The organism is Streptomyces sp. NPDC005784 (genome assembly GCF_042871525.1).
Taxonomy (GTDB): domain Bacteria; phylum Actinomycetota; class Actinomycetes; order Streptomycetales; family Streptomycetaceae; genus Streptomyces.
Map to the genome: position 1 here is coordinate 48,240 of NZ_JBIAIQ010000015.1, position 57,671 is coordinate 105,910.

Sequence of the window (57,671 nt, forward strand, 5' to 3'; positions counted from 1 at the left end):
GGGGGGGGGCGGCGGCCCCCCCCCCCCGCCGGGTGTTGGGGGCGGCGGGCTTGGGCACGCTCCCCGGCGCCGCATCCGGGGGGGGGGGGCGCCTTTAGCGCCCCCCCCCCTTCCGCAGTTGTCACCAAGGTCAGTCGCCGCCCCTCGGCTTTCACCGAGGGCAGCCGCCCCTCAGCAGGCGTCACCGAGGGCAGCCGCCCCCGTCGGCTTTCGCCGTGGGCAGTGGCCGCCCATCGGCTTCCGCCGAGGGCAGCCGCCCCTCAGCAGGCGTCACCGAGGACAGCCGCCCCCGTCGGCTTTCGCCGAGGGGAGCCGCCAGCCTCCCGTGTCAGCCCCGGCCCCGCTTGGGGTCGGTCAGGCCCGCGCGCCGCAGGGCGTCCGCCATGGCGCTGTTCGCGGGCGGCGGCGCCTGACGGGAGCCGCCCCCGCCACCGCCCCCCGCACCGCCGCCGCGACCCTGCCGCTGCTGGCCACGCTGCTGGGGCGGCCGCCCGCCCCGCTGGGGGCGACCGCCGTCCTCGGCCGCCGCGGCCGCAGCCTCGTCGTCCAGCCGGAGCGTCAGCGAGATCCGCTTGCGCGGGATGTCGATCTCCAGGACCTTCACCTTGACGATGTCGCCGGACTTCACGACGTCCCGCGGGTCCTTGACGAAGGTCTTGGACATCGCGGAGACGTGCACGAGCCCGTCCTGGTGCACGCCGATGTCCACGAAGGCGCCGAACGCGGCCACGTTCGTGACGACCCCCTCCAGGACCATCCCGGACACCACGTCGGAGATCTTCTCCACTCCGTCCTTGAAGGTGGCCGTCTTGAAGGCTGGCCGCGGGTCGCGTCCCGGCTTCTCCAGCTCACGGAGGATGTCCGTGACGGTCGGCAGACCGAAGGTCTCGTCGACGAAGTCGGCCGGCTTCAGCGAGCGCAGCACACTCGTGTTGCCGACCAGCGACGCGACCTCGCTGCCCGCCGTCTTCACCATCCGCCGCACCACGGGGTACGCCTCGGGGTGCACGCTGGAGGCGTCCAGCGGGTCGCTGCCGCCCCGGATCCGCAGGAAGCCCGCGCACTGCTCGTACGCCTTGGGGCCGAGCCGGGCCACGCCCTTGAGAGCCGTACGGGAGGTGAAGGGGCCGTTGGCGTCGCGGTGCGCCACGATGTTCTCCGCGAGGCCGGAGGTGATGCCGGAGACCCGGGCCAGCAGCGGGGCGGAGGCGGTGTTCACGTCCACTCCCACGCCGTTCACACAGTCCTCGACCACCGCGTCGAGCGAGCGGGACAGCTTCACCTCGGAGAGGTCGTGCTGGTACTGCCCGACACCGATCGACTTCGGGTCGATCTTCACCAGCTCGGCCAGCGGATCCTGGAGCCGGCGCGCGATGGAGACGGCGCCGCGCAGCGACACGTCCATGTCGGGCAGCTCCTGGGAGGCGAACGCGGACGCCGAGTACACCGACGCGCCCGCCTCCGACACCATCACCTTGGTGAGGTTCAGCTCCGGGTGCTTGGTGATGAGCTCACCGGCGAGCTTGTCGGTCTCGCGCGAGGCCGTGCCGTTGCCGATCGCGATCAGGTCGACCGCGTGCTCCTTGGAGAGCCGGGCGAGCTTGGCGATGGCCTCGTCCCACTTGTTCGCCGGGACGTGTGGGTAGATCACGTCCGTGGCGACGACCTTGCCGGTCGCGTCGACGACGGCGACCTTCACACCCGTACGGAAACCGGGGTCCAGGCCCAGCGTCGCGCGCGTGCCCGCCGGGGCGGCGAGCAGCAGGTCCCGCAGGTTCGCCGCGAAGACGTTCACCGCCTCGTCCTCGGCGGCGGTGCGCAGCCTCAGCCGCATGTCGATGCCGAGGTGCACGAGAATGCGGGTGCGCCAGGCCCAGCGGGCGGTGTCCGTCAGCCACTTGTCGCCGGGACGGCCGCGGTCGGCGATGCCGAAGCGGTGGGCGACGATCCCCTCGTACGACGAAGGCCCCTCGGTGGGCTCCTCCGGCTCCAGGACGAGATCGAGGACGTCCTCCTTCTCGCCGCGCAGCATGGCGAGGATCCGGTGCGAGGGCAGTGCCTTGAAGGGCTCGGCGAAGTCGAAGTAGTCGGCGAACTTGGCGCCCGCCTCCTCCTTGCCCTCGCGCACCTTGGCGGAGAGCCGTCCACGCACCCACATGCGCTCGCGCAGCTCGCCGATCAGGTCGGCGTCCTCGGAGAACCGCTCGGTGAGGATCGACCGGGCGCCGTCCAGGGCGGCCTGCGGGTCGGCGACGCCCTTGTCGGCGTCGACGAAGGCCGCCGCCGCGGCGAGCGGGTCGACCGACGGGTCGCCGAGCAGGCCCTCGGCCAGCGGCTCGAGACCCGCCTCGCGGGCGATCTGCGCCTTGGTACGCCGCTTGGGTTTGAAGGGCAGATAGATGTCCTCAAGGCGCGCCTTCGTCTCGGCGGCCCTGATCTGCGCCTCGAGCTCCGCGCTGAGCTTGCCCTGCTCGCGCACCGAGTCGAGGATCGCGGCCCGCCGGTCCTCCAGCTCCCGCAGATAGCGCAGCCGCTCCTCGAGGGTGCGCAGCTGCGCATCGTCGAGCATCTCGGTCGCTTCCTTGCGGTAGCGGGCGATGAAGGGCACCGTCGAACCGCCGTCGAGCAAGTCGACGGCGGCCTTGACCTGCCGCTCCCGTACGCCGAGTTCTTCGGCGATCCTGCCTTCGATGGACCCTACGAGGGGTGTCGTCACGATCCCGTACCGCCTTCTCCACTGAGGTTGCGCGGCAATTGTGGCAGGTGACACCGACAATGGGGGCTCAGGGCGGACTCGATCGGGTCGCGTGCCGCCGGACGGGACCGTTTCGCGCTCCCGGCACGCGGAGCCGGGAGCGGTTCGGCCTCCTCAGTCCTTGCCGATCATTCCCTCCGGGAACGCGCCGGCGGCGAAGGCCGTCATCAGCAGACCCTTCGCGATCTCGGTCAGGCGCTCCACCCCGGCGGCGCCCAGGTGCTCGTAGGGGGCGCGGTCGAGGCGGTCCGTCCGGGCCTCGATGTCCTGGCGCAGGGCGGTGCCGGCCGGCGTCAGCTCGCCCTCCGCGTCGAGCAGCCCGCGGTCCCGCAGCCGCCCGGACGCCGCCTCCCAGTCCTGCCGGGACCAGCCGCGCGTGCCCAGCACCCATCGGGGGGCCATGCCCTTGCCGGTCGCGGTGTGGCTCACCAGGGCCTCCACCGGGTCGAGCTCCGCGTCGAGCAGCGCCGCGAGGTGACCGTCGCCGCGGTGCTCGCGCAGCAGGGTGGCCGCGTGCCAGAGCGCCAGGTGCGGCGCCTCGGGGACGGGCAGGTCCGCGTGCGCGGCGTACAGCGGGCGGGCGGTCGATCCGCAGGCCTCGGTCGCGCGCAGGGTGAGCTCCGCGGCCTCGGCCACCTCCTTGGAGGCGATGAGGTCCTCGCCGAGCAGTCGCCTGAGCGTCGCATCCACGGCACGCAGGCGTGCCGCGAGCACCGACTCCGGAGAGGCCGTCCGCCAGACGGCGGGCACATGTACGGCCACCAGTTCGTGCCGGAAGTTGAAGAACGTCGCCGTCACCGTGCCCGCGCCGACCGCGCCCATCGCGGCGGCCCGCACCGCGAAGTACGCCGTCCGGTCGTTCTCGATGCCGACCGCGGCCAGTTCCCGGCCCAGATCGGGCGAGAAGTAGTGCGTCGAGTGGAGCGGGTTGAGGACGTTGTGGCAGCGCCGCCCGGCGCGCTCCGGCAGTGAGGGAGTCATACCCCGCACATTACCGACTGGTTGGTATGTCGTGAACGGTGACGCCCGCGATGGCAGGAAAGGTGGGGTAGTGGTCATTGCGGCCATGACCGCGCCGGTCGAGAATCGAGACATGCGAACGGTCCTGATCGTCCTCTTCGACGGCGTGCAGAGCCTCGACGTCACCGGCCCCCTGGAGGTGTTCGCGGGCGCCGAGACCTGCCGCGGCGGCTCGTACCGCATCCGCACGGCCTCTCTGGACGGCGCCCCCGTGCGCTCCTCCAGCGGCCTCGTCCTGGTCCCGGACGGGACGCTCGCCGACGCGCCGGACCCGCACACCCTGCTGGTTCCCGGCGGCCGCGGCACCCGGCGCCCGGACCCCCTCCTGACCGGCTGGCTGCGCGCCCACGGTCCGCGCGCGGAGCGTCTGGTGTCGGTGTGCACCGGCGCCGCACTGCTCGCGGCGGCGGGCCTGCTCGACGGCCGTCGCGCGACCACCCACTGGGCCTACTGCGACCAGCTCGCCCACGACCACCCGGCGGTCACGGTCGATCCCGACCCCATCTACGTCCGCGACGGCAACGTGTCCACCTCGGCCGGCGTCACCTCCGGCATCGACCTGGCCCTCGCCCTCGTGGAGGAGGATCTGGGCCGCGACGCCGCCCTCACCATCGCCCGTCACCTCGTCGTCTTCCTCCGGCGCCCGGGCAACCAGGCCCAGTTCAGCGCCCAGCTCGCCGCCCAGACCGCGCGGCGCGAACCGCTGCGCGAGGTCCAGCATTGGATTTCCGAGCACCCGGGCGACGACCTGAGCGTCGAGTCGCTCGCCGCCCGCGCCAGTCTCTCGCCCCGCCATTTCGCCCGTGCCTTCCAAGCCGAGACGGGTACGACGCCCGGCCGGTACGTCGAGCGGGTCCGTCTCGAACACGCCCGCCGTCTCCTGGAGGACACCGGCGACGGCATCGAGGAGATCTCCCGCGCCTGTGGCTACGGCACGTCCGAGGCCATGCGCCGCGCCTTCGTGAAGATCCTCGGCTCGGCGCCCGCGGAGTACCGGCGCCGCTTCAGGCCCGTCCCGACGCGCTGACGGGCCACTCCCGCAGGCGGGCACCCCGCCCGCCGTGACTCCCGACGCCCACTCACCCAGGGGCTCGCACCGTGCCCCTGCGTCGAAAGGAACCCCATGCAGATCGCCATCGTCCTGTACGACCGCTTCACCGCCCTGGACGCCGTGGGTCCGTACGAGACGCTCGGCCGCCTGCCGGACGCGGACACCGTCTTCGTGGCCGAGGACACCGGTCCGGTCCGTTCCGACACCGGCCGGCTCGCGCTGACCGCGGACAAGAGCTTCGCGGAGGTACCGCACCCGGACATCGTGGTGGTACCGGGAGGGCCGGGCCAGAGTGCCCTGATGGACGACCGGGTCCTCCTCGACTGGCTGCGGGCCGTGGACTCCACCAGCGTCTGGACGACCTCGGTGTGCACCGGCTCCCTGCTGCTCGCCGCGGCGGGGCTCCTCGACGGACGCCGGGCGACCTCCCACTGGCTGGCCCTCGACCAGCTGGAGCGGTTCGGCGCCGAGCCGACGGGGGAGCGGGTCGTGTTCGACGGCAAGTACGTGACCGCGGCCGGAGTCTCCTCCGGCATCGACATGGGACTCACCCTGCTCGGCCGGATCGCCGGAGACGAACACGCCCAGGCCGTCCAGCTGCTGACCGAGTACGACCCGCAGCCGCCCTACGACGCCGGGTCCCCGGACAAGGCACCCGCGCACCTCGTCGAGGAGTTCCGGAGCAAGAGCCGTTTCCTGCTCAGCTAGCGCCCGAGGCCGCCGGTTTCACACCCCTTGAGCGGCCGGCGAGCCCTCACGGAGTCCATGTGAAGTGCGGCTGTCTGCGCTCCAGGAAGGCGGCGACCCCCTCCGCGGTGTCGCCGCCGGCGCGTGCCTGTTCCGCCCAGTACGCGTCACGGTCGGTTCGTCCGTTCGCGAACTCCTTCGCCGCCGCCTGGGTCAGCAGGGAGCGCGCGGCCAGGACGCGGGTGAACTCCGCGACCCGCTTGTCGAGTTCGCCCTCGGGCAGCACCTCGTCCACCAGGCCGCTGCGCAGCGCGCGCCCGCTGTCGATCAACTCGCCCGAGAAGAGCAGGTACTTGGCGGTGGACGGACCCACCAGTGCCGCCAACCTCCGCGTGGAGGAGGCCGGATAGACGATGCCGAGCTTCGCCGGCGTCACCCCGAACAGCGACCCCTCCTGTGCGAACCGCAGATCGCAGGCGGCCGCGAGCTGGGACCCGCCGCCCACGCAGTAGCCGCGAATCGCCGCCAGTGTCGGCTTCGGGAACGCGGCGAGGGCCTCCTCGGCGAGCACGGCGAGACCCTGTGCCTCGTCCGGAGACTCCCGCAGCGTCGAGATGTCCGCGCCGGCGCAGAACGTGCCGCCCTCACCGGTGAGTACGAGCGCGTGCACATCGGCGCGACCGCTCAGCGCCTCCAGCAGAGGCGGTAGCGCTCGCCACATCCGCGTCGTCATGGCGTTCCGTTTGGCGGGGTGATGGATGACGACGGTGGCGACCCCGTCGCCGACGTGATGCAACAGCTGCGGCTCCATGGCCGGATGCTATCCGCACCCGCCGGCCGGATTGTGATCATGGTCTGGGGCCGTCCCGCGGGCGCCGGAGCCACGGGGAACGAATCGGGTCAGGCGAGGGGCAAACCCGTACAACCCGAATAGTTTCGGAAGTCGGCATAAAAAGGACAGAAGTTGTCGTGGAACCGACTGGGTCGTACGGCGACGATCATAAATCACCGATAATTGCTGACTTCTGTTCAGTCAACCGGTACGGACCAGCGCATTACCAACACTCGACGTGTGGTGACAATCGAGCGCAAGGGTGGCGACCGGACGATGGAGAACCTCGGGCGGGGGTCCGACCCGAGCCCCGAAGGCGCAGGCGCGACTCCCGGCGTCAGATCGCCGGGACCGCTGCCGTACGAGGGGGTGTGGCGGTTCACCGCCGCCGCCGTCGACGCCTCGGTGCCGCAGGCGCGGCACGCCGTCCGTGATCTGCTGGTCCGCCAGGGGGTGCCGGTCTCGGACGATGTCGTTCAGGGACTGCTGTTGATCGTCTCCGAACTGGTCACGAACGCCGTCAAGCACGCGGCACTTCTGTCGCCGATGCTCGCCGTGGAGGTCGCGGTCGGCGCCGACTGGGTCCGGGTGTCCGTCGAGGACAACCACCCCTACCGTCCGACGGCTCTGGAGGCCGACCATGGGCAGACCGGGGGCCGGGGCCTGCTGCTGGTGCGTGAGGTGACCAGGGAGTTCGGCGGAGGGTGCGACGTCGAGCACACCGCGGACGGCGGCAAGGTGATCTGGGCAGCCCTGCCGCTCGCTCCGGGCGTGTAGCGGACCGGCTACCAGCCCGCGGACGGGCCCGTCAGCTCCCGGATCGCCGGACGGGCCGCGTCCAGCACTGTCATGAACCACGCCGAGAACGGGTCCTTCGCGTGCCGCTCCGCCAGCTCGGCGGCGGTCACGAAGGCCGTCGAGCCGACCTCCTCGGGGTCCGGCCGCAGCGCCGACTGCACCATCCCGACGAACAGGTGGTTGTACTCCTGCTCCACCAGGCCCGAGTCCGGGTCCGGGTGGTTGTAGCGGACCGTGCCCGCCTCGGCGAGCAGGGCCGGCGACACCCCGAGCTCCTCGTACGTCCGCCGGGCCGCCGCGGCGAAGGGTCCCTCGCCCGGGTAGGGGTGGCCGCAGCAGGTGTTCGACCAGACGCCGGGGGAGTGGTACTTGCCGAGGGCGCGCTGCTGCAACAGCAGCCGGCCCTGTTCGTCGAAGAGGAACACCGAGAACGCTCTGTGCAGCTGTCCCGGGGCCTGATGGGCCGCGAGCTTCTCCGCCGTACCGATCGTGTTGCCGTCCTCGTCGACCAGCTCCAGCAAGATCGCTTCAACGGTGCCGCTCGACGAACTGTGCGTCGCGGTGGCAGGTGTGATCGGCATACCCATCCTTCGCATCGGTCTTCAAGCCCCAAGTCTGCCGTACGAAACCGGCACTCCCGGCACTTCGCGGCTCCCGCATGTCCCGCCCCGGGGAGCCCTGAGCGGGAAGTGCGGCCGACGGGGGTCGGACGCCGGAAAGCGGCCGGACACCTGATCGTGCCCGGCGCCACCGGCACGGAATCGTCGAGGACGGGGGCCGACAGGTGTTCGGACAGCCGGTCGAAACAGGTCCGGACAGTCACGGGCACCCGCGTGGCCACCGGCACCCGCGTGGGCCACCGGCACCCGCGTGGTCGCCGGGACGGGCACGGCGCCGTCGCCGTCGCCGGGAGGCTCAGTGGCAGAGCTTCGCCTCGTGTTCCGCGTGTCCGCTCGGCTCCAGCTGGAACGTGCAGTGCTCGACGTCGAAGTGGACGCCCAGGCAGCCCTGGAGTTCGTGAAGGACCTTCTCGTGGCCGATCGCGTTCAGGACGTCGGAGCTGACGACCACGTGCGCGGAGAGGACCGGCATGCCGGACGTGATGGTCCAGGCGTGCAGGTCGTGGATGTCCTCGACACCGTCGAGGGCCAGGATGTGCGCGCGCACGTCCGCCATGTCGACGCCCTTGGGCGCCGCCTCCAGGAGCACGTCGAGCGTCTCCTGGAGCAGCTTCCAGGTGCGCGGGACGATCATCAGCGCGATGGCGATCGAGGCGATCGGGTCCGCCGCCTGCCAGCCGGTGGTCATGATCACCACCGCGGCGACGATGACCGCCGCCGAGCCCAGCGCGTCCGCCGCGACCTCCAGGAACGCGCCGCGCACGTTCAGGCTGTCCTTCTGCCCGCGCATCAGCAGCGTCAGCGAGATCGTGTTGGCGACCAGACCGATCACACCGAACACGATGGTCAGTCCGCCCTTGGTGTCCGCGGGCGTGATGAAGCGCTGGATCGCCTCGACGAACACATAGCCGCCGACGACGAGCAGCAGCAGACAGTTGGCGAGCGCGGCGAGGATCTCGGCCCGCGCGTAGCCGAAGGTGCGCTTCTCGCTCGGCGGGCGCGCCGCGAAGTGGATCGCGAGCAGGGCCATGCCCAGCCCCAGCGCGTCCGTCGCCATGTGCGCCGCGTCCGCGACGAGCGCGAGCGAGTCGGCGAGCAGACCGCCGAAGATCTCGACGACCATGACGGTGAGCGTGATCGCCAGCGCGACCCGCAGCCGCCCGCGGTACGCGGCTGTCGCCGTACCGGTCGGGGGAGCGCCGTGCGCGTGCCCGTGGTCGTGCCCAGCCCCCATGGAAGCCGCCTCCCGTTCTCTGCTCGGTCACCACAGTCAACTACGGGCCGGGGGTATCGGGCAACGCTGCACTGAACACCGTTGTCATGTGCTCTGACCTGCGGAAACGATTCGCAGGTCAGAGCACCGGCAAGATCATGTGACGATGGTCTCCGGGTGGTGCAGCAGCCAGCCGCGCCAGGCCGACTCCACCATCTCGCGCACTTCGCGCCGCGCGCCCCAGCCCAGCTCCGCGGCGGCCAGGGCGGCCGAGGCGACCGCGCGCGGGGCGTCGCCGGGGCGGCGCGGCTCGACGACCGGCACGCGGGTGCTCCCGGTGACCTCGGCGATGAGCGCCACGAGTTCCCGCACGGAGACTCCCTCGCCGCGGCCGATGTTCACCGTCAGATCACCGCTCGCGCCGTCCGTCAGCCGTCGGGCCGCCGTGAGATGCGCCTCGGCGAGGTCGGCGACATGGATGTAGTCGCGTACGCAGGTGCCGTCCGGTGTCGGGTAGTCGTCGCCGAAGATCCGCGGGGCCTCGCCGCGGGTGAGACGGTCGAACACCATCGGGATGATGTTGAAGATTCCGGTGTCGGCGAGCTCCGGGGACGCCGCGCCCGCCACGTTGAAGTAGCGCAGGCAGATGGTGGCGATACCGTGCGCCCGGCCCGTCGCCCGCACCAGCCACTCGCCGGCGAGCTTCGTCTCGCCGTAGGGGCTCATCGGGGCACAGGGGGTGCCCTCCGTGATGAGGTCCACATCGGGGTTGCCGTAGACGGCCGCCGACGAGGAGAAGACGAAGCGTTTGACGCCCGCCCCGGCCACCGCCTCCAGCAGCGTCGCGAGGCCGCCCACGTTCTCCTGGTAGTAGCGCGTCGGCTCGGCCACGGACTCGCCGACCTGCTTGCGCGCGGCGAGGTGCACCACACCCGTCACCGCGTGCTCCGCCAGGACCCGCTTGAGCAGATCACCGTCCAGCGACGACCCCTGGACGAGGGGAATGCTCTCCGGAAGCCGGTTCGGTACCCCGGACGACAGGTCGTCGAGGGCGACGACGCGCTCCCCGGCCTCCGTCATCGCCCGCGCCACGTGTGCCCCGATGTAGCCGGCTCCGCCTGTGATCAGCCATGTCATGGACGACCACCCTATGCGGATCCGGGGCCATGTCCGGCGTGCCCCGGTTTCGGGGGTGTGCCGGGTGCCGTGCGCCGTCCGGGAATGCGCCGGTCTGCGAACGCGCGTTTGTGGCCCGGGCCCGGAATCCCCGATGATGACCGCGGCGCCCGTAGGACAAAATCGGTTGATCGGGCCGTGAACGGGCGGTGAACGTCCGCCTCCGTTCATCCGATAGCCTCTGCCGACATGCCGCCGGGGCCGCCGCCGTGGACCGGGGGCCATCCCATCACGCACACGCCGGACGCCAGGTCGCTCCGGCACTCAGGGAGTGAGTTCGCTGCCGACCGCCATCCTCACCGGCCAGCCGGTCCCCGGATCGTCGCTCGAAGGCGATCTGCGGTCGCTCGGCTTCGATGTGCGTCTCGCCTCCGACGCGGGCGAGACCGAGACCCTGCTCGCCGCCGTCCCGGCGAAGGAGCGGGTCGCCGTCGTGGACGCCCGCTTCGTCGGGCATCCGCACGCCCTGCGCCTCGGCCTCACCGACCCCCGCTTCGTGGCCTCGGCCATTCCCGGCGCCGTGTCCGTGCAGCCGGAGGCCCGGCGCGCGCTGACCCGCGCCGTGACCCGGGAGAGCGTGGCCGCGGGCAACGCGACCGTCGCCACCGAGAACCTCGCCGAGCGCCTCGCTGAGGCACTCGACGCCGACGACCTCGCCGTGTACCGCCCGGAACTCGGCACCCTCGTCGCCGCGGTCCCCGCCGATCCGCAGGAGCGCAACGAGGTCAGGCAGGCCGTCCTGGCCGTCGACGACGAGGCCGTACGGCTGCGCAGCGCCGTCAAGGCCCGCGACGGCTTCTTCACCACGTACTGCATCAGCCCGTACTCGCGCTACCTCGCCCGCTGGTGCGCCCGCCGGGGTCTGACCCCGAACCAGGTCACCACCGCCTCGCTGATCACCGCGCTGATCGCCGCGGGCTGCGCCGCCACCGGCACCCGCGCCGGATTCGTCGTGGCCGGTCTGCTGCTGATGTTCTCCTTCGTCCTGGACTGCACGGACGGACAGCTCGCCCGCTACTCCCTGCAGTACTCCACGCTCGGCGCCTGGCTGGACGCGACCTTCGACCGCGCCAAGGAGTACGCCTACTACGCGGGACTCGCGCTCGGCGCGGCCCGCGGCGGCGACGACGTGTGGGCGCTGGCGCTCGGCGCGATGATCCTGCAGACCTGCCGGCACGTCGTGGACTTCTCCTTCAACGAGGCGAACCACGACGCCACGGCCAACACCAGCCCCACCGCGGCCCTCTCGGACAAGCTCGACAGCGTCGGCTGGACGGTCTGGGTGCGCCGGATGATAGTCCTGCCCATCGGCGAACGATGGGCGATGATCGCCGTGCTCACGGCGCTGACGACCCCACGCATCACCTTCTACGCGCTGCTGGTCGGCTGCGCCTTCGCGGCCACGTACACGACGGCCGGCCGGGTGCTGCGCTCGCTGACCCGCAAGGCGAGCCGCACCGACCGCGCCGCCCAGGCCCTGGCCGACCTCGCGGACAACGGTCCGCTCGCCGAATACGCGGCCAGGTGGCGCAGCCCCAACACGCGGTTCTACGCCAGTTCGCCGCTGCTGTACGCGGTGATCGGTGTCCTGGTCCTCGGCAACACCCTCGCCTCGGGCGACTCCTGGCTGATCGTCGGCGGTGCTGTCGCCTACGCCGTCACCTCGGGCCTGGCCCTGTCCCAGCCCCTCAAGGGAGCCCTCGACTGGCTCGTCCCGCCGCTCTTCCGCGCGGCCGAGTACCTCACCGTTCTGGTACTGGCGTTCAACGCCGACGTGAACGGAGCGCTTCCGGCGGCTTTCGGCCTGGTGGCCGCAGTCGCCTACCATCACTACGACACGGTGTACCGCATTCGCGGAAACGCCGGAGCCCCCCCGCACTGGCTGGTGCGGGCGATCGGCGGGCACGAAGGCAGGACGCTGCTGGTCACCGTCCTGGCCGCGCTGCTCACAGCCGCACAGTTCAAGGTCGCGCTCACGGTGGTTGCCGTGGCCGTGGCACTGCTGGTGCTCGTCGAGAGCATCCGCTTCTGGGTGTCCTCCGGGGCACCCGCCGTACACGATGAAGGAGAACCTGCATGATCGGCCTTGTGCTGGCGGCCGGCGCCGGACGGCGTCTGCGTCCCTACACTGACAGCCTCCCCAAGGCGCTTGTGCCGGTTGGCCCCGCGGGTATGGAGGACTCCATCACGGTCCTGGACCTGACCCTCGGCAACTTCGCCGAGATCGGTCTGACCGAGGTCGGCATCATCGTCGGTTACAAGAAGGAAGCCGTCTACGACCGCAAGGCGGCCCTTGAGGAGAAGTACGGCCTCAAGATCACCCTCATCGACAACGACAAGGCCGAGGAGTGGAACAACGCCTACTCCCTGTGGTGCGGACGTGACGCCCTCAAGGACGGTGTGATCCTCGCCAACGGCGACACCGTGCACCCGGTCTCCGTCGAGCGGACGCTGCTCGCCGCCCGCGGCGACGGCAAGAAGATCATCCTCGCGCTCGACACGGTGAAGAAGCTCGCCGACGAGGAGATGAAGGTCGTCGTGGACCCCGAAAAGGGCGTCCAGAAGATCACCAAGCTCATGGAGCCGTCCGAGGCCACCGGCGAGTACATCGGTGTGACCCTCATCGAGGGCGCCGCCGCCGACGAGCTGGCCGACGCCCTGAAGACGGTGTGGGAGACCGACCCGCAGCAGTTCTACGAGCACGGCTACCAGGAGCTCGTCAACCGCGGCTTCAAGATCGACGTCGCGCCGATCGGCGACGTCAAGTGGGTCGAGATCGACAACCACGACGACCTCGCCAAGGGACGTGAGATCGCGTGCCAGTACTGACGAGGCTCATCCCCTCGCCGGTCGTCGTCGACATCCGTCCCGGTGCCCTGGACGACCTCGCGAGCGTGCTCAGCGACGAGCGCATCTCGCACTCGGGCAAGCTGGCGATAGCGGTCAGCAACGGCTCGGGGGCGAGACTGCGCGAGCGGCTCGCCCCGGCCCTGCCGGGAGCCACCTGGTACGAGGTCGGCGGTGGCACGCTCGACGACGCGATCCGGCTGGCCGGCGACATGAAGTCCGGGCACTACGACGCCGTCGTGGGCCTGGGCGGCGGCAAGATCATCGACTGCGCGAAGTTCGCCGCGGCGCGGGTCGGGCTGCCGCTGGTCGCGGTGCCAACGAACCTCGCGCACGACGGCCTGTGCTCGCCGGTCGCCACCCTCGACAACGACGCGGGCCGCGGCTCGTACGGCGTGCCGAACCCGATCGCCGTGGTCATCGACCTCGACGTGATCCGTGAGGCGCCGGTCCGGTTCGTCCGGGCGGGCATCGGGGACGCGATCTCCAACATCAACGCGATCGCGGACTGGGAGCTGTCCAACCGGGTCAACGGCGAGAAGATCGACGGGCTGGCCGCCGCCATGGCGCGCCAGGCGGGCGAGGCCGTGCTCCGGCACCCCGGCGGTGTCGGCGACAACGACTTCCTCCAGGTTCTCGCGGAGGCGCTCGTCCTCACCGGTGTCGCGATGTCGATCTCGGGCGACTCGCGTCCGGCCTCCGGCTCCTGCCACGAGATCAACCATGCCTTCGACCTCCTCTTCCCCCAGCGCGCGGCGAGCCACGGCGAGCAGTGCGGCCTGGGCGCGGCCTTCGCGATGTATCTGCGCGGGGCCCACGAGGAGGCGGCGTACATGGCCGAGGTGCTGCACCGGCACGGACTGCCGGTACTGCCCGAGGAGATCGGCTTCACCGTGGACGAGTTCGTGCGGGTCGTGGAGTTCGCTCCGCAGACCAGGCCCGGCCGCTACACGATCCTCGAACATCTCGACCTGAAAACCCACCAGATCAAGGACATCTACTCCGACTATGCCAAGGCCATCGGTAGCTGAACTCCGCCCCGTCGTTCATCCCCCAGGGGTGAAGGACCGGCGCAGCGGTGAGCACTGGGCGGGACGCCTGTACATGCGAGAGATCTCGCTGCGCTGCGACCGCTACCTGGTGAACACCAGGATCACGCCCAACCAGCTCACGTACCTGATGACCCTCTGTGGTGTGCTCGCGGCCCCCGCCCTGCTGGTGCCGGGGATCGCGGGCGCCGTCCTCGGCGTGGTGATGGTCCAGCTCTACCTGCTGCTCGACTGCGTCGACGGCGAGATCGCGCGCTGGAAGAAGCAGTACTCGCTCGGCGGGGTCTATCTCGACCGGGTCGGCGCCTATCTGACCGACGCGGCCGTCCTCGTCGGCCTCGGTCTGCGCGCATCCGACCTGTGGGGCACCGGAAGCGTCGACTGGCTGTGGGCCTTCCTCGGCACACTGGCCGCCCTCGGCGCGATCCTGGTGAAGGCGGAGACCGATCTCGTCGGTGTCGCCCGCCATGAGAGCGGGCTGCCGCCGGTCAAGGAGTCGGCGTCCGAGCCCCGCTCCTCGGGCGTGGCGCTGGCCCGCAGGGCCGCCGCGGCGCTCAAGTTCCACCGGCTGATCCTCGGCATCGAGGCGTCCCTGCTGATCCTGGTCCTCGCGGTCGCGGACCAGATCAGGGGCGACCTGTTCTTCACCCGGCTCGGCACCGCCGTGCTCGCCGGCATCGCGCTCCTGCAGACCGTGCTGCACCTGGTGTCCATCCTCGCTTCGAGCAGGCTCAAGTGAGTACGGCGACGAAGGTCGGCGCGGTGATCATCACCATGGGCAACCGCCCCGGCGAACTGAGGGCCCTTCTCGATTCCGTGGCCAAGCAGGACGGCGACCGCGTCGAGGTGGTCGTGGTCGGCAACGGCTCACCCGTCCCGGACGTCCCCGCCGGCGTCCGCACGGTCGAACTGCCCGAGAACGTCGGCATCCCCGGCGGCCGCAACGTCGGCATCGAGGCCTTCGGCCCCGGTGGCACCGACGTCGACGTCCTCCTCTTCCTGGACGACGACGGCCTGCTGGCCCACCACGACACGGCCGAGCTGTGCCGCCGGGCCTTCGCCGACGACCCGGAACTCGGCATCATCAGCTTCCGCATCGCCGACCCCGAGACCGGCGAGACCCAGCGCCGCCATGTCCCGCGGCTGCGTGCCGCCGACCCGATGCGCTCCTCGCGCGTCACGACGTTCCTCGGCGGCGCCAACGCGGTCCGTACGAAGGTCCTCGCCGAGGTCGGCGGGCTCCCGGACGCCTTCTTCTACGCCCATGAGGAGACGGACCTGGCCTGGCGGGCCCTCGACGCCGGCTGGATGATCGACTACCGGTCCGACATGGTGCTGTACCACCCGACGACCGCCCCTTCACGGCACGCGGTGTACCACCGCATGGTGGCCCGCAACCGCGTCTGGCTCGCGCGCCGAAACCTTCCCGCGGCGCTCGTCCCGGTCTACCTGGGCGTCTGGATGCTCCTGACGCTGCTGCGCCGCCCCTCGCGGGCAGCTCTGCGGGCCTGGTTCGGCGGATTCAGGGAAGGCTGGACGAGTCCGTGCGGACCTCGCCGTCCCATGAGGTGGCGCACGGTGTGGCGGCTGACTCGACTGGGCCGACCTCCAGTCATCTGACAAGCTCGATTCTGAGAGCACCCGGGCCTACCCGGTCCCCGGCTCATGCCCACGCCCGACCAGGCGGTGCGCATCTTGAAGACGAAAGTTCCCCTTGTGAGTGAGACCACGCAGGACGGCGTAGTCGCGGTGAGCGACCTGCCGTCACCCGATGACGGGCTGTCCGCGGCCGAGATGGCCGCGAAGTACGGGCTCGCGGTCAGCGGTGCCCGGCCCGGCCTGGTCGAGTACGTTCGTCAGCTGTGGGGCCGGCGGCACTTCATCCTCGCCTTCTCGCAGGCCAAGCTGACCGCGCAGTACAGCCAGGCCAAGCTGGGCCAGCTCTGGCAGGTGGCGACGCCGCTGCTCAACGCGTTCGTCTACTACCTGATCTTCGGCCTGATCCTGAAGGCCAACCGCGGTATGTCGAAGGACGTGTACATCCCGTTCCTGGTGACCGGTGTCTTCGTCTTCACCTTCACGCAGAGCTCGGTCATGGCGGGCGTCCGGGCGATCTCGGGCAACCTCGGCCTGGTGCGCGCGCTGCACTTCCCGCGTGCCTCGCTCCCCATCTCGTTCGCCCTCCAGCAGCTGCAGCAGCTGCTCTTCTCGATGATCGTGCTGTTCGTGGTGGCCATCTCCTTCGGCAGCTACCCGGGTCTGTCCTGGCTGCTGATCATCCCGGTGCTGTTCCTGCAATTCCTGTTCAACACCGGCCTCGCGCTGATCGTGGCGCGGATGGGTGCCAAGACGCCCGACCTCGCCCAGCTGATGCCGTTCATCCTGCGCACCTGGATGTACGCCTCCGGTGTCATGTTCTCCATCAGCGCCATGCTCGTCGGCCGCCCGGAATGGATCGCCCGCGTGCTCCAGGCGAACCCGGCCGCCGTGTACATGGACCTGATGCGCTACGCGCTCATCGACGGCTACGGCGCCTCCCATTTGCCCCCGCACGTGTGGGCCATCGCCGTCTTCTGGGCCGTGATCACGGCCGTCGGCGGTTTCGTGTACTTCTGGAAGGCTGAAGAGAGGTACGGCCGTGGCTGAGCTCGAGAAGAGGTCGCACATCCCGACCGTCATCGCGGACGAACTGCACATCGTCTACCGCGTGAACGGCGCCAAGACCGGCAAGGGCAGCGCCACCGCCGCCCTCAGCCGCATCCTCAAGCGCGGCGAGGAACGCGGTGTGCGCAAGGTGCACGCCGTCAAGGGTGTCTCCTTCACCGCCTACCGCGGCGAGGCCATCGGCCTGATCGGTTCGAACGGCTCCGGCAAGTCCACGCTCCTGCGGGCCATCGCAGGTCTGCTCCCCGCCGAGAAGGGCAAGGTCTTCACCGACGGCCAGCCCTCGCTGCTCGGCGTGAACGCGGCCCTGATGAACGACCTCACCGGCGAGCGGAACGTCATTCTGGGCGGCCTCGCGATGGGCATGTCCCGCGAGCAGGTCAGGGAGCGCTACCAGGAGATCGTCGACTTCTCGGGCATCAACGAGAAGGGCGACTTCATCACCCTGCCGATGCGGACCTACTCGTCCGGCATGGCGGCCCGGCTGCGCTTCTCCATCGCGGCGGCCAAGGACCACGACGTCCTGATGATCGACGAGGCGCTGGCGACCGGCGACCGCTCCTTCCAGAAGCGGTCCGAGGCCCGGATCCGCGAGCTCCGCAAGAGCGCGGGCACGGTGTTCCTGGTCAGCCACAACAACAAGTCGATCCGCGACACCTGCGACCGCGTGCTGTGGCTGGAGCGCGGCGAGCTGCGCATGGACGGCCCGACCGAGGACGTCCTCAAGGAGTACGAGAAGTTCACGGGCAAGTAGCCCGTTCGGCCGACGACAGGACCAGGGCCCCGCCGGAACTCTCCGGCGGGGCCCTGCGTCTGCAAAGGAAACGCCAACTCCCGTCGGCATTAGGAATCTTGACGCCAATCGGTGTGTTGTTGTGATGTGCAGGACACCCCGGCGGACTGTGCCGCGTTGTACAACGTAAGCTGTACCGGTGCTGAATCGCGTCAAGTAGGGCGATAATACGCGACACCCGGCACCGTCACGCTGAGCGGATCTCCGGGCGGCGTGTCCGAAATGGGCAGTGTTGGGTCGGCAGTGTAGAACGGGAGATGTGACGGCAATGGCTACGGTGACTCTCCAGCTCCGCGATGCGTGTGCCGTCCTCGCGCCGGGCGGCGAGCGGTGACCGAAGCCGGGACGGCCCGCACCGGCGATCCGGAGCGCGGCACCCTCGACAAAGCCGCGGACGAGAACTTTCCAGTGGCCCCGTTTTTTCTGCCCAGGGCCTGGCGCGACGATCTGATGGCCGTGTACGGCTTCGCCCGCCTCGTCGACGACATCGGTGACGGCGATCTCGCCCCCGGCGGCGCCGACGCCCGCCTGCTCGGCGTGTCGGCCGCGGAGGCCGACGACCGCATGGTCCTCCTCGAAGCCCTCGAAGCCGATCTTCACCGGGTGTTCGACTCGACCCCGCGTCACCCCCTGCTGCGCCGGCTCCAGCCCACGGTCCGCCGCGCGGGCCTCACCCCCGAGCCCTTTCTCGGCCTGATCGCGGCCAACCGCCAGGACCAGCTCGTCAAGCGGTACGAGACCTACGACGATCTGCTCGCCTACTGCGAACTGTCCGCGAACCCCGTCGGCCGCCTGGTCCTCTCCGTCACCGGAACGTCCACGGCCGAGCGGGTCCGCCACTCCGACGCCGTGTGCACGGCGCTGCAGATCGTCGAACACCTCCAGGACGTCGCCGAGGACCTCGGCCGCGACCGCGTCTACCTGCCCGCCGCCGACATGAAGCGCTTTCACGTCGTCGAAGCGGATCTTGCCGTCCCCACAGCAGGCGCATCGGTGCGAGCACTGGTTGCATACGAAGCCGAACGCGCCTTGAACCTCCTGAATGAAGGCACCCCCCTCGTGGGTAGCGTCCACGGCAGGCTGAAGCTGCTGCTCGCGGGGTTCGTTGCGGGGGGAAGGGCGGCAATCCGTGCGATTGCCGCCGCCGAATACGACGTACTTCCCGGCCCGCCCAAGCCCGGCAAGCTCCAGTTGCTGCGCGAGGTGGGAGTGACTCTGCGAGGAAAGGGGTGATCCGGACCGTGGAGTCGGAACAGCGCGTGTCCGCACCGGTACTCGCCGCGTACAGCTATTGCGAGGCGGTGACCGGTCAGCAGGCCCGCAACTTCGCGTACGGCATCAGGCTTCTGCCGACGCCCAAGCGTCGTGCGATGTCTGCGCTGTACGCGTTCTCCCGGCGCGTCGACGACATCGGCGACGGCGTGCTGGCGGCGGACGTGAAGGCGGTGCGCCTGGAGGAGACCCGGGCGCTGCTCGCCCGCGTCCGCGCGGGCGCCGTTGCCGAGGACGACACCGACCCGGTCGCGGTCGCCCTCAGCCATACCGCCGAGTACTTCCCCGTACCTCTCGGGGGCCTGGACGAACTCATCGACGGCGTGCTGATGGACGTACGCGGTGAGACGTACGAGACCTGGGACGACCTGAAGGTCTACTGCCGGTGCGTGGCCGGGGCGATCGGGCGGCTCTCGCTCGGGGTCTTCGGCACCGAACCGGGAGCGCGCGGCGCCGAGCGCGCGCCGGAGTACGCGGACACGCTCGGGCTCGCGCTCCAGCTCACCAACATCCTGCGGGACGTCCGGGAGGACGCCGAGGGCGGGCGCACCTATCTGCCCGCCGACGACCTGGCCAAGTTCGGCTGCTCGGCCGGGTTCGACGGCTCGACTCCACCGCCGGGCTCCGACTTCGCGGGCCTCGTGCACTTCGAGGTGCGGCGGGCGCGTGCCCTGTTCGCCGAGGGCTACCGGCTGCTGCCCATGCTGGACCGGCGCAGCGGCGCCTGTGTCGCGGCCATGGCGGGCATCTACCGGCGTCTCCTCGACCGCATCGAGCGCGAGCCGGAGGCCGTGCTGCGCGGCCGGGTCTCGCTGCCGGGGCGCGAGAAGGCGTACGTCGCCGTGCGCGGCCTCTCCGGTCTCGACGCCCGGCACGTCTCCCGCCGCACCGTCCGGAGGCGCGCCTGATGGACAAAATGCGCCAAGGTGATTCCATCGACGAAAAGCGGCACGCAACCCTCCGGGGCCGGGCGGCGTCCCTGACTGCAACGGCCTGCCGTGCACCGTTCAACCATCACGGCGCGGCCGCAGGGGAGGGTGCGCGATGAGCGAGGTCGAGTCCACGGACGACTCCGGCCGGGCCGCTGCCGTGGTGATCGGCGGCGGGCTCGCCGGGATCACCGCCGCGCTCGCGCTCGCCGACGCCGGGCTGCGGGTGACGCTGCTCGAAGGCCGGCCTCGCCTCGGCGGTCTCGCCTTTTCCTTCCAGCGCGGCGAGCTCACCGTGGACAACGGACAGCATGTCTTTCTGCGCTGCTGCACCGCCTACCGCTGGTTCCTCGACCGCGTCGACGCAACCTCGCTCGCGCCCCTGCAGGATCGTCTCGACGTGCCCGTTCTCGACCTGGAGGCACCTCCCGGACGACGGCTCGGCAGGATCGGCCGCAGCGCGCTGCCCGTGCCGCTCCATCTGGCGCGCAGCCTCGCGACGTATCAGCATCTGTCGCTCGCCGAGCGCGCCAGGGTCGGCCGTGCCGCGCTCGCGCTCAAGGGCCTGGATCTCACGGATCCGGCACTCGACGCGCAGAACTTCGGCGACTGGCTCGCCGGGCACGGTCAGTCGGAACGTGCCGTCGAAGCACTGTGGGACCTCGTGGGGGTCGCCACCCTCAACGCGGTGGCCAAGGATTCCTCGCTGGGCCTCGCCGCGATGGTGTTCAAGACGGGTCTGCTGTCCGACCCGGGCGCGGCCGACATCGGCTGGGCGCGCGTCCCGCTGGGCGAACTGCACGACACCCTCGCCCGCAAGGCGCTCGACTCCGCGGGCGTGCGTACCGAGATCCGTACACGAGTCACCTCCGTCTCCCCCTACGAAAACGGGCGTTGGAGCGTTCAGGTTCCCGGCGAGCGCATCGAGGCCGACACGGTCGTGCTCGCCGTACCCCAGCGCGAGGCCCACGATCTTCTGCCGGAGGGGGCGCTCGACGCTCCCGAGCGGCTCCTGGAGATCGGCACCGCGCCGATCCTCAACATCCACGTCGTCTACGACCGGAAGGTCCTGACTGCGCCGTTCTTCGCGGCGCTCGGTTCCCCGGTGCAGTGGGTCTTCGACCGCACCGAGGCGTCCGGGCTCCGGGAGGGGCAGTACCTGGCGCTGTCGCAGTCGGCGGCGCAGGACGAGATCGACGAGCCCGTCGCCGTGCTGCGGGAGCGGTATCTGCCGGAGCTGGAGCGGCTGCTGCCTGGTGCGCGCGGCGCCGGCGTGACGGACTTCTTCGTGACCCGGGAGCGCACCGCGACGTTCGCCCCCGCCCCGGGTGTCGGGCGGCTGCGGCCCGGTGCCCGTACCAAGGCCCCCGGCCTTTACCTGGCCGGAGCGTGGACCGCCACGGGGTGGCCCGCGACCATGGAGAGTGCGGTTCGCAGCGGAGTCGGTGCGGCGGACGCCGCGCTGGACGCCCTGGGCCGGCCCCGCGATCACCTCCTCGGACTCTTCGAGGAGGCGGCATGACGCTCGACCGGAGCCTGGCAGGCCCCCGCACCCCCGGTACCGCAACAAGAGGAGAGATTGTGCCCACTGTGCCCCCGGCCGAAACGGCTGCCGACGCGGTGGACGTGACCGCGCTCCTGGAGCGCGGCCGGACCCTGGCCACACCGGTGCTCAAGGCGGCCGTCGACCGTCTGGCGGCGCCCATGGATACCGTCGCCGCCTACCACTTCGGCTGGATCGACGCCGAGGGCAACCCCGCGGACGGCGACGGCGGCAAGGCGGTACGCCCCGCGCTCGCCGTGCTCTCCGCGCAGGCCGCCGGTGCGGCCCCCGAGGTGGGCGTGCCCGGCGCGGTCGCCGTCGAACTGGTGCACAACTTCTCGCTGCTGCACGACGACCTGATGGACGGCGACGAACAGCGCCGCCACCGCGACACCGTCTGGAAGGTGCACGGCCCGGCCCAGGCCATCCTGGTCGGCGACGCCCTGTTCGCGCTGGCCAACGAGGTTCTCCTGGAGCTCGGCACCGTCGAGGCCGGCCGCGCCACCCGGCGCCTGACCACCGCCACCCGGGCCCTCATCGACGGCCAGGCCCAGGACATCTCCTACGAGCACCGCGACCGCGTCAGCGTCGAGGAGTGCCTGGAGATGGAGGGCAACAAGACCGGCGCCCTGCTCGCCTGCGCCTGCTCCATCGGAGCCGTCCTCGGCGGCGCCGACGACCTCACCGCCGACACGCTGGAGCGCTACGGCTACCACCTCGGCCTCGCCTTCCAAGCCGTCGACGACCTGCTCGGCATCTGGGGCGACCCGGAGGCCACCGGAAAGCAGACCTGGAGCGATCTGCGCCAGCGCAAGAAGTCCCTGCCGGTCGTGGCCGCGCTCGCCGCGGGCGGTCCCGCCTCCGAGCGGCTCGGTGAGCTGCTCGCCGAGGACGCCAAGGCCAGCGACTTCGAGAACTTCTCCGAGGAGGAGTTCGCCGCGCGCGCGGCTCTCATCGAGGAGGCGGGCGGCCGCGAGTGGACCGCCCAGGAGGCGCGCCGCCAGCACGCGATCGCCATCGAGGCGCTGGACGCCGTCCCGATGCCCGAGCACGTACGCGCCCAGCTCGTGGCGCTGGCCGACTTCGTAGTCGTACGGAAGAGATGATCGTTATCGGTCGAATAAACCTCGCGTAGTCGCCGGCCGGTGCCTTTCCCAAGCTTCGAACCTCGTTCGAGCGGGGGGATATCCATCCGAACGAACGCACCGGCCGACGGCGGACCCACAGCAGAGACACACCACTGCACGAAGGGGAAGCCATGACAGCGACGACCGACGGAAGCACCGGGGCCCTGCCGCCCCGCGCTGCCTCGGCCAGCGAAACCCAGCATCAGACCACTCCCGAGGCGGCCGGGACGGTCGAGACCCGAGACGCCGCCACGCGCGCCATGGAGCGCGCCACGGACTTCCTGCTCGAGTTGCAGGATGCCCAGGGCTGGTGGAAGGGCGACCTCGAGACGAACGTCACCATGGACGCCGAGGACCTGCTTCTCCGTCAGTTCCTGGGAATTCGCGACGAGCCGACCACCCGCGGCGCCGCGCTGTTCATCCGCGGCGAGCAGCGCGAGGACGGCACCTGGGCCTCGTTCTACGGCGGTCCGGGCGAGATCTCCACCACGATCGAGGCGTACGTCGCCCTGCGGCTGGCCGGGGACGCCCCGGACGAGGCGCACATGGCGAAGGCGTCGGCGTGGATCCGCGAGCGTGGCGGCCTCGCCGCGGCCCGTGTCTTCACCCGGATCTGGCTCGCCCTCTTCGGCTGGTGGAAGTGGGACGACCTGCCCGAACTGCCGCCGGAGCTCATCTACTTCCCGAAGTGGATGCCGCTGAACATCTACGACTTCGGCTGCTGGGCGAGACAGACGATCGTGCCCCTCACTGTCGTCTCGGCGAAGCGTCCGGTGCGGCCCGCGCCGTTCCCGCTGGACGAACTGCACACCGACGCCCGTAACCCCAATCCGGTCAAGCCCCTTGCTCCTGTGGTCAGTTGGGAGGGCGCCTTCCAGCGCCTGGACAAAGCGCTGCACCAGTACCGCAAGGTCGCACCGCGCGCCCTGCGCAGAGCGGCGATGAACACGGCGGCCCGCTGGATCATCGAGCGCCAGGAGAACGACGGTTGCTGGGGAGGCATCCAGCCGCCCGCCGTCTACTCGGTCATCGCCCTGCACCTGCTCGGCTACGACCTCGAACACCCGGTCATGCGCGAGGGGCTGGCCTCGCTAAACCGTTTCGCCGTATGGCGCGACGACGGTGCCCGGATGATCGAGGCCTGCCAGTCGCCGGTGTGGGACACCTGCCTGGCGACCATCGCGCTGGCCGACGCGGGAGTGCCCGCCGACCACCCGCAGCTCGTCAAGGCCGTGGACTGGATGCTTGGGGAGGAGATCGTCCGGCCCGGCGACTGGTCGGTCAAACGGCCCCAACTGCCGCCGGGCGGCTGGGCGTTCGAGTTCCACAACGACAACTACCCCGACATCGACGACACCGCGGAGGTCGTCCTCGCCCTGCGCCGCGTCCGGCACCACGACCCGGACCGCGTCGAGAACGCCATCGGACGCGGGGTCCGCTGGAATCTCGGCATGCAGTCCAAGGACGGCGGCTGGGGCGCGTTCGACGTCGACAACACCAGCGCCTTCCCCAACCGGCTGCCGTTCTGCGACTTCGGGGAGGTGATCGACCCGCCCTCCGCCGACGTCACCGCGCACGTGGTGGAGATGCTGGCGTTCGAGGGGCTCGCGCACGACCCGCGCACCCGCCGGGGCGTCCAGTGGCTGCTCACCCACCAGGAGCCGAACGGGTCCTGGTTCGGGCGCTGGGGCGTCAACTACGTATACGGAACAGGGTCGGTGGTCCCGGCGCTCGTGGCGGCGGGGCTGCCCGGCTCGCACCCCGCGATCCGCCGGGCCGTGGCCTGGCTGGAGACCGTGCAGAACGACGACGGCGGCTGGGGCGAGGACATGCGCTCCTACGAGGACAGCCCCGGATGGAGCGGACGCGGCGCCTCGACCGCCTCCCAGACCGGCTGGGCGCTGCTCGCCCTGCTGGCCGCCGGGGAGAGCGACTCCAAGGCCGTGGAGCGCGGGGTGGTCTGGCTCGCGGAGACCCAGTTGACCGACGGCTCCTGGGACGAGCCGTACTTCACGGGGACCGGCTTCCCGTGGGACTTCTCGATCAACTACCACCTCTACCGGCAGGTCTTCCCGCTCACCGCGCTCGGCCGCTACGTCCACGGAGACCCTTTCTCCGCGGCAAAGGGGGGCTGATGGACAGGCGGTCCGCACCGGATCCACTGCTGATCGCCTGCGCGCTCGGCATCGAGCACCTCGCCCTGCGCAGCGGCGACCGGAGCGGCGCCGGCGGGCCGGTCACCGTGCTGCGCACCGGCATGGGGCCCAAGGCCGCCGACCGGTCGGTCACCCGGGTGCTCGCCGACCCGGCGCTGTCCGCGGCGGCCGTGCTGGCCACCGGGTTCTGCGCGGGGCTCGCCCCTGGCATGCACCCCGGTGACCTGGTCGTCGCCGAGGAGACCCGGGACCCGAGCGGCACCACGCCGTGCGTGGGCACCGATCTCCTGGTCAAGGAACTCGTGCGCGCCGTGCCCGGCCGCACCGTCCACACGGGGCCGCTGACGGGCTCCGATCACGTGGTCCGCGGTCACGAGCGCGCCGATCTGCTCGCGACCGGAGCCATCGCCGTCGACATGGAGTCCGCGGCCACCCTGCTCGGCGCGGTCCGCTCGGGCACGCGTCCCGTTGCGGCCGTACGAGTGGTCGTGGATGCTCCAGAACATGAACTCGTCCGAATCGGCACGGTCCGCGGTGGAATATCAGCTTTCCGTGTTCTTCGTGCCGTGCTTCCCGCTTTTTTCGAATGGCACCGTTCTTTGTCGCTCCCTCGGAGGTGAGCCGTATGGCCATGCCGCTTCGGCAGTCCATGAAGGTCGCTGCATACCTGTTTGAACAGAAGCTCAGGAAGCGGGACAAGTTCGCCCTGCTCGTCGAGTTGGAGCCGCTCTTCGCGTGCAACCTCGCATGCGAGGGCTGCGGCAAGATCCAGCACCCCGCCGGTGTGCTCAAGCAGCGCATGCCGGTCGCCCAGGCCGTGGGCGCGGTCCTCGAATCCGGTGCGCCGATGGTGTCCATCGCCGGCGGCGAACCGCTGATGCACCCTCAGATCGACGAGATCGTGCGGCAGTTGGTGGCCAAGAAGAAGTTCGTCTTCCTCTGCACCAACGCGATGCTGCTGCGCAAGAAGATGGACAAGTTCAAGCCCTCGCCGTACTTCGCCTGGGCCGTGCACATCGACGGGCTGCGCGAGCGGCACGACGAGTCCGTCGCCAAGAAAGGCGTCTTCGACGAGGCGGTCGAGGCCATCAAGGAGGCCAAGCGCCGCGGCTTCCGCGTCACCACGAACTCGACCTTCTTCAACACCGACACCCCGCAGACCATCATCGAGGTGCTCAACTACCTCAATGACGACCTGAAGGTCGACGAGATGATGCTCTCGCCCGCCTACGCCTACGAGAAGGCCCCCGACCAGGAGCACTTCCTCGGCGTCCAGCAGACCCGGGAACTGTTCAAGAAGGCCTTCGCGGGCGGCAACCGGCGCCGCTGGCGGCTCAACCAGAGCCCGCTCTTCCTGGACTTCCTGGAGGGCAAGGTCGACTTCCCGTGCACCGCGTGGGCGATCCCGAGCTACTCGCTCTTCGGCTGGCAGAAGCCCTGCTATCTGATGAGCGACGGGTACGTGCAGACGTACAAGCAGCTCCTGGAGGAGACCGACTGGGACTCCTACGGCCGCGGCAAGGACGACCGGTGCGCCAACTGCATGGCGCACTGCGGCTACGAGCCGACCGCCGTCCTCGCCACCATGGGCTCCCTCAAGGAGTCGATCCGGGCGGCCCGCGAGACCTTCACGGAAAGCCGCGGGTGACGTCGTGACCGCCGTCTCCCTGGGCCTGCCCGAGGTACCGGTCCGGCCGATCGCGGAGCGCCGTGTCTCACGGCGCATCCAGGTCGGACCGGTGGCGGTCGGCGGCGGGGCGCCCGTGTCGGTGCAGTCGATGACCACGACCCGTACGTCGGACGTCGGCGCCACCCTCCAGCAGATCGCGGAACTGACCGCGTCCGGCTGCCAGATCGTCCGCGTCGCCTGCCCCACGCAGGACGACGCGGACGCGCTCGCGACCATCGCCCGCAAGTCCCAGATCCCGGTGATCGCGGACATCCACTTCCAGCCGAAGTACGTGTTCGCGGCGATCGAGGCGGGCTGCGCGGCGGTGCGGGTGAACCCCGGCAACATCAAGCAGTTCGACGACAAGGTGAAGGAGATCGCGCGGGCCGCGCAGGACGCCGGGACCCCGATCCGTATCGGAGTGAACGCCGGCTCACTCGACCGGCGGCTGCTGGAGAAGTACGGCAAGGCGACGCCCGAGGCGCTCGTCGAGTCGGCGCTGTGGGAGGCGTCGCTCTTCGAGGAGCACGGGTTCCGGGACATCAAGATCTCGGTGAAGCACAACGACCCGGTCGTCATGGTCAACGCCTACCGGCAACTGGCCGCGCAGTGCGACTATCCGCTGCACCTCGGGGTGACCGAGGCCGGTCCGGCGTTCCAGGGGACCATCAAGTCGGCCGTGGCGTTCGGCGCGCTGCTCAGCGAGGGCATCGGTGACACCATCAGGGTTTCGCTGAGCGCGCCGCCCGCCGAGGAGTGCAAGGTCGGCATCCAGATCCTGGAGTCGCTGGGGCTGCGGCAGCGGCGCCTGGAGATCGTCTCCTGCCCGTCCTGCGGGCGCGCCCAGGTCGACGTGTACAAGCTGGCCGACGAGGTCACGGCCGGTCTGGAGGGGATGGAGGTCCCGTTGCGCGTCGCGGTCATGGGCTGCGTCGTCAACGGTCCCGGCGAGGCGCGGGAGGCGGACCTGGGGGTCGCCTCCGGCAACGGCAAGGGGCAGATCTTCGTCAAGGGCGAGGTCATCAAGACCGTCCCCGAGTCGAAGATCGTCGAGACCCTCATCGACGAGGCGATGAAGATCGCGGAGCAGATGGAGAACGACGGCGTCGCGTCCGGAGAACCGGCCGTCACCGTGAGCTGATCAGCACGGACCGAGAGGGGGCCCGACGTGACGATTCTGGAGAACATCCGGGGACCACGCGACCTGAAGGCGCTGTCCGAGGCAGAAATCGGTGAACTGGCCGAAGAGGTGAGGGAGTTCCTGGTGCACGCGGTCGCCAGGACCGGCGGTCATCTCGGACCCAATCTGGGAGTGGTGGAACTGTCCATCGCCCTCCACCGGGTCTTCGAGTCGCCCGTCGACCGCATCCTGTGGGACACCGGCCATCAGAGCTACGTACATAAATTGTTGACAGGGCGTCAGGACTTCTCCAAGCTGCGCGGCAAGGGAGGCCTGTCCGGCTACCCCTCGCGCGAGGAGTCCGAGCACGACGTCATCGAGAACAGCCACGCCTCCACGGCGCTCGGCTGGGCGGACGGGCTCGCCAAGGCCCGCCAGGTGCAGGGCGAGAAAGGCCATGTCGTCGCGGTCATCGGCGACGGCGCGCTGACCGGCGGCATGGCGTGGGAGGCGCTGAACAACATCGCCGCCGCCAAGGACCGACCGCTGATCATCGTCGTCAACGACAACGAACGCTCGTACGCGCCGACCATCGGCGGCCTCGCGAACCACCTCGCGACCCTGCGGACGACCGACAGCTACGAGCAGGTCCTGGCCTGGGGCAAGGACGTCCTGCTGCGCACCCCGCTCGTCGGCAACACGATCTACGAGTCGCTGCACGGCGCGAAGAAGGGCTTCAAGGACGCCTTCGCGCCGCAGGGCATGTTCGAGGACCTCGGGCTCAAGTACGTCGGCCCGATCGACGGCCACGACGTGCGAGCCGTGGAGTCCGCGCTGCGCCGGGCGAAACGCTTCCACGGGCCCGTGCTCATCCACTGCCTGACCGAGAAGGGGCGCGGCTACGAGCCCGCGCTCGCGCACGAGGAGGACCACTTCCACACGGTCGGGGTGATGGACCCGCTGACCTGCGAGCCCCTCGCGCCGTCCAACGGCCCTTCCTGGACCTCCGTGTTCGGCGACGAGATCGTCAGGATCGGCGAGGAGCGCGCGGACGTCGTGGCCATCACGGCGGCCATGCTGCATCCGGTGGGGCTCGGGAAGTTCGCCGAGCGGTTCCCCGACCGGGTGTGGGACGTCGGCATCGCCGAGCAGCACGCCACGGTGTCCGCGGCAGGTCTCGCGACCGGCGGGCTCCATCCCGTCGTCGCCGTGTACGCGACCTTCCTCAACCGGGCCTTCGACCAGCTCCTCATGGATGTCGCCCTGCACCGCTGCGGGGTGACCTTCGTCCTCGACCGGGCCGGGGTCACCGGCGTCGACGGCGCCTCGCACAACGGCATGTGGGACATGTCGATCCTCCAGGTCGTGCCCGGCCTCAGGATCGCCGCGCCGCGCGACGCCGACCAGCTGCGGGCCCAGTTGCGGGAGGCGGTCGCCGTCGACGACGCGCCGACGCTGATCCGCTTCCCGAAGGAGTCGGTCGGCCCGGCGATCCCCGCGGTCGACCATGTGGGCGGGCTCGACGTCCTGCACCGGGGGGAGCGCCCCGAGGTGCTGCTCGTCGCGGTGGGCGTCATGGCGCCGGTCTGCCTCCAGACCGCCGACCTCCTGGAGGCCCGGGGCATCGGCTGCACAGTCGTCGACCCGCGCTGGGTCAAGCCCGTCGACCCGGCGCTGCCCCACCTCGCCGCCGAGCACCGGCTCGTCGCAGTCGTCGAGGACAACAGCCGGGCCTCGGGCGTCGGCGCGGCGGTCGCGCTGGCCCTCGGGGACGCCGAAGTCGACGTGCCCGTACGGAGGTTCGGCATCCCGGAGCAGTTCCTCGCGCATGCCAAGCGGGCCGAGGTGCTGGCCGACATCGGGCTCACACCCGTCGAGATCGCCGGGCGGATCAGCGCCGGCCTGGCGATCAGGGACGAGCGGGCCAAGACCGCGTACGAGCTGTCGAAGGCCGCCGACCGGCCGGCCGAGGATGAGTCGTCCAAGGAGAAACAGGAATGACCGACCCTGCGGAGAAGGGGGAGTTCGACCTCGGCGCACTCCTCGCCGAGCGCGGAGCCGAGCGCTACGAACTGCACACGAAATACCTGAACCACCAGCTCCCGCGCATGCTGCACACCATCGGCTTCGACAAGGTGTACGAGCGGGCCGAGGGCGCGCACTTCTGGGACGCCGACGGCAACGACTACCTGGACATGCTCGCCGGGTTCGGGGTGATGGGCCTCGGCCGCCACCACCCCGTCGTCCGGCGCGCGCTGCACGACGTCCTCGACGCCTCGCTCGCCGACCTCACCCGCTTCGACTGCCAGCCGCTGCCTGGCCTGCTCGCGGAACGCCTGCTCGCCCACAGCCCGCATCTGGACCGGGTGTTCTTCGGCAACAGCGGGACGGAGGCGGTCGAGACCGCGCTGAAGTTCGCCCGGTACGCCACCGGCAGGCCGCGCGTTCTGTACTGCTCGCACGCCTTCCACGGCCTGACCACCGGATCCCTGTCCGTGAACGGCGAGGACGGCTTCCGTGACGGCTTCGCCCCGCTGCTGCCCGACACGGCCGTCCCGCTGGGCGATCTCGACGCCCTGGCAAGGGAGTTGAAGAAGGGCGACGTCGCCGCGCTGATCGTGGAGCCGATCCAGGGCAAGGGCGTCCACGAGTCCCCGCCCGGATATCTGCGCGCCGCCCAGGAGTTGCTGCACCGGCACAAGGCCCTGCTCATCGCGGACGAGGTGCAGACCGGCCTCGGCCGCACCGGGGACTTCTACGCCTACCAGCACGAGGAAGGGGTCGAACCGGACCTCGTGTGCGTGGCCAAGGCGCTCTCCGGGGGCTATGTGCCGGTCGGCGCGACGCTCGGCAAGGACTGGATCTTCAAGAAGGTCTACTCCTCCATGGACCGGGTCCTCGTGCACTCGGCGAGCTTCGGTTCCAACGCGCAGGCCATGGCGGCGGGGCTCGCGGTGCTCTCCGTGATGGAGAACGAGCAGATCGTCGCCAACGCGCGGATCACCGGGGAACAGCTGAAGTCCCGGCTGGCGGCCCTGGTCGACCGGTACGAGCTGCTCAGCGACGTACGCGGCCGGGGTCTGATGATCGGCATCGAGTTCGGCCGGCCCACGTCGCTCAAGCTGCGCGGCCGCTGGACCATGCTGCAGGCCGCGCGCAAGGGCCTCTTCGCGCAGATGGTCGTCGTCCCGCTGCTCCAGAGGCACCGCATCCTCACCCAGGTCTCCGGCGACCACCTGGAGGTGATCAAGCTGATCCCGCCGCTGGTCATCGACCAGCAGGACGTCGACCGGTTCGTGGAGGCCTTCACCGCGGTGATGGAGGACGCGCACAGCGGCGGCGGGCTGATGTGGGACTTCGGCAAGACCCTGGTGAAACAGGCGGTGGCGAACCGCTGAGACCCGGCCGCTCCGGCGGGCCGCTGCCGTCGCGGCGTGGACGCGGGCGCCGCGCCGACTCGGGTGCGGGCGCGGCGTCGACGCGGGTCTGGATGCGGCGTCGACGCTGCCGAGGACCCGGCGTCGACACCGTCGGGCTCTTTGCCTCTGGGGCAAGAAAATTGCCCCAGAGGTAATCATCGGGCTCAATGGTCATATGAGCCCTGTGGATCCAGGGGCGGCCGACGAGCCGTCCGCCGAGCTGCACGCCGTCGCGCCCCAGCTCCGCGCGCTGCGCCGCAACGCGTCCCTCACGCTGGAGGCCGCCGCCCGCGCGGCCGGGCTCTCGCCCGCCCACCTCTCCCGTCTGGAGACCGGGCAGCGCCAGCCCTCGCTGCCGATGCTGCTCACGCTGGCCCGTGTCTACGGTACGACGGTCTCCGAACTGCTCGGTGAGACGGTCGCCGACCGTGACGCGATCGTGCGGGCCGCCGACATGCAACCGGCCCCGGCGGGCGGCTGGACCTACTGGCAGGCCGGTGCCGCGGGGCGAGGCATGCAGGCGCTGCGCGTGCACGTCCCGTCCGGCTCACAGGGCGACATCGTGCGCGTCCATCCGGGCGAGGAGTGGCTGTACGTCCTCCAGGGGCGGCTCAGGCTGCGCCTCGGAGACACCGCGCACGTCCTCGCGCCGGGGGACAGCGCCCACTTCGACTCGCTGACCCCGCACCGCATCGCCGCCGTCGAGCGCGACGGAGCCGAGCTCCTCTTCGTACACACCCTGCTGCAGAGTCCCGTCGCCGCGCTGTGCCTCGGCCCGGCGACGGGCCACCCCACCTCGGGAGAGACGTCATGACCGAACCCACAGAACCCCGCCGGCGGTCCATGGAGGAGAAGTTCCCGCGCGCCCTGTGGGTGCGGCTGATCATCTACGTCGCCGTCGGCCACCTCTTCGCGGCCTTCATCTACCTGCTCTTCACGCTGGGCGCGAAGAACCAGTAGAACCACCACCGGAACGCTTAGAAACCGCAGCCCGGGCGAGCGGCTCAGTCCAGCAGCCGCTCGCGCAGGCGCTCCCGCAGCTCCGGCGTCATCCCCAGCCCCTGCTCCAGGTAGGCGTCGACGCTGCCCCAGGTCTCCTCGATCGTCTCGAACGCGGCCGTCAGATACTCGGCGCGTGCGTCGAAGAGCGGGCTGAGCAGTTCCATGACCTCGGGGGAGTACGCGGAGGCCGAGGTGTTGCTGCGGCGCACCTTGTAGCGGCGGTGCGCGGCGTTCGACTCCAGGTAGTCGGCCACGATCGCGTCGCGCTCGACGCCGAGGGCGAGGAGGGTGATGGCGATGGACAGCCCGGCGCGGTCCTTGCCGGCCGCGCAGTGCATCAGCGCGGGCACACTGTCCTCGGCCAGCGCGTGCAGCACCTGGGAGTGCTCGGCCGTGCGCTCCTTGATGATCGTGCGGTAGGAGTGGATCATCCGGTTCGCGGCCTTGCCGTCGCCGAGGATCGCGCGCAGCTGGTCGAGATCGCCGTCGCGGACCATCTTCCAGAACTCGCTGCCGTCCGCCGGGTCGGTCAGCGGAAGATTCACGTTCCGTACGCCCGGCAGTTCGACGTCCGGGCCCTCCATCTTCTGGTCCGCGGCATTGCGGAAGTCGAAGATCGTGTGGAGTCCCAGGGAGGCGAGGAACGCGGCGTCCTCGTCCGTGGCGTGAGCGAGGTGGCCGCTGCGGAACAGGTGCCCGTAGCGCACTCGCCGGCCGTCCGCGGTGGGCAGGCCGCCCACGTCGCGGAAGTTGCGCACTCCGCCGAGATCGGGCTCGGTCGACGGGACCTGCTGCGTCACGGGGGCTCCTCCCATTCGGCCGCCGGCGTCGCCGGGCTGGACTCGGCATCGCTCGTCGGCAGTTGTGTCCGGCTCGCGCTCTCGACGATACGACATGGGTTCCTGAGGCAATGAGTTGTCCACAGGGGTCGTCTACCAGGCGGGACGCCCTCGATGACACAGCTCGTTGGGCACGTATGTTCGAATTTGCCAGGGAGTCGGCCGCCTGGCCCGGCCGTACGGATTCGGCAGGTTGAATTGCGCCGATGTGCGGCATTGCTGCGTGCCGTTTTGCGTGCCGACCGGCACGGAGGCCCGGATGTGACGGTTATCCATTCACGTCGTATCTGGCTGTTCTGTCCCAATTGGCGCCTTCGTTACAACTGGCCCTGGAATAAAGCACCCTGGGTCGAGTCGCGTGAGGAGCGTCATATTCGTGACGATGCGTTGCCGTCCTCATTTCTCAACCCGCCCGCGTTTCCGGGCCGGTTGAGAGGTCCGAAAGATCGTCATTCCACAGAGGGTGACGGCAATTCCCCCATGGATCAAGAAAGGTGAGCGCACGGACAAAGCGCACGGTTGTCGACGCGCTCTCATCTCGCTTACGTTCTGCCTCAATCCGGACGGACGCCCAATCCTGCCGCCGCCCGGAATCCGCACACTCACCCGTACACGGCAGGAGCGGGGGACCCACAGGTTCCGTGCCTGATCCGGTCTCCGGAACAGGCTAGGGGTACAGCCGCGCAGCACCGCGGCCGGGCATCTCCAGCCCGCACCCGACAGCTCACCCCGCAGGCGCCGGAGAGGAAATCGTCATGCCCGCCAAGGGTAAGCACCGCCGTCCCAAGTCCTTGCGTTTCACCCGCTCGATCGCCGTGGCCGGAACCGGTGGCGCGGCGCTCGCGCTGCCTCTGATGGGCGCCACGGGTGCCCACGCCGCGACCCCGGCCACCGCCGTCGCGCAGCACGTCGAGAAGGCCGCGACCGCCGCTCCCGTCGCCAAGAAGTCCGCCACGACGAAGACGTACGCGGTGAGGTCCGGCGACTATCTCTCGAAGATCGCCGACGAGCAGAACGTCACCGGCGGTTGGAAGAAGATCTACTCCGACAACCGCTCCGCCATCGGCAGCGACCCGTCGCTGATCCACCCCGGTCTGAAGCTGTCGCTCGGCAAGAAGGCCGCCTTCGCCGGCGCCGCCCACTCGGCCACCCGGACGACGACCTCGGCGGCGAAGACCGACCGGGCGACCCCGGCCAGCGACACGGCTGCCTCCAACACCGCTTCCGCCGAGAGCGGTTCCGGCTACACCCTGCCGGTCGAGGGCAGTACGGTCGGTACCGGCTACAAGGTGGCGGGCAGCATGTGGTCCAGCGGCTACCACACGGGCGTGGACTTCGTGGTCCCGACCGGCACCACGATCAAGTCCATAGCGGCGGGCACCGTCGTCTCCGCGGGCTGGGGCGGTGCCTATGGCAACCAGGTCGTCATACAGCACGCCGACGGCAAGTACTCCCAGTACGCCCACATGTCGTCCCTGTCCGTCTCGGCGGGGCAGACCGTGACCGAGGGCCAGCAGCTCGGCCTCTCCGGCGCGACCGGCAATGTCACCGGACCGCACCTGCACTTCGAGATCCGCACGACGCCGGACTACGGCTCCGACGTCGACCCGGTCGCGTACCTGCGCTCGCACGGTGTCGCCGTCGGCTGACGCCTCACCCTGAGCTCCGGACGCTTGCCCTGCTCCTGACGGCAGGACTGCATCCGAAGGCCGGACCCCATGATCCCCGGGGTCCGGCCTTCGGTGTTTCCCGCCGCGAGGCACGTGACCGTGGTCGAGCAAGGCGCGTGACTGCCGCCGAGCGATTCCCCGCGATTTCCGCGGCATGTCGGTGATCGCTGCTTCAACACCCTTGCTCCGAGCCCTATTCCAGAGTTGACCAATGCTTGGCGAGTGGCTTATCTCACCGTCCGTCAACCCTTCCCTACGGTCGCGTAGCTCACATCCAAAGGTGAATCATGGGCCGATGTGGCAGACGATTCGAAGAATGACAACAGATCAGTGATCGGGTCGTACGTGGCGGTGGGGGACAGCTTCACCGAGGGCGTCGGCGACCCTGGGCCCGACGGGGCGTTCGTCGGTTGGGCCGACCGGTTCGCGGTACTTCTCGCCGACCGGCGACCCGAGGGCGATTTCAACTACACCAATCTCGCGGTGCGCGGCAAACTGCTCGACCAGATCGTCGAGTCCCAGCTCCAGAGGGCCAAGGAACTCGGCCCGGACATGGTCTCGTTCTGCGCGGGCGGCAACGACATCATCCGCCCCGGCACCGACCCCGACGAGGTCGCGGAGCGCTTCGAGCGCGCGATCGCCGACCTCACCTCCGCCGTCGGCACCGTCATGGTGACCACCGGCTTCGACACCCGCGGCGTCCCCGTGCTCAAGCATCTGCGCGGCAAGATCGCCACCTACAACGGACATGTACGGGCCATCGCGGACCGCTACGGCTGTCCCGTCCTCGACCTCTGGTCCCTGAAGACGATCCAGGACCGCCGCGCCTGGGACGGCGACCGTCTGCACCTCTCGCCCGAGGGGCACACCCGGGTGGCGCTCCGTGCCGGACAGGTACTCGGTCTCGATGTGCCCGCCGACCCGGACCAGCCCTGGCCGCCCCTCCCGCCGCGCGGCACGCTCGAAATGCGCCGCGACAACATCCAGTGGGCCCGCGAATATCTGGTCCCGTGGATCGGACGGCGGCTGCGCGGGGAGTCCTCGGGCGATCACGTCGCGGCCAAGGGGACCCTGTCACCTGACGACATCAAGATGCGCATCGAGTCGGTGGCCTGAGACCGGACCGCCCCGGTCACGTGGCCACGGGATCACGGGCCACCCTGGTCACGTGGGCACGGGACCACCCCGGTCAAGGCGCCACGGCCCACTGCGGCCACGGCGTCACGGACAGAGCGGGTCCGGGCCTGTAGAACAGGCCCGGACCCGCACCGGCGTCCCGGGCGGGCCGGCTCGACGGGTGAGGTGACAGGCGTCCGCCTTCGGCCAGGGCGGATCAGGGGTACCGGTCGCTCCGGCGAGATCCGGGACACGATCGTCCTCACGGCGGTTCACGAACTGGACCCGGGCGGCGCGGATCGCGGACCGGGGACAATGCGCCCCGCACCCGCGCTAGCGAACCGCCGCCATCAACGCCTCGCGCTCGAGGCCCAGTTCACGGGCGAGGGCCTCGTCCGCCCACTCCTGGGTCCGCGCCCGTGACACGGCTCCCGAGTACGCCGTCATCTGGACGGCCAGTCCGTCCAGCAGCGCGGTCATCCTGAGGACCGCGCTCGTGGGGTCCGGGCAGTGGAACTCGCCCGCGGCCACGCCCTCCGCGATCACCTCGGTCATCGCGGCCTTCCACTGCCGGTCGAGATCGCGGGTGACGTCGCGCAGCGCGGGCTCACGCAGGGCGACCGCCCAGCCCTCGATCCACAGGCGCCAGCCCTTCGCCTGCCCCGTCGGGGCGTACCAGCGCACGGCGGTCCGAAGGCGTCGCAGTGCCGTCGTACGGCGGCCGAGCAGCTTGCGCAGATGGGCGAGATCGTCCTCGGCCGCGTACGTGAACGCGGCGGCGACCAGCTTCTCCTTCGTCGAGAAGTGGTACAGCACCAGCGCGTTGCTCACGCCGAGGGACGAGGCCACGTCGGCGATCCGTACCGCCGCCACGCCCCGCGCCTCGATCTGTTCGACGGCGGCCCGCAGCAACTCCTCACGCCGCTCCGCCACGCTCAACCGCACTCTCGCCACGCGGCAACCCTACACAGCCCTTTGAGGTGGGGCCCGACACGAGTTGACGCCTCCCTCGGCACCTCGCCCTGCGCGCCCCGGCGAAGGACGGCCCGGCCGCCCGGCCGACACCTGTTCGGTCGACCCGGGCCACTCCGGCCGAGCCGGGCCGGCTCCCATCGGCTCCGGTCGACCTCGGTCGCCGTCAGTCGACGAACTGGTAGTCGGCCTTGATACGACCGTCCTCGTCAAGGACGAGGAACTCCAGCCCGCCGCCCGTGACCTGTCCGTCCCCGGTGTGGAAGGACTCCCAGCGGAACGTGATCACGTCGTTCAGCCGGCGGGCGGACTCCTGGATCCTGAAGACGTACGTCCCAGGGGCCACGAACTCCTCGTAGGCACGCGTCACGCGCGCGTGCAGCTCGTCGTGACCCCTGGCCTCCAGCACGGCGGTGCCGAAGCCGAGGGACACGGCCCTGTCGTGCATTTCCCGCGGCGGGCGCAGGAGATGCACGCCGTCCTGCGCCCACAGCTCGTGCACGGTCTTGCGGCGGATCTCGGGGTCGGGTTCGTTCCAGACGCCGATGTAGCGCTCGATCAGGTCCTGCGCGTCGATGGCGGACATGGTGCTCCTCGTGCAGGTCGGTGCGCGCTTTCGCGCGGGTTCCTCTGACGACACCGACTCTGCTTCGGTCCGGCCCGCGCCTCAATTCCCGCCAGGGAATCGCCGCCCTCGGCGCGGACTCACCGCGTGCCGGGCGGCGGGCCCGCCACCGACCCGACGAGTTCGCGTTGGCGGGCGGTCAGCGGCTCCGGGTCCCTCACCGGTACCAGCCGAACCGCTCCGCGATGACCGGCAGCCGATCGGTGACGATGGCGTGGGCGGCGGCCCGCGGCGTCGTGCCGTCGGCCTCCGCGCGCGCGAGGGTCCGGTCGATCAGGGCGCGCATGGAGCGCCGGGTGTGGGCGAAGGCCTCGTCCGCGTCGGCGTCGATGTCGCCGAACAGGGTCCACCACCACCAGGCGTTCGTGCCGGAGTTGACCACGACGTCCGGCAGGACGGTGACCCCGCGCGCGGCGAGCAGCAGCTCCGCGTCCGCCAGGACGGGCATGTTGGCCGCCTCGACGATCCAACGGGCCCTGATCCCTTGCTGGTTCGCCGTGTCGATCGCGTAGGAGACCGCGGCGGGCACCAGCACCTCGACGTCGGCGGACAGCCAGGCGTCACCGGGGAGTTCACGGTCGGCGTGGCGCAGCACCGCGCGGTCGACGGTCCCGTACGCGTCCCGCGCCCCGAGCAGCGCGTCGACATCGAGGCCGTCCGGGTTCGCGATGGTTCCCTTGACGTCGGCGACGGCCACGACCTTGAGTCCCGCGCGCACGAGGAAGCGGGCCGTGGCCCCGCCCATGGTGCCGAGTCCCTGCACGGCGACGCGCGTTCCCGCGTACGGCACGCCGGCCCGGTCCAGGGCGGCGAGCACCGATTCGGCGACGCCGCAGCCGCCGACCAGCTCGTCGAGGCCGATGCCGTCCACCTCGACCGCGAAGGCGTCCGCGAGCCGTTTCCGGGCCGCCGTCTCGTCGTCGAGCAGCGGGTACACGGCCTGGATGGACGAGACGAGCCCGGCCTCCTCGGCGGCCCGGTCGACCAGGTCCTGGCTGAGCCCGAGGTCTTCGCCGGTGGTCCAGAAGGCCTCGATGTACGGGCGCATGGCGCGCAGATAACGCACCAGCAGGCCGTAAGCCGCCGGGTCCTGGGGATCGCAGTCGATACCGCCCTTGGCGCCGCCCAGCGGGATGTACCGGCCCTCGGGGTTGTAGTGCAGGGCCTCCTTCATGGTCATGCCACGGGCCAGCCCGGCGACCTCCTCCAGCGTGCAGCCGGGCCGCATCCGCAGACCGCCGCTGGAGACACCGCGCACGAGCCGGTCGACGACGAGGTATCCCGGGCGGCCGGTGACATGGTCCGTCCAGGTGAGCGTCATCAGGGGGGCGGTCATGGGGTCTCCTCGGGGATGGCGATCAGGGTGGGGCCGGGGGTGCGCAGTGCCTTGGTGAGCGCGGCGGTCAGCTCGTCCGGGCTGTACGCGTGCGTGCCCTGTCCTCCGTAGGCGCGGGCCAGGGCGGGCAGGTCGACCGGAGCGAGGTCGACGGCCGTGGGGGTGTCGCCCCGGGCGGCCATCTCGTCGCGGATCTCCCCGTAGCCGCCGTTGTCGAACACCACGACGGGCAGCGGGAGGCCGAGCTGTGCCGCGGTCGCCAGTTCCTGCACCGTGAACTGGAGGCCGCCGTCCCCGCTGAGCGCCACCACCTGGCGGTCGGGGAACGCCGTCTTGGCGCCGATCGCCGCGGGCAGCGCGTAGCCGAGCGTGCCGAAGCCGGTCGGGTGAAGATAGCGGCCCCCGGGACCGAGCGGGAAGTGGGGGAGTGCTCCGTAGTAGCAGCACTGGGCGCTGTCCGAGGTGATCACGGCGTCCTCGGCGAGGACGGCGCGGAGGGCCCGCAGGTACGGGATCCAGCGGGCGTCGCGCCCGGCGGTCTCGGCGTTCCGCGCGGCCCGCAGGACTCCGGCGCGTCGGACGGGGTCCTCGCCGGGCACGCGCGCGTGACGGCGTACACCGCCGGGCGTCTCGACGGCGGCGAGCAGTGCCGTCAGGGCGAGCCGCGCGTCGCCGACGACGGGGATGTCCGCGGGGAGGCCCGCGTACATCTGGTCCGGGTCCAGGTCCACGCGGATCAGCGTGCCGTTCAGGGCGGGCGGCGCGGACCACAGGTCGGACTCGGCGAGTTCGGTGCCGACGGCGAGCACGGCGTCGCGTTCCGTGAGCCAGTTCTGGACCGAGGGGCTGTGGAGGGACACGCCGAGGGACAGCGGATGGGTCTCGGGGACGATCCCCTTGCCGTTGGCCGTGGTGACGACGGGAGCGCCCAGCTCCTCGGCGAGCGCGAGGGCGATGCCCGGGGTGGCCGCGCCGCGCGCTCCGCCGCCGAGCACGAGCGCCGGACGGCGTGCCGCGAGCAGGGCTTCGGCGGCCCGCTCAACGGCCGCCGCGGCCGGGGCGAGGGGAGCGACAGGAGGAGCGAGGCGGACGGGGCCGGTCTCCTCGGCGGCCTCCAGCAGATCGAGGGGGATCTCGATGTGCGCGGGGCGCGGCCGACGGGAGCGGAACAGCGTGAAGGCGCGCGCCACCGCCGCGTCGATCTCCGCGACCGAGGACACGCGATGGCTGAAGGCGGCCACGCCCCGCAGGGCCTCCGTCTGACTGCGTGTCTCGTGCAGCAGACCGGTGGCGAGCCGCGGATGGCGCAGCGGCATCCCGGGGGAGACGACGAGCAGCGGCACGCTGTCCGAGTACGCCTGGCCGACGGCCGCCGCCACGTTCAGCAGGGCGGGTCCGGTCGTCGTGATCACGACACCAGGGTGCCGGGTCACGCGCGCGTAGCCGTCGGCGGCGTATCCGGCGCCCTGCTCGTGGCGCGTCAGGACGTGCCGGATGCCGTACGCGGACAGGTGGCGGTAGATCTCCAGGTTGTGCGTCCCGGGGATGCCGAAGACCCGGGTCACGGCGTGGCCGCACAGGGCGCGGACGAGGGCCTCGCCGCCGGTGGGCGTCCCGGCCGTCACGGGTACCGCGCGATGACGCGCCGCACGACGTCCGAGGCGCCCTCGGTCGTCGCCGACGCGGCGGGGAGGTCGGACACGGTGTCTCCAGGGGTGGACGGGCCGATGCGGCCCTCGGGCCACCGGGACGGTTACCCGGTCTACTGAATCACGAGTCAGTATCGGAAGGGTTCCGGGGCATGTCAACGCCCTGGATCGATCGTCGGTGGAGATGCCGCGGGTGCCCGAGCACGACGGTGCGGAGCGGCGCGGGTCCGCTCGGTGAACCCGGGCCGTACCCGGACGTGCTCGCACCGCGACGGGCCACCGGCGGTCACCCGGGGGCGCGGTGGCGCCCAGAACGTCTCCCTCACCCGGAAGAAGCACGGGCGCGCCGGGGTTGAGCACATACAGACCCAGGGCCACGGACATCGCTTTGTGACCGGGGCGACCCGGCGCTGTCAGAGGCGACGACCATAATGAAAGCCTGACCGACTCCATCTGGAGGTATCCGTGACCGGTTTCCGTACCCTGAGCTCCGGGCTCCGCGCGCTGCGGCCCGCCGCCTTCGGCGCGGATCCGGGTGGTGCGCGCATGCGGCGCATCCGCAATTCGCCGAACTTCGCGGACGGTGTCTTCCAGAACCCGGAGACCGCCCGCACCCGCCCCGACGGCTCGATGCTGGAGTTCGCGAAGGTCTACTTCCGCAGCGAGGAGCGCGCCCACCGCTCCCCGGCCGGGACGGTGCCGGTGCACGCGACGACACTCGCCGACCTGGCCAGGCCCGCCGCGACTGGCCTGCGGCTGACCTGGATGGGGCACTCCAGCGTCCTCGCCGAGATCGACGGCCACCGCGTGCTGTTCGACCCGGTCTGGGGCGAGCGCTGCTCTCCGTTCGCCTTCGCCGGTCCCAAGCGACTGCACCCCGTGCCCCTGCCGCTGGCCGCGCTCGGCCCGGTCGACGTCGTGGTGATCTCGCACGACCACTACGACCACCTCGACATGCCCACGATCAAGGCGCTGGCCGGCACGGATACGGTGTTCGCGGTGCCGCTCGGCGTCGGAGCCCATCTGGAGCACTGGGGCATCTCGGTGGACCGGATCCGTGAGCTGGACTGGCACGAATCGACCAAGGTCGGCGGGATCACCCTGACGGCGACCCCGGCGCGCCATTTCTGCGGTCGCGGCCTGCGCAACACTCAGCACACCCTCTGGGCCTCCTGGGTCGCCGAGGGAGACGCGCACCGGATCTACCACAGTGGCGACACGGGCTATTTCCAGGGCTTCAAGGACATCGGCGCCGCGCACGGCCCGTTCGACGCCACGATGATCCAGATCGGCGCCTACAGCGACTTCTGGCCCGACATCCACATGACGCCCCAGGAGGGGATGCGCTCCCACCTCGACCTCCAGGGTGGCGAGCCCTCCGGGGTGATGCTGCCGATCCACTGGGGGACGTTCAACCTCTCCACCCACGCCTGGTCCGACCCGGGTGAGGGCACGCTGGCCGCCGCCCGCGCGGTCGGAGCGCGCGTCGCGCTGCCCCGCCCCGGCGAGCCCTTCGAGCCCACGGCCGAGAACATCCCCTCCGAGCCGTGGTGGCGTGGTGTCGCCCGTACGCCGAAGGAGGGCTGGCCGGTCGTCGAGGAGACCGTCGCCGCCGACACACCGGGTGACGTCGCCGACAGCTCGACGGAGGGCACCGGAGAGCCCGAAACGGTGTCCGCGGGCTGATCGACGGATCTACGGCGAGGGCCGAGGAGCGAAACGCTCCTCGGCCCTCGCCCTTTGCTTGTGACCGCTTCTGACCAGCTCTGATCGGGTCCAGGGCCCGACATGAACGTGTGTCCGATGGAGTTATCGGTCAGGCGTGCGACGCCTCATACCAGAGCGGGACGCTACCTGGGGGAGTTTGTCAACAGCCCACCGCACATGATGCGTTGGCGACTACTGTCAGTTGCCGACGGGCGACGCAGGGCCGTTTTTTTCGGCTCTCTCGACCGGCACCGCGATGGCACACGCCCGAGTCGCGCAGACCCGCGGGAGCCCCGTGCCCCCGACGCATCCAGTACGAGGACGCCGATGTCTCACCTTCGCGCACCGGCCGCACGCGCAGACCGCCGTGAGGGCGGGCGGCACGGACGACCGGTCGCCCGTGCCACCCCCTCGCTGCCCGAGACGCACCTGCGGCCCCAGCTGCTGCGCCTCGCGGTCCTGCCGCCGACCGCCGTAGCCCTCAGCGCGTGCGCCGCCGTACTGTTCACCGTCCGCTCCACCGGCGCCCGGCCCGGCCCGATCCTGTGGGCCGTCCTCGCCGGAGCGGTGGGCGTGGCCCTGGCCGGCATCCTGATCGCCGCCGTGGCCGCCGATCGCGCCGCCACGTCCGTACGGGAACGCATAGGAGCCCTGCGCCGCACCAGCGCCCGCACCGAGACCGATCTGCGCGCCGTCGTCGAGGGGCTGCGCCGCGGCGAGGACCCGCCCGCGCGCAAGACTCGCCGCCGTCCTCCCGCGGACGCCGACGACTTCGAACTGCTCGCCGCCGACATCTCCCGTGCCCACGACGGAGCCGTCGCGGCCGTCGTGCAGGCCTCGCAGCTCTCCAGCCACGCGGGCAGCGAGCAGAAGGTCGAGGTCTTCGTCAATCTGGCCCGGCGCCTGCAGTCCCTCGTGCACCGCGAGATCTCCATCCTCGACGAGCTGGAGAACGAGATCGAGGACCCGGACCTCCTCAAAGGGCTCTTCCACGTCGACCACCTGGCCACCCGCATCAGACGCCACGCCGAGAACCTGGCCGTGCTCGGCGGCGCCGTCTCGCGCCGTCAGTGGAGCAACCCCGTCTCCATGACCGAGGTGCTGCGCTCCGCGATCGCCGAGGTCGAGCAGTACTCGCGGGTCAAGCTGGTGCCCCCGATCGACGGCACCCTGCGCGGCCACGCGGTCGCCGACGTCATCCACCTGCTCGCCGAACTAGTCGAGAACGCCACGGTGTTCTCCGCCCCGCACACCCAAGTGCTGCTGCGGGTCGACCTCGTCACCTCGGGACTGGCCATCGAGGTGGAGGACCGCGGGCTCGGCATGCAGGCGGCCGAACAGGACAGGATGAACGCCCTGCTCGCCGACCCCGACCAGGTCAATGTCGCCGGCCTGCTCCAGGACGGGCGCATCGGTCTGTTCGTGGTCTCGCAGCTCGCCCGCCGGCACGGCATCCACGTACGGCTCCAGAACAACATCTACGGCGGTGTCCAGGCCGTACTCGTGATCCCGCAGGGGCTGTTGGGCTCGAGGCCGGGCGCCCTCGACGACGGGGGCGTGACGCAGGCGCCGCCGCACGGGACCAACGGGGGGCACCGGCCGGCCATCGGACCCGGGCCCACACAGGCGGCGCCGGTCCAGGTTCCGGCCCTTCCCGGGGGCCGCCCGGTGGCCCCGGTCCCTCGGCAGTCGCCGCGGGAGCCGGCCCGGGGGGAGCGGACGTCTCCGCGTGTCGCGCCGGTCACGGGTCGCGGCGGTTCCGCTCCGCTCCCCGTGCGCGGCGCCCGTACGGAGCGGCCCAATCCGGCCGAAGCCGTACCCGGCATCCGCCCCGAGGACCGACTCGCCGCCGCCGAGAACGCGGCCATGCCGCCCACACCACGCACCGGCGTCGTGCGCGGCACCATGGACAGGCCCCACCTGCCCAGGCGGCGCGCTCAGGAGCACATCGTTCCCCAACTGCGCGAAGGACCCGTACCCCGCCCGGACACGGAGTATCTCGTCGGGCACGACCCGGGGCTCATGGCGGCGTTCCAGCGCGGGATCGGGCTCGCGGAGGCCGCCGACGCGGATCGGGCGGGCCGGGAGCGGTCGGAGCCGTCCCGCGGGGTGTCGCCGACGGCCGAGCCGGCAGCCCCGGCGTCGTTCCCGGACCGGGCGCGCCTGGAAGCACCGCGCGGGGACGGCGCGGTCCGGGCCCACGGGGAGCCGCCCATGGGCACCCCCGCCGGCGGCGGCGCCCCCCTGGACGTACCCCCGAAGGACGCCACACCGACGGCCTGCCCGGGCGAGGCACGTACGCCGCACGCAGAGGCGCCGCACGGGGCCCGCGACACCGCGCCCGGACACGACCGCACCACCCGGCACGACGGGAGCACACCCGCGTGATGACCACCCCCACCCCCACCGTCACCCCCACCGCTCCCGCGGACCTTCGTACCTCAAGGAGTCGATCCCCCATGGCGAGCGATGCGCCGACCGGCCACGTATCCGATCTCGACTGGCTGATGAGCGGCCTCGTCCAGCGCGTACCGCACACCACGAGCGCGGTGCTGCTCTCCTGCGACGGGCTCGTGAAGTCGGTCCACGGCCTCGACCCGGACAGCGCCGACCACATGGCGGCGCTGGCCTCAGGCCTCTACTCCCTCGGACGCAGCGCGGGCGTGCGGTTCGGGGACGGCGGCGAGGTGCGCCAGGTCGTGGTCGAACTCGACTCGACCCTGCTGTTCGTCTCCACGGCCGGCTCAGGCACCTGTCTCGCCGTGCTCGCGGGCCGCGAGGCCGACGCGGCCGTGCTCGGCTACGAGATGGCGATGCTGGTCAAGAGCGTCCGGCCCTACCTGGTCACCGCGCCCCGGCAGCACACCGTCGAACCCTCGGCGATGAGGTCTTGAGCGTGGCCGCGGCCGGCGACGGGCCCTGGCTCGATGACGCGGCAGGACGCCTGGTGCGCCCCTACACCGTCAGCAACGGCCGGACCCGGCCGACGACCGCGCTCGACCTCCTCTCCCAGGTCATGGCCACCGGAGCCACACCCCTCGGCTACCTCGGCCCCGAGCACGGCCAGGCACTCGAACGCTGCCGGGCACCCGTCTCGGTCGCGGAGGTCGCCGCCCATCTGAAGCTGCCGGCGGCGGTCACCAAGGTGCTGCTGTCCGACCTCGTCGACTGCGGGGCGCTCACCACGAAGCCGCCGGAGTTCCACCACAACCCCACTGACCGGTCTCTTCTGGAGGCAGTGCTCGATGGATTACGACGACAGCTCTGACCCCTTCCCCACCGCACTGAAGATCTTGGTGGCGGGAGGGTTCGGGGCAGGCAAGACAACGTTCGTCGGCGCGGTGAGCGAGATCGCGCCGCTCAGTACGGAGGAACTGCTGACCACGGTCAGTGCCGCGACCGACCGGCTCGACGGCATCGAGAACAAGGTCGAGACGACCGTCGCGATGGACTTCGGCCGCATAACCCTGGATCCGGAACATGTGCTCTATCTGTTCGGCACACCCGGGCAGGAGCGGTTCTGGTTCATGTGGGACGAGCTCTCCGAGGGCGCGCTCGGGGCCGTGATCCTCGCCGACACGCGACGCCTGGAGGACTGCTTCGCGGCCGTCGACTTCTTCGAGCAGCGCGGTCTCGCGTTCATCGTCGCGGTCAACGAGTTCGACGGCTCGTACCGCTACGACCCGGCCGAGGTGCGCGCGGCCATCGACCTCGACCCCGAGATCCCCGTCGTGTGCTGCGACGCCCGGATCTCCAGCTCGGGGGTGCAGACCCTGCTCATCCTGGTCCGTCATCTCCTCGCCCACGCGCCGGCCCAATCCCCGAGCCACGGAGCCCGTACATGACCTACGACCCGCCGCGGCCGGCCGGTCGTCTGCTGCTCACACCGGAGGACAAGGACGCTCCGGCCCGGGTGCGACGGCTGCGCCGGCTGGGCCTCGGTGAGCGCCCCGAGCCCGCCTTCGACGCCTTCGCGGACCGCCTCGCGGTGGTCGCCGCGGCGCCCTATTCGATGGTCAACTTCATCGGCGAGGAGCAGCAGTTCTTCGCGGGCCTGCACACCCCGGACGGTGCCGGCAGGGGCACCGACCTCGTCGCGAAAGCGGACCGGAGCGAGCTCGAACCGGGCCGCTACATGGCCCGGGACCACGGCTTCTGCCCGCATGTGGTGGTGCGCCGCAAGGCGCTCGTCCTGGAGGACGTCTGCGACTACCCGCGCTTCGCCGGCAATCCGGTCGTCGACGAGTTCGGCGTCCGTTCCTATCTCGGTGCCCCGCTGATCGACCGCAGCGGCATCGCCCTCGGCACCATCTGTGTCGTGGACGTCGAGCCGCGCCCGTGGGGAAGAGCGGGCCTGGAGACCATCAAGTCGATGGCGGCCGAGCTGGTCGAGCAGCTCGAACGGCGGGAGGGAGTCCTCGGGATCTGACGATGTGCCGGGACGCGGGAGGCCTGCCTTGCCGGCCGCCGGGGACCCACCCTTGATGTATGTGATGAGCCCCCACGGGACGGGGGTCATACATGTCCACGTAGGCACCTCCGATCCCGATGTCCCCCTCTTGGGCTACTCCGGCGGTCCGACATCCGATCCCGGGCAGGGCCAGGGAGAACTGGGGCGTGAAGGAAAGCTGGGGCCGCGCTTAAGAAATCCTCGATGGACCAAGGGCACCGTCGTACGGCAGATTCCTGGGTGAATTCACCCCTCTCCCCGGTGCGGGCCTCCTTCGGCGTGCCGTTCCCGGGATCTCACGCACAGGAGCCGTCGAGTGAAGGCGCTGGTCAAGGAGAAGGCGGAGCCCGGACTCTGGCTCACGGACGTTCCGGAGCCCCAGGCCGGCCCCGGTGAGGTACTGATCAAGGTCCTCAGGACCGGGATCTGCGGCACCGACCTGCACATCCGCAACTGGGACGGCTGGGCGCAGCAGGCCATCAAGACGCCGCTCGTCCTCGGGCACGAGTTCGTCGGCGAGGTCGTCGAGACCGGCCGCGACGTCGCCGACATCAACATCGGCGACCGCGTCAGCGGCGAGGGCCACCTGGTCTGCGGCAAGTGCCGCAACTGTCTCGCCGGCCGGCGTCACCTGTGCCGTGCCACCGTCGGCCTCGGCGTCGGCCGCGACGGCGCGTTCGCCGAGTACGTCGTGCTGCCCGCCCAGAACGTGTGGGTGCACCGCGTCCCGGTCGACCTCGATGTCGCCGCGATCTTCGACCCGTTCGGCAACGCCGTGCACACCGCGCTGTCCTTCCCGCTGGTCGGCGAGGACGTCCTGATCACCGGCGCCGGCCCGATCGGCCTGATGGCCGCCGCGGTGGCACGCCACGCGGGCGCCCGCAACGTCGTCATCACCGACGTGAGCGAGGAGCGCCTGGAACTGGCCCGCAAGATCGGTGTCAGTCTCGCCCTCAACGTCGGAGGCTCGACGATCGCCGACGGGCAGCGCACGCTCGGCCTGCGCGAGGGCTTCGACATCGGCCTGGAGATGTCCGGCCGCCCCGAGGCCATGCGCGAGATGATCGCCAACATGACCCACGGCGGTCGGATCGCGATGCTGGGCCTGCCGTCCGAGGAGTTCCCGGTCGACTGGTCCCGGATCGTCACCTCCATGATCACGATCAAGGGCATCTACGGCCGGGAGATGTTCGAGACCTGGTACTCGATGTCGGTCCTGCTGGAGAGCGGCCTCGACCTCTCGCCCGTGATCACCGGCCGTTACGGATTCCGGGACTACGAGGAAGCGTTCGACGACGCGGCCGGCGGCCGTGGCGGCAAGGTCATTCTCGACTGGACCCTCTGAGGACTCTAAGGAACTGATGATGTTCGACTCCGTGCGCGACGACCTCCGCACCACCCTCGAAGAGATCCGCGCCGCCGGGCTGCACAAGCCCGAGCGGGTCATCGGCAGCCCGCAGTCCGCGACCGTGAGCGTCACCTCGGGCGGCCGCCCCGGTGAGGTCCTCAACTTCTGCGCGAACAACTACCTCGGTCTGGCCGACCACCCCGAGGTCGTCGCCGCCGCCCACGCGGCGCTCGACCGCTGGGGCTACGGCATGGCGTCCGTGCGCTTCATCTGCGGTACGCAGGAGGTGCACAAGGAGCTGGAGGCGCGGCTGTCCGCGTTCCTCGGCCAGGAGGACACGATCCTCTACTCCTCCTGCTTCGACGCCAACGGCGGCGTCTTCGAGACCCTCCTCGGCGCCGAGGACGCGGTCATCTCCGACGCCCTCAACCACGCCTCGATCATCGACGGCATCCGGCTCTCCAAGGCGCGGCGCCACCGGTATGCCAACCGCGACATGGCCGACCTGGAGGCCCAGCTCAAGGAGGCCTCCGACGCGCGCCGCCGCCTGATCGTCACCGACGGCGTCTTCTCGATGGACGGCTATCTCGCCCCCCTGAAGGAGATCTGCGACCTCGCCGACCGTTACGACGCGATGGTCATGGTCGACGACTCGCACGCCGTGGGCTTCGTCGGCCCCGGCGGCCGAGGCACCCCCGAGCTGCACGGGGTCATGGACCGCGTCGACATCATCACCGGCACTCTCGGCAAGGCCCTCGGCGGCGCCTCCGGCGGCTATGTCGCGGCCCGCGCCGAGATCGTCGCCCTGCTGCGCCAGCGCTCCCGGCCGTACCTCTTCTCGAACACGCTCGCCCCGGTGATCGCCGCGGCCTCGCTGAAGGTCCTCGACCTGCTGGAGTCCGCCGACGACCTGCGTGTCCGGCTCGCGGAGAACACCGCGCTGTTCCGCTCCCGGATGACCGCGGAGGGCTTCGACATCCTCCCCGGCGACCACGCGATCGCCCCGGTCATGATCGGTGACGCGTCCGTCGCCAGCCGCATGGCCGAGCTGCTCCTGGAGCGTGGCGTGTACGTGATCGGCTTCTCGTACCCGGTCGTCCCGCAGGGGCAGGCCCGTATCCGCGTACAGCTGTCCGCGGGACACTCCACCGAGGACGTGAACCGGGCCGTGGACGCCTTCGTGGCGGCGCGCGCGGAACTCGACGCCTGACGGCGGGTGCGCCCCCGCGCCGGGGGCGCACACCGGCCTGATGGCCGGAAATGGCGCGTGACCTGAGAGAATCGGTCACATGATCGAAGCGCGGCGGCTCCACATCCTTCGTGCGGTGGCCGACCACCGCACGGTGACGGCGGCGGCCGCCGCGCTCTATCTAACGCCGTCGGCGGTCTCGCAGCAGCTGACCGCCCTGGAGCAGGAGACGGGCCACCGGCTCGTCGAGCGCGGCGCCAAGGGCGTACGGCTGACGCCCGCGGGCGAGATCCTGCTCGGCCACACCAACGCCGTCCTCGCTCAACTGGAGCGCGCGGAGGCCGAGTTGGCCGCGTACAGCTCGGGCTCCGCCGGTACGGTCACCGTGGCCTCCTTCGCGACCGGCATCGGCCTGGTCGTGGCCCCCGCCCTGGCCCGCCTCGCCGTCACCTCGCCCGGCATCCTCGTCCGCGTACAGGACGCCGAGGGCGACGCCAGCCTGCCGATGGTGCTCGACCGGCAGGTCGACATCGCGGTGGCCGTCGAGTACCGGGGCGCCCCGGACGCGGACGACCCGCGGCTGACGCACGTCCCGCTCTACGCCGAGCCCTTCGACGCGGTCGTTCCCGTCTCCCACCGCCTGGCCGACGCCGAGGAGGTGCCGCTCGCCGAGCTGGCCAAGGACCCGTGGATCGGCCCGTATCCGGGCAACCCCTGCCATGACGTGGTCGTCCTGGCCTGCGAGAACGCCGGATTCCAGCCGCGCCTCGAGCACTCCTCGGACGACTTCAGGGCCGTCGTCGCCCTCGCCTCGGCCGACGCGGGCGTCGCCCTGGTGCCGCGTTCGGCGCTGCGCGGCATGGAACTCACGGGTGTGGTCGTCCGCCCCGTCGACGGCATCGCGCCCACCCGCCGCGTCTTCGCCGCCGTACGCCGTGGCGCGGAGGGGCATCCGCTGATCCGGCCCGTCCTGGAGGCACTGACGCAGGCGGCGACGGTCGACTGACCTTCTGGATTCCCGCATCTGGGATAACATCCCGGATATGGGAAGCGATGACGATGCTGCGGTGGACGCCCGGCTCGGGGCCAGACTGGCCGAGCTGAGGGCCGAACGAGGCTGGACCCTGGGGGAGTTGGCGGAGCGCAGCGGGATCAGCAGGTCGACCCTCTCCCGCGCCGAGCGCGCCGAGATCAGCCCCACGGCCTCCCTCCTGAACCGTCTCTGCCATGTGTACGGGCGGACCATGTCGCACCTGCTCAGCGAGGTGGAGGGGGAACCCGCGCTCCTGGTCCGCGCCGCCGATCAGGCGATCTGGACGGACAAGGCAGCCGGATTCGTCCGGCGATCGGTGTCGCCGCCGTACGCGGGACTGCGCGGTGAACTGGTCGAAGGACGGCTCGCCGCCGGCGCGGACATCGCGTACGACAGGCCTCCCGTACCCGGCCTGGAGCAGCACATCTGGGTCCTCGACGGAACGCTCGACGTGACCGCGCAGGACGTCGAGCACCGCCTCGGCGCCGGCGACTGCCTCCGGCTGCGCGTATGGGGCCCAACGCGCTTTCGCTGCCCCGGCCCCGAGGATGTGCGCTACGCGCTGGCGGTGGTGCTGCCGTGATCGCGGTCAAGCGCCTCACGGCAGCCGAACTCCACGATGCGGTCGACGACTTGGCGGACCTGCTCACCGACACCGTGGACGGCGGCGCCTCGATCGGATTCCTCGCCCCGCTCGACCGCGGGGCGGCCGTCGCCTGGTGGCGGGGCCGCGCGGACGCGGTCTCGGCCGGGCACCTCGCGGTCTGGGTAGCCCACACCGGGGACCGACTGCTCGGGACGGTCACCCTCGCCTTCCCGGACAAGCCCAACAGCCGCCACCGCGCCGAACTCGTCAAGCTGATGGTCCACCGGGACGGCCGCGGGCAGGGTCTCGGCCGTACGCTCCTGGCGACAGCGGAGACGGCGGCGGCCGCCGCGGGAGTCACTCTCCTCCACCTGGACACCGAGACCGACAGCCCCGCCGAGTCCCTCTACCTCTCGGCGGGCTGGACCCGGCTCGGGGCGATACCGGACTACGCGGCGACGCCGTCGGGCGAACTGCGTCCGACGACGATCTTCTACAAGCAACTGCGGGCGGTGGCCGGCGCCGCCCGATCCACCGTTGACGTCGAGTGTTGATGTCGTGCGTTGACGTCGTGCTTTGCCGCGTCGATGTCAGTGCCATTGGCTAGCGTGCTTCTCATGCCGGATGCCGAAGACGTACGCCGTATCGCCCTCTCCCTGCCGGACACGACGGAGAAGATCGCCTGGAGTATGCCCACCTTCCGGGTCGCGGGCAAGATGTTCGCCACGCTGCCCGAGGCGGAGACCTCCATCGCCGTGCGCTGCCCGAAGGAGGAGCGCGACGAACTGGTCCTGGCCGAGCCGGGGAAGTTCTGGATCGCCGATCACGAGGCCGGTTTCGCCTGGGTCCGGGCCCGGCTCGCCGCCCTGGAGGACGACGACGAACTCCGCGACATCCTCGCCGACTCCTGGCGTCAGGCGGCCACGCCCCGACTGATCGACGCCCACCCCGAGTTGGGGTTCCCGTCCGCCGACTGAATCGGGCCCTGCGCTGTCGGTGCTCCGTGGCATGATCCGAAGCGGGAGTGATCCGGAAGCGGGATGAAGAGCGGGACGGGCGGCTTCGTGGGGGAGCCGTGGGGCAGGTCCAGGGGGAGGGGCACGAGCGGGATGACCAGGACGTCATCGGGCGAGGAGCCGCCGCACCGAGAGCCGTCGGATCGTACGGCAGGCTGCCGCACGACGGACGACGGCACCGCAGGGGGCGGCACGGCAGGCGTCGGCTGGGCAGGGGTCGGTTCGGCGGACGTCGGCTTGGTGGACGTCGGCTCGGCGGGGGGCGGTTCGGCGGACGACGGCTCCGCAGGGGGCGGTTCGGCAGGCGTCGGCTCGGCGGGGGGTGGCACGGTAGGCGTCGGTTCCGCAGGGGCTGGTTCGGACTGTCGGCGGAGCCGCGCGTCCGCGGTGCCGAGTTCGGGCGACCCCCGGCCCGGCATCCTTGCCGACCGGCCGCCCCGGCCCGTCTGGTCGCGCGACTTCGCCCTGTTCTTCGTCGCGCGTGCCCTTGCCCGGCTCGGCGACACCATGCTGCCGGTGGCCCTCGCCGCGGGACTGCTGCAGTACGGGTACGGGGTGGGTGCCGTCGGCCTCGCCATGGCCGCGTCGGCCGCCCCCTTCGCCGGACTGGTGATCTTCGGCGGAGTGATCGCCGACCGCTTCAGCACCCGCAAACTGATGATCGGCGCCGACCTCGTGCGGCTGGTGGCCCAGTCCATCGCCGCAGCCCTCTTCTTCGCCGACCACGTGATCCTCTGGCAGATCTGCGTGATCGGCGCGGTCAACGGCGTGGCGGGCGCGGTCTTCCAGCCCGGTGTCGCCAGTACCGTGCCGCGCCTCGCCACCGACATACAGGGGGCCAACGGCGCCATCCGGATCGCCGAGTCCGCCGCCCAGCTCGTCGGCCCCGCCCTGGCGGGTCTGCTGGTCGCGTTCGCCTCCGCAGGAGGGGTCTTCGTGGCCCACGCCGGCACCTTCGCGCTGAGCGCCATGTGTCTGCTGCTGCTTCGCCTGCCCCCGGCCGCCCCCGGAAGCCGGGCCCACAGCGGCAGCTTCAAGGCCGATCTCGCCGAAGGATGGCGGGAGTTCAGATCCCGTACGTGGCTGTGGGCCGTCATCGTGATCTGGTGCGTGTACATGATCTCCATCTGGGGCCCGACCGTCCCCCTGGTGGCGACCGAGGTGGTGCAGCGGCACGGCGCGCGCGCCTACGGCCTGATCAACTCGGCACTCGGCGCAGGCACCGTCATCGGCGGGCTCGTCGCCCTGCGACTGCGTCCGCGCCGCATGCTGCGCGCCGGTTCCTTCGCGCTCTTCGCCTTCGCCTGTTTTCCCGCGTCCGTCGGGGCGGGACTCGGCGTGGCCGCCATCTCGGCGGGAGCGGTGATCGCCGGAGCGGGCACGTCGCTCTGGGGCGTGATGTGGGCGACCAGCGTGCAGACGCAGGTCGCGCCCGACGTCCTCAACCGCATCCATGCCTACGACGTCGCGGGCTCCCTGGCGATGATGCCCGTCGGCCAGGCACTCGCGGGACCCGCCGCCGCGGCCCTCGGCGCCGACAACGTCCTGCTCATAGCCGGCGTCATGACCCTCGTCGTCTCCACGGCCCTGCTCTCGGTGCCCGCGATACGCAACCTGGTGCGCGTCGACGGCCCTGTGCCCCGACTGCGGGGCACCACCGCCGCGCCGCTCGAACCGGCCCGGCCGGGCAACCGCCGAACCGTGTGAGCGGGTCGGCCCGGGGGGCATGGGCGGAGCCGTGCCGCCGGGCAGGCGGGAACCGGTCACCTTCCGGATCGGTGATTCGCTCGGACATGAGGTGAGGTCACCGCCGGACGCGTACCGCCCGTCTGCTTCCGTGGGGCGCCGACCGTCCGGCCCGCGCAAAACGGGTGCGCGACCACCGGCACGAGTGCGGTATTGTTTCCGTGCACGTCCAGCCAGGGGAAACCCCAGGTCAGACGGGCATCGGGACGTGGCGCAGCTTGGTAGCGCACTTGACTGGGGGTCAAGGGGTCGCAGGTTCAAATCCTGTCGTCCCGACTTTTTGAGTCGTGGTTCAGAGGCCGTTTTCTCATTTCTGAGGAAGCGGCCTCTGTCGTACCCGGTCACCGTCGGCCGCAGTCGTCCGCCACTCCCCTCCGACCGGGGCCGTACAGCTGTCCGGTATGGCCCGATGGCCGAGAAAAACACTTGGACCGCGTGGCCGCCGTCACGGGACACTACAAATCCTGGCCTGCCCATATGCGTACATCGGCGTCTTTGTGAACCGCACAAGGCGTGGCGGGCTGCCGTACGACGACACAGGGTTGGGATGGCATCTCCTGAATCGCGTCCTGAATCGCGCAAGGCTTTACCGGGCAGGGGCTCGGTGCTCCTCGCTCTTCGCTACTACGGAAGGGAGTTGCGCAGGCTCCGGCGGCTGACGGTGCCCGCCATGCTGATGCCGGCGCTGGGCAACATCGGCATCAGTTACATCGCGCCGCTCATCGTGGCGAAGCTCGTCGGCCGTATCGCGGGCGACGCCGGCGGTGTCTCCATCGGCGCCGCGCTGCCGTACGTCCTCGCCTTCGGCGGCGTCCTGCTGCTCGCGGAGGCCTTCTGGCGCCTCGGGCTGCACTGTCTGAACCGGCTGGACGCCTTCGGCATCGAGCAGCTGTACGTGATCGGCATGGACGAACTGTTCGCCAAGGACGCCTCGTTCTTCCACGACAACTTCGCCGGCTCGCTGACCAAGCGGGTGCTGAGCTTCGCCTCCCGCTTCGAGGAATTCGTCGACACGATGACGTTCCAGGTCGTGGGCAGCCTCGTGCCGCTCGTGTTCGGGTCGGTGGTGCTGTGGCGCTACGAACCGCTGCTCGTCGTCGGACTCCTGGTGATGATCGCCGTGACGGGGTTGTGCGTGGTGCCGCTCATCCGGCGCCGCCAGGCACTCGTCGACCAGCGCGAGGAGGCGATCGCCCTGGTCTCGGGCCATGTCGCCGACAGCCTGATGAACATGGACACCGTCCGGGCCTTCGCCGCCGAGGAGCGCGAGGCGGCCGAGCACCGGTCCCGGGTCGCGGCGTCGCGGCGGCTCACCCTGCGGTCGTGGGACTACGGCAACCTGCGCATCGACACGTTCGTCGCGCCGATGTCCGTCCTGACCAACGCGCTCGGCCTGCTGCTCGCGATCACGCTCGGCGGGGGCGGGCACGGCGTGGAGGCGGTCGTGGTCGCCTTCACGTACTACGCCAACGCGACCCGCATCATGTTCGAGTTCAACCAGATCTACCGCCGGCTGGAAAGCTCGATGACGGAGGCCGCCCAGTTCACCGAACTGCTGATGACGCCGCCGACCGTGCTGGACCCGGATACCCCGGAGCCCTTGCGGTCCCGCGCCGCCGACGTTCACTTCGAACAGGTCACCTTCACCCACGGCGGCGCGAAGCCGCTCTTCACCGGGCTGGAACTGGCCGTGGCCAGCGGAGCGAAGATCGGTCTGGTCGGCCGGTCCGGCGGAGGCAAGACCACGCTCACCCGGCTGCTGCTGCGGATGACGGACATCGACGACGGCCGCATCCTGATCGGCGGCCAGGACATCAGCAGGCTGCGCCAGGCCGACCTGCGCAGCCTGATCGCCTACGTGCCGCAGGACCCGGCGATGTTCCACCGCACGCTGCGGGACAACATCGCCTTCGCCCGTCCGGACGCCACCGAGGCGGAGATCCGCCGCGCCGCGGAGGCGGCGCACGTCACGGAGTTCGCCGACGCGCTGCCGGACGGTTTCGCCACCATGGTCGGAGAGCGCGGCATCAAGCTCTCCGGCGGCCAGCGCCAGCGGGTCGCCCTCGCCCGCGCGATCCTGCGCGACGCGCCGATCCTGCTGCTCGACGAGGCGACCAGCGCCCTCGACTCCGAGAGCGAGATCCTCGTCCAGGAGGCGCTGTGGCGGCTCATGGAGAGGCGCACGGCGCTCGTGGTGGCGCACCGGCTGAGCACCGTCGCCACCATGGACCGGCTCGTCGTCCTCGACCGCGGAAAGATCGTCGAACAGGGCACGCACCAGGAACTGCTCGACTCGGACGGCGCCTACGCGAAGCTCTGGCGCCACCAGTCGGGCGGCTTCATCGACGACAGTCCGGCCCCGGCCGACCAGCACTGAACGCGGGCCCACCCGGCCGGGCCCGCTGACCTCGGGGCGCGCCACGTCCCGCGCGTCCGTCACGCGGGACGGGGCGTGCCCCGAGGCCGCACGGTGGGGCCGTCACGAAAACCCGGCCCACCGGGAGGGCCGGTCGGACGACGGCCCAGGGACCTACGGTCCCGGTCGGGGACCTGTGGCCACTCTTCACGGCCTGCGGCAGGCGGAAAGATCCATCTCGGATCAACTGCTCTGCTGGAGAAGCCGGAAGAGGGAGTACAGCCATGCCCGCGACGACCACAGATCCGGTGCCGGACAGCACGGGACCGGAGCGCGCGCCCGCCGTGAAGGCGGCGCTCGGACTTCCGGCGGCGACCGCGCTGGTGATCGGCAGCATCATCGGTACCGGAGTCTTCGCCCTGCCCTCGGCCCTGGCACCCTACGGTCCGATCTCCCTGGTGGCGTTCGTCGTCGTGAGCGTCGGCGCGCTGGCTCTGGCGCTCACCTTCGGCGCGCTGTCCAAGCGCGTCCCCGGGAGCGGGGGGCCCTACGTCTACGCCCGCCAGGCCTTCGGCGAGTTCGCCGGATTCCTCAACGCCTGGTCGTACTGGATCACCGCGTGGGCCGGGAACGCCGCGATCGTGGTCGCCTGGGTCGGCTACGTCGAGGTCTTCGTCAACACCGGCCACCGCGTCTGGGCCTCGGTCCTCATCGCCCTGGTGGGCCTGTGGATCCCCGCGGCGATCAACCTCTCCGGCGCGAAGAACACCGGTGCCTTCCAAGTGGTCACCACCGTCCTGAAGTTCATCCCGCTCGTCTTCATGGCCACCGTCGGTCTCGTCTTCATCGACCCGGACAACTTCGGTGACTTCAACACCAGTGGCCAGTCGGCGTCGGGTGCGATCTCGGCCGCCGCGGCCATCGCCCTGTTCAGCTATATAGGCCTCGAAGCCGCGTCCGTGGTCGCCGGGCGGGTCCGTGAACCGGGGCGCAACGTCCCGCGCGCCACCGTGTACGGGACCGTCGCCTGCGCCGTCATCTACATCCTGGGCACCCTCGCGGTCTTCGGCACCGTCTCGCACGGCCAACTCGGCGTCTCAACAGCGCCGTTCACCGACGCGGCCGACAACATCCTCGGTGGCACCTGGGCCGGCGACGCCGTCGCAGTGGCCGCCATCGTCTCGGGCATCGGCGCCCTCAACGGCTGGACCCTGATCTGCGCCGAGATGCCGTACGCGGCGGCTCGTGACGGACTCTTCCCGGTCGCCTTCGCGAAGCTGCGCGGACCCGGTGGCGTCCCGGTCTTCGGCATCGTCGCCTCGACCGTCCTCGCCTCTCTCATCACGGTGTTCAGCTACACGCGCTTCGAGGACGTCTTCACCAAGATCGTGCTGCTGAGCGTGCTGACCGCCGTGATCCCGTACCTCTTCTCGGCCGCCGCCCAGCTGTACTGGCTCCTGGTGCGCGGCCGGGACACGCTGTCGGGCGGGCGTCTGGCACGCGACATCACCGTCTCGGCGCTCGCGATGGTCTTCTCCTACTGGTCGATCCAGGGCAGCGGCTACCAGACCGTCTACTACGGGCTGTTCGTGCTGCTGCTGGGACTGCCGGTCTACATCTGGCTCAAGCGTGACCGCGGTGAGTTCGGGGACGACGCCGCCGTCCCGGCGCCCGCCGGAATCCCGCACCCCGCCGACACCGGCGAAGCCGTCCCGCAGCCCGCCGCTGCTTCCGACGCGGCCCCCGCCGTCCCGGCGCCCGTCGTCGCTCCCGATCCGGCCCGCGCCGTCCCGCAGCCCGCCGCCGCTCGCGAAGTCGGCCCCGCCGTCCCTTCGCCTGCCGTCTCTCCCGGCGAGGGCCCCGCCGTTCCGGCGCCCGTCGCTGCTTCCGACGCGGCCCCCGCCGTCCCGCAGGCCGCCGACGCTCCCGATGCGGCCTCCGCCGTTCCGGCGCCCGTCGTCGCTCCCGAGGCGGCGGCCATGCGGGAAGACCCGGGCGAGTCCTCGGTCCGTACGCCGGAGGGCCCTGATCCGGCCCGGCACATCGTTCGGCACGGCGGGCCCGGTGCGGTCGTCGACTTCGCAGAGATCGCCGGGCACCACCACCACGACTGAGTCGTGGCGTCCCCCGCCCCGACCTCGCCCGTGCCCAACTCCCCGAGGAATCAGCTGACATGACCACATTCCACGTCGACTCCGAAGTGGGCCCACTGCGCCAGGTGATTCTGCACCGGCCCGGACTCGAACTCTCCCGACTGACGCCGCGCAACGTCGACGCGCTGCTCTTCGACG

Annotated in this window: 51 protein-coding genes, 1 tRNA gene, 1 pseudogene and 1 riboswitch (1 of these 54 only partly in view); of the genes and pseudogenes, 42 read left to right on the top strand and 11 right to left on the bottom strand. The window is 70.9% G+C overall.

Annotation, left to right across the window (positions count from 1 at the left end):
• Positions 1-328: 328 nt before the first annotated feature.
• Entirely contained in the window at positions 329-2,716 is a 2,388-nt protein-coding gene (locus ACFYR3_RS23500) for a Tex family protein (RefSeq protein WP_355853670.1), read from the bottom strand.
• Positions 2,717-2,869: 153 nt separating this feature from the next.
• Positions 2,870-3,736, bottom strand: a complete 867-nt coding sequence (locus tag ACFYR3_RS23505) for a hypothetical protein (RefSeq protein WP_389284663.1) — start codon at positions 3,734-3,736, stop codon at positions 2,870-2,872.
• A 112-nt stretch (positions 3,737-3,848) separates the two neighbouring features.
• Here ACFYR3_RS23505 and ACFYR3_RS23510 point away from each other — a divergent pair, with 112 nt between their 5' ends.
• Positions 3,849-4,802 carry a GlxA family transcriptional regulator gene (locus ACFYR3_RS23510; protein ID WP_355853676.1) on the top strand — a complete coding sequence of 318 codons (954 nt, stop codon included), beginning with the start codon at positions 3,849-3,851 and terminating at the stop codon, positions 4,800-4,802.
• A 96-nt stretch (positions 4,803-4,898) separates the two neighbouring features.
• Positions 4,899-5,534, top strand: a complete 636-nt coding sequence (locus ACFYR3_RS23515) for a DJ-1/PfpI family protein (protein WP_355853679.1) — start codon at positions 4,899-4,901, stop codon at positions 5,532-5,534.
• Between the two features lie 46 nt (positions 5,535-5,580).
• On the opposite strand, the gene ACFYR3_RS23520 is transcribed toward ACFYR3_RS23515, so the two are convergent.
• Positions 5,581-6,324 carry an enoyl-CoA hydratase-related protein gene (locus ACFYR3_RS23520; RefSeq protein WP_355853682.1) on the bottom strand — a complete coding sequence of 248 codons (744 nt, stop codon included), beginning with the start codon at positions 6,322-6,324 and terminating at the stop codon, positions 5,581-5,583.
• A gap of 297 nt (positions 6,325-6,621) precedes the next feature.
• On the opposite strand from ACFYR3_RS23520, the gene ACFYR3_RS23525 reads away from it, so the two are divergent.
• Entirely contained in the window at positions 6,622-7,122 is a 501-nt protein-coding gene (locus ACFYR3_RS23525) for an ATP-binding protein (protein WP_355853817.1), read from the top strand.
• Between the two features lie 8 nt (positions 7,123-7,130).
• Here ACFYR3_RS23525 and idi read toward each other — a convergent pair whose 3' ends face one another.
• The 3 genes from idi to galE form a co-directional block, all read right to left on the bottom strand.
• Positions 7,131-7,724, bottom strand: coding sequence for an isopentenyl-diphosphate Delta-isomerase (idi, locus tag ACFYR3_RS23530; RefSeq protein WP_356783316.1), 594 nt, complete (start codon positions 7,722-7,724; stop codon positions 7,131-7,133).
• A gap of 334 nt (positions 7,725-8,058) precedes the next feature.
• Positions 8,059-8,997: a cation diffusion facilitator family transporter gene (locus tag ACFYR3_RS23535; RefSeq protein WP_355853688.1), complete on the bottom strand. Its 939-nt coding sequence runs from the start codon at positions 8,995-8,997 to the stop codon at positions 8,059-8,061.
• A 135-nt stretch (positions 8,998-9,132) separates the two neighbouring features.
• Entirely contained in the window at positions 9,133-10,113 is a 981-nt protein-coding gene (galE, locus tag ACFYR3_RS23540) for a UDP-glucose 4-epimerase GalE (protein WP_355853690.1), read from the bottom strand.
• A gap of 319 nt (positions 10,114-10,432) precedes the next feature.
• Between galE and ACFYR3_RS23545 the strand changes: the two genes are divergently transcribed.
• From ACFYR3_RS23545 to ACFYR3_RS23640, 20 genes are all read left to right on the top strand, one after another.
• Positions 10,433-12,232: a DUF5941 domain-containing protein gene (locus ACFYR3_RS23545; RefSeq protein ID WP_389284700.1), complete on the top strand. Its 1,800-nt coding sequence runs from the start codon at positions 10,433-10,435 to the stop codon at positions 12,230-12,232.
• Positions 12,229-12,981, top strand: a complete 753-nt coding sequence (locus ACFYR3_RS23550) for a phosphocholine cytidylyltransferase family protein (RefSeq protein WP_355853693.1) — start codon at positions 12,229-12,231, stop codon at positions 12,979-12,981. The genes ACFYR3_RS23545 and ACFYR3_RS23550 overlap by 4 nt, the downstream gene beginning before the upstream one ends.
• The gene (locus tag ACFYR3_RS23555) at positions 12,969-14,030 is read left to right on the top strand and encodes an iron-containing alcohol dehydrogenase family protein (RefSeq protein ID WP_356783318.1); all 1,062 of its coding nucleotides are present in this window, start codon (positions 12,969-12,971) and stop codon (positions 14,028-14,030) included. The genes ACFYR3_RS23550 and ACFYR3_RS23555 overlap by 13 nt, the downstream gene beginning before the upstream one ends.
• Entirely contained in the window at positions 14,008-14,787 is a 780-nt protein-coding gene (locus tag ACFYR3_RS23560; RefSeq protein WP_389284664.1) for a CDP-alcohol phosphatidyltransferase family protein, read from the top strand. The genes ACFYR3_RS23555 and ACFYR3_RS23560 overlap by 23 nt, the downstream gene beginning before the upstream one ends.
• A gap of 35 nt (positions 14,788-14,822) precedes the next feature.
• Positions 14,823-15,668, top strand: coding sequence for a glycosyltransferase (locus ACFYR3_RS23565; protein ID WP_355853823.1), 846 nt, complete (start codon positions 14,823-14,825; stop codon positions 15,666-15,668).
• Positions 15,669-15,764: 96 nt separating this feature from the next.
• Positions 15,765-16,694, top strand: a complete 930-nt coding sequence (locus tag ACFYR3_RS23570) for an ABC transporter permease (RefSeq protein WP_355853700.1) — start codon at positions 15,765-15,767, stop codon at positions 16,692-16,694.
• Entirely contained in the window at positions 16,687-17,466 is a 780-nt protein-coding gene (locus ACFYR3_RS23575; protein ID WP_355853703.1) for an ABC transporter ATP-binding protein, read from the top strand. Before ACFYR3_RS23570 ends, ACFYR3_RS23575 begins: the two co-directional genes overlap by 8 nt.
• 369 nt (positions 17,467-17,835) lie before the next feature.
• On the top strand, positions 17,836-18,738 hold the full coding sequence (gene hpnC / locus ACFYR3_RS23580; RefSeq protein WP_355853706.1) for a squalene synthase HpnC: 903 nt from the start codon (positions 17,836-17,838) through the stop codon (positions 18,736-18,738).
• Complete coding sequence (gene hpnD / locus ACFYR3_RS23585; protein ID WP_355853709.1) at positions 18,735-19,685, top strand: presqualene diphosphate synthase HpnD; 951 nt, start codon at positions 18,735-18,737, stop codon at positions 19,683-19,685. The genes hpnC and hpnD overlap by 4 nt, the downstream gene beginning before the upstream one ends.
• A gap of 8 nt (positions 19,686-19,693) precedes the next feature.
• Positions 19,694-19,825: a DUF6380 family protein gene (locus ACFYR3_RS23590; protein ID WP_355853826.1), complete on the top strand. Its 132-nt coding sequence runs from the start codon at positions 19,694-19,696 to the stop codon at positions 19,823-19,825.
• Positions 19,822-21,228 (top strand): hydroxysqualene dehydroxylase HpnE, encoded by a 1,407-nt coding sequence (gene hpnE / locus ACFYR3_RS23595; protein WP_355853712.1) that lies wholly within the window; start codon positions 19,822-19,824, stop codon positions 21,226-21,228. Before ACFYR3_RS23590 ends, hpnE begins: the two co-directional genes overlap by 4 nt.
• On the top strand, positions 21,225-22,355 hold the full coding sequence (locus ACFYR3_RS23600; RefSeq protein WP_355853715.1) for a polyprenyl synthetase family protein: 1,131 nt from the start codon (positions 21,225-21,227) through the stop codon (positions 22,353-22,355). Before hpnE ends, ACFYR3_RS23600 begins: the two co-directional genes overlap by 4 nt.
• A gap of 152 nt (positions 22,356-22,507) precedes the next feature.
• Entirely contained in the window at positions 22,508-24,511 is a 2,004-nt protein-coding gene (shc, locus tag ACFYR3_RS23605) for a squalene--hopene cyclase (RefSeq protein ID WP_389284665.1), read from the top strand.
• Positions 24,511-25,152, top strand: a complete 642-nt coding sequence (locus tag ACFYR3_RS23610; RefSeq protein ID WP_355853720.1) for a 1-hydroxy-2-methyl-2-butenyl 4-diphosphate reductase — start codon at positions 24,511-24,513, stop codon at positions 25,150-25,152. Before shc ends, ACFYR3_RS23610 begins: the two co-directional genes overlap by 1 nt.
• Before the next feature lie 5 nt (positions 25,153-25,157).
• Positions 25,158-26,180, top strand: coding sequence for an adenosyl-hopene transferase HpnH (gene hpnH, locus ACFYR3_RS23615; protein WP_389284666.1), 1,023 nt, complete (start codon positions 25,158-25,160; stop codon positions 26,178-26,180).
• A gap of 4 nt (positions 26,181-26,184) precedes the next feature.
• Positions 26,185-27,342 carry a flavodoxin-dependent (E)-4-hydroxy-3-methylbut-2-enyl-diphosphate synthase gene (ispG, locus tag ACFYR3_RS23620; protein WP_355853723.1) on the top strand — a complete coding sequence of 386 codons (1,158 nt, stop codon included), beginning with the start codon at positions 26,185-26,187 and terminating at the stop codon, positions 27,340-27,342.
• Between the two features lie 27 nt (positions 27,343-27,369).
• Positions 27,370-29,322, top strand: coding sequence for a 1-deoxy-D-xylulose-5-phosphate synthase (gene dxs, locus ACFYR3_RS23625; protein ID WP_356783324.1), 1,953 nt, complete (start codon positions 27,370-27,372; stop codon positions 29,320-29,322).
• Positions 29,319-30,719, top strand: coding sequence for an aspartate aminotransferase family protein (locus tag ACFYR3_RS23630; protein WP_355853729.1), 1,401 nt, complete (start codon positions 29,319-29,321; stop codon positions 30,717-30,719). The genes dxs and ACFYR3_RS23630 overlap by 4 nt, the downstream gene beginning before the upstream one ends.
• A gap of 196 nt (positions 30,720-30,915) precedes the next feature.
• Positions 30,916-31,554 (top strand): helix-turn-helix domain-containing protein, encoded by a 639-nt coding sequence (locus ACFYR3_RS23635; RefSeq protein WP_389284667.1) that lies wholly within the window; start codon positions 30,916-30,918, stop codon positions 31,552-31,554.
• A 29-nt stretch (positions 31,555-31,583) separates the two neighbouring features.
• Positions 31,584-31,700 (top strand): DUF6126 family protein, encoded by a 117-nt coding sequence (locus tag ACFYR3_RS23640; RefSeq protein ID WP_389284701.1) that lies wholly within the window; start codon positions 31,584-31,586, stop codon positions 31,698-31,700.
• Positions 31,701-31,744: 44 nt separating this feature from the next.
• On the opposite strand, the gene ACFYR3_RS23645 is transcribed toward ACFYR3_RS23640, so the two are convergent.
• A complete protein-coding gene (locus ACFYR3_RS23645; protein WP_389284668.1) occupies positions 31,745-32,542 on the bottom strand; it encodes a tyrosine-protein phosphatase in 798 nt (265 codons plus the stop codon).
• Between the two features lie 632 nt (positions 32,543-33,174).
• Positions 33,175-33,332, top strand: a riboswitch (cyclic di-AMP (ydaO/yuaA leader).
• Between the two features lie 4 nt (positions 33,333-33,336).
• Here ACFYR3_RS23645 and ACFYR3_RS23650 point away from each other — a divergent pair.
• Positions 33,337-34,230: a peptidoglycan DD-metalloendopeptidase family protein gene (locus ACFYR3_RS23650; RefSeq protein ID WP_356783329.1), complete on the top strand. Its 894-nt coding sequence runs from the start codon at positions 33,337-33,339 to the stop codon at positions 34,228-34,230.
• A 351-nt stretch (positions 34,231-34,581) separates the two neighbouring features.
• Positions 34,582-35,367, top strand: coding sequence for an SGNH/GDSL hydrolase family protein (locus tag ACFYR3_RS23655; protein ID WP_355853744.1), 786 nt, complete (start codon positions 34,582-34,584; stop codon positions 35,365-35,367).
• Positions 35,368-35,700: 333 nt separating this feature from the next.
• Here ACFYR3_RS23655 and ACFYR3_RS23660 read toward each other — a convergent pair whose 3' ends face one another.
• The 4 genes from ACFYR3_RS23660 to ACFYR3_RS23675 all read right to left on the bottom strand — a co-directional run bounded on the left by ACFYR3_RS23660 (position 35,701) and on the right by ACFYR3_RS23675 (position 39,925).
• Positions 35,701-36,321, bottom strand: a complete 621-nt coding sequence (locus ACFYR3_RS23660; protein WP_389284669.1) for a TetR/AcrR family transcriptional regulator — start codon at positions 36,319-36,321, stop codon at positions 35,701-35,703.
• Between the two features lie 184 nt (positions 36,322-36,505).
• Complete coding sequence (locus ACFYR3_RS23665) at positions 36,506-36,925, bottom strand: hypothetical protein (protein ID WP_355853750.1); 420 nt, start codon at positions 36,923-36,925, stop codon at positions 36,506-36,508.
• Positions 36,926-37,121: 196 nt separating this feature from the next.
• On the bottom strand, positions 37,122-38,300 hold the full coding sequence (locus tag ACFYR3_RS23670) for a Glu/Leu/Phe/Val dehydrogenase dimerization domain-containing protein (protein ID WP_355853753.1): 1,179 nt from the start codon (positions 38,298-38,300) through the stop codon (positions 37,122-37,124).
• Entirely contained in the window at positions 38,297-39,925 is a 1,629-nt protein-coding gene (locus tag ACFYR3_RS23675; RefSeq protein WP_389284670.1) for a thiamine pyrophosphate-dependent enzyme, read from the bottom strand. Before ACFYR3_RS23675 ends, ACFYR3_RS23670 begins: the two co-directional genes overlap by 4 nt.
• 489 nt (positions 39,926-40,414) lie before the next feature.
• Here ACFYR3_RS23675 and ACFYR3_RS23680 point away from each other — a divergent pair, with 489 nt between their 5' ends.
• From ACFYR3_RS23680 to ACFYR3_RS23760, 17 genes and pseudogenes are all read left to right on the top strand, one after another.
• Positions 40,415-41,635 carry an MBL fold metallo-hydrolase gene (locus tag ACFYR3_RS23680; RefSeq protein ID WP_355853759.1) on the top strand — a complete coding sequence of 407 codons (1,221 nt, stop codon included), beginning with the start codon at positions 40,415-40,417 and terminating at the stop codon, positions 41,633-41,635.
• Between the two features lie 348 nt (positions 41,636-41,983).
• Positions 41,984-44,044 (top strand): ATP-binding protein, encoded by a 2,061-nt coding sequence (locus ACFYR3_RS23685; protein ID WP_389284671.1) that lies wholly within the window; start codon positions 41,984-41,986, stop codon positions 44,042-44,044.
• A gap of 71 nt (positions 44,045-44,115) precedes the next feature.
• Positions 44,116-44,550, top strand: a complete 435-nt coding sequence (locus ACFYR3_RS23690; RefSeq protein WP_355853764.1) for a roadblock/LC7 domain-containing protein — start codon at positions 44,116-44,118, stop codon at positions 44,548-44,550.
• 2 nt (positions 44,551-44,552) lie between these two features.
• Complete coding sequence (locus ACFYR3_RS23695) at positions 44,553-44,924, top strand: DUF742 domain-containing protein (RefSeq protein ID WP_355853829.1); 372 nt, start codon at positions 44,553-44,555, stop codon at positions 44,922-44,924.
• Positions 44,902-45,501 (top strand): ATP/GTP-binding protein, encoded by a 600-nt coding sequence (locus tag ACFYR3_RS23700; RefSeq protein WP_355853766.1) that lies wholly within the window; start codon positions 44,902-44,904, stop codon positions 45,499-45,501. The genes ACFYR3_RS23695 and ACFYR3_RS23700 overlap by 23 nt, the downstream gene beginning before the upstream one ends.
• Entirely contained in the window at positions 45,498-46,085 is a 588-nt protein-coding gene (locus tag ACFYR3_RS23705; protein ID WP_355853768.1) for a GAF domain-containing protein, read from the top strand. The genes ACFYR3_RS23700 and ACFYR3_RS23705 overlap by 4 nt, the downstream gene beginning before the upstream one ends.
• Positions 46,086-46,422: 337 nt before the next feature.
• Positions 46,423-47,451, top strand: a complete 1,029-nt coding sequence (gene tdh / locus ACFYR3_RS23710) for an L-threonine 3-dehydrogenase (RefSeq protein ID WP_356783337.1) — start codon at positions 46,423-46,425, stop codon at positions 47,449-47,451.
• 19 nt (positions 47,452-47,470) lie between these two features.
• Positions 47,471-48,664: a glycine C-acetyltransferase gene (locus ACFYR3_RS23715; RefSeq protein WP_389284702.1), complete on the top strand. Its 1,194-nt coding sequence runs from the start codon at positions 47,471-47,473 to the stop codon at positions 48,662-48,664.
• 79 nt (positions 48,665-48,743) lie between these two features.
• Complete coding sequence (locus ACFYR3_RS23720) at positions 48,744-49,649, top strand: LysR family transcriptional regulator (RefSeq protein ID WP_355853773.1); 906 nt, start codon at positions 48,744-48,746, stop codon at positions 49,647-49,649.
• Between the two features lie 37 nt (positions 49,650-49,686).
• Entirely contained in the window at positions 49,687-50,259 is a 573-nt protein-coding gene (locus ACFYR3_RS23725) for an XRE family transcriptional regulator (protein WP_356783339.1), read from the top strand.
• Complete coding sequence (locus tag ACFYR3_RS23730; protein ID WP_389284703.1) at positions 50,259-50,816, top strand: GNAT family N-acetyltransferase; 558 nt, start codon at positions 50,259-50,261, stop codon at positions 50,814-50,816. The genes ACFYR3_RS23725 and ACFYR3_RS23730 overlap by 1 nt, the downstream gene beginning before the upstream one ends.
• 63 nt (positions 50,817-50,879) lie before the next feature.
• Entirely contained in the window at positions 50,880-51,239 is a 360-nt protein-coding gene (locus ACFYR3_RS23735) for an MmcQ/YjbR family DNA-binding protein (protein ID WP_355853778.1), read from the top strand.
• A 426-nt stretch (positions 51,240-51,665) separates the two neighbouring features.
• Positions 51,666-52,985 (top strand): MFS transporter, encoded by a 1,320-nt coding sequence (locus ACFYR3_RS23740; RefSeq protein WP_355853781.1) that lies wholly within the window; start codon positions 51,666-51,668, stop codon positions 52,983-52,985.
• 241 nt (positions 52,986-53,226) lie between these two features.
• Positions 53,227-53,300 (top strand) — tRNA-Pro (locus ACFYR3_RS23745).
• Between the two features lie 328 nt (positions 53,301-53,628).
• The gene (locus ACFYR3_RS23750; protein WP_389284672.1) at positions 53,629-55,401 is read left to right on the top strand and encodes an ABC transporter ATP-binding protein; all 1,773 of its coding nucleotides are present in this window, start codon (positions 53,629-53,631) and stop codon (positions 55,399-55,401) included.
• 362 nt (positions 55,402-55,763) lie between these two features.
• Positions 55,764-57,035 (top strand): annotated as a pseudogene (locus tag ACFYR3_RS23755) (amino acid permease); the annotation flags it as partial.
• 518 nt (positions 57,036-57,553) lie between these two features.
• Positions 57,554-57,671, top strand: partial view of an arginine deiminase gene (locus ACFYR3_RS23760; protein WP_389284673.1) — the 5' portion only. Its footprint extends 1,112 nt past the window's final position; the window shows 118 of its 1,230 coding nt (coding positions 1-118); it begins with the start codon at positions 57,554-57,556; its stop codon lies off the right edge, out of view.

Excerpts from the sequence above, each read along its gene's own strand:
- ACFYR3_RS23690 (WP_355853764.1), top strand. The coding sequence starts at position 44,116 with ATGGCGAGCGATGCGCCGACCGGCCACGTATCCGATCTCGACTGGCTG.
- ACFYR3_RS23650 (WP_356783329.1), top strand. The coding sequence starts at position 33,337 with ATGCCCGCCAAGGGTAAGCACCGCCGTCCCAAGTCCTTGCGTTTCACC.
- ACFYR3_RS23635 (WP_389284667.1), top strand. The coding sequence starts at position 30,916 with ATGAGCCCTGTGGATCCAGGGGCGGCCGACGAGCCGTCCGCCGAGCTG.
- ACFYR3_RS23520 (WP_355853682.1), bottom strand. The coding sequence starts at position 6,324 with ATGGAGCCGCAGCTGTTGCATCACGTCGGCGACGGGGTCGCCACCGTC.
- hpnH (WP_389284666.1), top strand. The coding sequence starts at position 25,158 with ATGGCCATGCCGCTTCGGCAGTCCATGAAGGTCGCTGCATACCTGTTT.
- ACFYR3_RS23560 (WP_389284664.1), top strand. The coding sequence starts at position 14,008 with ATGCCAAGGCCATCGGTAGCTGAACTCCGCCCCGTCGTTCATCCCCCA.
- ACFYR3_RS23665 (WP_355853750.1), bottom strand. The coding sequence starts at position 36,925 with ATGTCCGCCATCGACGCGCAGGACCTGATCGAGCGCTACATCGGCGTC.
- ACFYR3_RS23685 (WP_389284671.1), top strand. The coding sequence starts at position 41,984 with ATGTCTCACCTTCGCGCACCGGCCGCACGCGCAGACCGCCGTGAGGGC.
- galE (WP_355853690.1), bottom strand. The coding sequence starts at position 10,113 with ATGACATGGCTGATCACAGGCGGAGCCGGCTACATCGGGGCACACGTG.
- ACFYR3_RS23715 (WP_389284702.1), top strand. The coding sequence starts at position 47,471 with ATGTTCGACTCCGTGCGCGACGACCTCCGCACCACCCTCGAAGAGATC.
- ACFYR3_RS23610 (WP_355853720.1), top strand. The coding sequence starts at position 24,511 with ATGGACAGGCGGTCCGCACCGGATCCACTGCTGATCGCCTGCGCGCTC.
- ACFYR3_RS23670 (WP_355853753.1), bottom strand. The coding sequence starts at position 38,300 with ATGACCGCCCCCCTGATGACGCTCACCTGGACGGACCATGTCACCGGC.
- ACFYR3_RS23720 (WP_355853773.1), top strand. The coding sequence starts at position 48,744 with ATGATCGAAGCGCGGCGGCTCCACATCCTTCGTGCGGTGGCCGACCAC.
- ACFYR3_RS23535 (WP_355853688.1), bottom strand. The coding sequence starts at position 8,997 with ATGGGGGCTGGGCACGACCACGGGCACGCGCACGGCGCTCCCCCGACC.
- ACFYR3_RS23700 (WP_355853766.1), top strand. The coding sequence starts at position 44,902 with ATGGATTACGACGACAGCTCTGACCCCTTCCCCACCGCACTGAAGATC.
- ACFYR3_RS23590 (WP_355853826.1), top strand. The coding sequence starts at position 19,694 with ATGCGCCAAGGTGATTCCATCGACGAAAAGCGGCACGCAACCCTCCGG.
- ACFYR3_RS23510 (WP_355853676.1), top strand. The coding sequence starts at position 3,849 with ATGCGAACGGTCCTGATCGTCCTCTTCGACGGCGTGCAGAGCCTCGAC.
- ACFYR3_RS23525 (WP_355853817.1), top strand. The coding sequence starts at position 6,622 with ATGGAGAACCTCGGGCGGGGGTCCGACCCGAGCCCCGAAGGCGCAGGC.
- hpnE (WP_355853712.1), top strand. The coding sequence starts at position 19,822 with ATGAGCGAGGTCGAGTCCACGGACGACTCCGGCCGGGCCGCTGCCGTG.
- ACFYR3_RS23705 (WP_355853768.1), top strand. The coding sequence starts at position 45,498 with ATGACCTACGACCCGCCGCGGCCGGCCGGTCGTCTGCTGCTCACACCG.
- ACFYR3_RS23735 (WP_355853778.1), top strand. The coding sequence starts at position 50,880 with ATGCCGGATGCCGAAGACGTACGCCGTATCGCCCTCTCCCTGCCGGAC.
- ACFYR3_RS23630 (WP_355853729.1), top strand. The coding sequence starts at position 29,319 with ATGACCGACCCTGCGGAGAAGGGGGAGTTCGACCTCGGCGCACTCCTC.
- ACFYR3_RS23505 (WP_389284663.1), bottom strand. The coding sequence starts at position 3,736 with ATGACTCCCTCACTGCCGGAGCGCGCCGGGCGGCGCTGCCACAACGTC.
- ACFYR3_RS23550 (WP_355853693.1), top strand. The coding sequence starts at position 12,229 with ATGATCGGCCTTGTGCTGGCGGCCGGCGCCGGACGGCGTCTGCGTCCC.
- idi (WP_356783316.1), bottom strand. The coding sequence starts at position 7,724 with ATGCCGATCACACCTGCCACCGCGACGCACAGTTCGTCGAGCGGCACC.
- ACFYR3_RS23515 (WP_355853679.1), top strand. The coding sequence starts at position 4,899 with ATGCAGATCGCCATCGTCCTGTACGACCGCTTCACCGCCCTGGACGCC.
- ACFYR3_RS23640 (WP_389284701.1), top strand. The coding sequence starts at position 31,584 with ATGGAGGAGAAGTTCCCGCGCGCCCTGTGGGTGCGGCTGATCATCTAC.
- shc (WP_389284665.1), top strand. The coding sequence starts at position 22,508 with ATGACAGCGACGACCGACGGAAGCACCGGGGCCCTGCCGCCCCGCGCT.
- ACFYR3_RS23565 (WP_355853823.1), top strand. The coding sequence starts at position 14,823 with ATGGGCAACCGCCCCGGCGAACTGAGGGCCCTTCTCGATTCCGTGGCC.
- ACFYR3_RS23725 (WP_356783339.1), top strand. The coding sequence starts at position 49,687 with ATGGGAAGCGATGACGATGCTGCGGTGGACGCCCGGCTCGGGGCCAGA.
- ACFYR3_RS23600 (WP_355853715.1), top strand. The coding sequence starts at position 21,225 with ATGACGCTCGACCGGAGCCTGGCAGGCCCCCGCACCCCCGGTACCGCA.